The organism is Ruegeria sp. BF6 (assembly GCF_056538665.1).
Window position 1 is genome coordinate 277,554 of sequence record NZ_JBQFTN010000001.1, and the last position, 57,671, is coordinate 335,224.

Annotated in this window: 52 protein-coding genes (2 of these 52 cut by a window edge); 19 read left to right on the top strand and 33 right to left on the bottom strand. The window is 59.8% G+C overall.

The features are described from left to right. From purF to alr, 9 genes are all read right to left on the bottom strand, one after another. On the bottom strand, positions 1 to 1,484 hold the 5' portion of the coding sequence (gene purF / locus ACR0IM_RS01435; protein ID WP_480589364.1) for an amidophosphoribosyltransferase. The gene continues 40 nt to the left of window position 1, outside the view; 1,484 of the gene's 1,524 nt are visible here — the first part of the coding sequence; the start codon lies at positions 1,482 to 1,484; its stop codon lies off the left edge, out of view. A 631-nt stretch (positions 1,485 to 2,115) separates the two neighbouring features. Beyond that, positions 2,116 to 2,715, bottom strand: coding sequence for a CvpA family protein (locus ACR0IM_RS01440; RefSeq protein ID WP_480680609.1), 600 nt, complete (start codon positions 2,713 to 2,715; stop codon positions 2,116 to 2,118). A 41-nt stretch (positions 2,716 to 2,756) separates the two neighbouring features. Continuing rightward, complete coding sequence (gene radA / locus ACR0IM_RS01445; protein ID WP_480640256.1) at positions 2,757 to 4,118, bottom strand: DNA repair protein RadA; 1,362 nt, start codon at positions 4,116 to 4,118, stop codon at positions 2,757 to 2,759. A gap of 123 nt (positions 4,119 to 4,241) precedes the next feature. Beyond that, positions 4,242 to 5,027, bottom strand: a complete 786-nt coding sequence (locus ACR0IM_RS01450) for a DNA repair protein (RefSeq protein ID WP_480680610.1) — start codon at positions 5,025 to 5,027, stop codon at positions 4,242 to 4,244. Between the two features lie 148 nt (positions 5,028 to 5,175). Next, positions 5,176 to 5,628 carry a paraquat-inducible protein A gene (locus ACR0IM_RS01455; RefSeq protein WP_480680611.1) on the bottom strand — a complete coding sequence of 151 codons (453 nt, stop codon included), beginning with the start codon at positions 5,626 to 5,628 and terminating at the stop codon, positions 5,176 to 5,178. Then, positions 5,625 to 6,029 (bottom strand): hypothetical protein, encoded by a 405-nt coding sequence (locus tag ACR0IM_RS01460; RefSeq protein ID WP_480680612.1) that lies wholly within the window; start codon positions 6,027 to 6,029, stop codon positions 5,625 to 5,627. The genes ACR0IM_RS01455 and ACR0IM_RS01460 overlap by 4 nt, the downstream gene beginning before the upstream one ends. Next, positions 6,026 to 6,772, bottom strand: a complete 747-nt coding sequence (locus tag ACR0IM_RS01465; RefSeq protein ID WP_480680613.1) for an ABC transporter ATP-binding protein — start codon at positions 6,770 to 6,772, stop codon at positions 6,026 to 6,028. Before ACR0IM_RS01465 ends, ACR0IM_RS01460 begins: the two co-directional genes overlap by 4 nt. Then, complete coding sequence (locus tag ACR0IM_RS01470) at positions 6,769 to 7,551, bottom strand: MlaE family ABC transporter permease (protein ID WP_480589355.1); 783 nt, start codon at positions 7,549 to 7,551, stop codon at positions 6,769 to 6,771. The genes ACR0IM_RS01465 and ACR0IM_RS01470 overlap by 4 nt, the downstream gene beginning before the upstream one ends. Further along, complete coding sequence (alr, locus tag ACR0IM_RS01475; RefSeq protein ID WP_480680614.1) at positions 7,548 to 8,582, bottom strand: alanine racemase; 1,035 nt, start codon at positions 8,580 to 8,582, stop codon at positions 7,548 to 7,550. The genes ACR0IM_RS01470 and alr overlap by 4 nt, the downstream gene beginning before the upstream one ends. 216 nt (positions 8,583 to 8,798) lie before the next feature. Between alr and ACR0IM_RS01480 the strand changes: the two genes are divergently transcribed. Beyond that, the gene (locus ACR0IM_RS01480) at positions 8,799 to 9,338 is read left to right on the top strand and encodes a GNAT family N-acetyltransferase (RefSeq protein WP_480680615.1); all 540 of its coding nucleotides are present in this window, start codon (positions 8,799 to 8,801) and stop codon (positions 9,336 to 9,338) included. A 1-nt stretch (position 9,339) separates the two neighbouring features. Here the strand turns inward: ACR0IM_RS01480 and ACR0IM_RS01485 are convergent, their stop codons facing one another. The 6 genes from ACR0IM_RS01485 to ACR0IM_RS01510 all read right to left on the bottom strand — a co-directional run bounded on the left by ACR0IM_RS01485 (position 9,340) and on the right by ACR0IM_RS01510 (position 15,279). Continuing rightward, positions 9,340 to 10,830, bottom strand: coding sequence for a replicative DNA helicase (locus tag ACR0IM_RS01485; protein WP_480589348.1), 1,491 nt, complete (start codon positions 10,828 to 10,830; stop codon positions 9,340 to 9,342). Positions 10,831 to 11,029: 199 nt separating this feature from the next. After that, on the bottom strand, positions 11,030 to 11,707 hold the full coding sequence (locus ACR0IM_RS01490) for an orotate phosphoribosyltransferase (RefSeq protein WP_480680616.1): 678 nt from the start codon (positions 11,705 to 11,707) through the stop codon (positions 11,030 to 11,032). A 143-nt stretch (positions 11,708 to 11,850) separates the two neighbouring features. Further along, complete coding sequence (locus ACR0IM_RS01495) at positions 11,851 to 13,032, bottom strand: ammonium transporter (protein ID WP_480589343.1); 1,182 nt, start codon at positions 13,030 to 13,032, stop codon at positions 11,851 to 11,853. A gap of 143 nt (positions 13,033 to 13,175) precedes the next feature. Further along, positions 13,176 to 13,658: a CinA family protein gene (locus ACR0IM_RS01500; protein ID WP_480680617.1), complete on the bottom strand. Its 483-nt coding sequence runs from the start codon at positions 13,656 to 13,658 to the stop codon at positions 13,176 to 13,178. Next, complete coding sequence (locus ACR0IM_RS01505) at positions 13,655 to 14,152, bottom strand: phosphatidylglycerophosphatase A family protein (protein WP_480680618.1); 498 nt, start codon at positions 14,150 to 14,152, stop codon at positions 13,655 to 13,657. Before ACR0IM_RS01505 ends, ACR0IM_RS01500 begins: the two co-directional genes overlap by 4 nt. Continuing rightward, positions 14,149 to 15,279, bottom strand: a complete 1,131-nt coding sequence (locus tag ACR0IM_RS01510) for a bifunctional 2-C-methyl-D-erythritol 4-phosphate cytidylyltransferase/2-C-methyl-D-erythritol 2,4-cyclodiphosphate synthase (protein WP_480680619.1) — start codon at positions 15,277 to 15,279, stop codon at positions 14,149 to 14,151. Before ACR0IM_RS01510 ends, ACR0IM_RS01505 begins: the two co-directional genes overlap by 4 nt. A gap of 185 nt (positions 15,280 to 15,464) precedes the next feature. On the opposite strand from ACR0IM_RS01510, the gene dusB reads away from it, so the two are divergent. From dusB to ntrX, 5 genes are all read left to right on the top strand, one after another. Beyond that, complete coding sequence (gene dusB / locus ACR0IM_RS01515; RefSeq protein ID WP_480680620.1) at positions 15,465 to 16,448, top strand: tRNA dihydrouridine synthase DusB; 984 nt, start codon at positions 15,465 to 15,467, stop codon at positions 16,446 to 16,448. Beyond that, entirely contained in the window at positions 16,445 to 17,512 is a 1,068-nt protein-coding gene (locus ACR0IM_RS01520; protein WP_480589330.1) for a two-component system sensor histidine kinase NtrB, read from the top strand. The genes dusB and ACR0IM_RS01520 overlap by 4 nt, the downstream gene beginning before the upstream one ends. 38 nt (positions 17,513 to 17,550) lie before the next feature. Then, the gene (locus ACR0IM_RS01525; RefSeq protein ID WP_480589327.1) at positions 17,551 to 18,918 is read left to right on the top strand and encodes a response regulator; all 1,368 of its coding nucleotides are present in this window, start codon (positions 17,551 to 17,553) and stop codon (positions 18,916 to 18,918) included. A gap of 99 nt (positions 18,919 to 19,017) precedes the next feature. Next, complete coding sequence (locus ACR0IM_RS01530) at positions 19,018 to 21,306, top strand: sensor histidine kinase NtrY-like (protein WP_480589325.1); 2,289 nt, start codon at positions 19,018 to 19,020, stop codon at positions 21,304 to 21,306. Next, a complete protein-coding gene (ntrX, locus tag ACR0IM_RS01535; protein ID WP_480589322.1) occupies positions 21,303 to 22,712 on the top strand; it encodes a nitrogen assimilation response regulator NtrX in 1,410 nt (469 codons plus the stop codon). Before ACR0IM_RS01530 ends, ntrX begins: the two co-directional genes overlap by 4 nt. Before the next feature lie 12 nt (positions 22,713 to 22,724). Here the strand turns inward: ntrX and ACR0IM_RS01540 are convergent, their stop codons facing one another. Continuing rightward, the gene (locus ACR0IM_RS01540) at positions 22,725 to 23,207 is read right to left on the bottom strand and encodes a hypothetical protein (RefSeq protein ID WP_480680621.1); all 483 of its coding nucleotides are present in this window, start codon (positions 23,205 to 23,207) and stop codon (positions 22,725 to 22,727) included. A gap of 96 nt (positions 23,208 to 23,303) precedes the next feature. Between ACR0IM_RS01540 and trkA the strand changes: the two genes are divergently transcribed. From trkA to hflX, 4 genes are all read left to right on the top strand, one after another. Further along, positions 23,304 to 24,680 carry a Trk system potassium transporter TrkA gene (gene trkA, locus ACR0IM_RS01545; protein ID WP_480680622.1) on the top strand — a complete coding sequence of 459 codons (1,377 nt, stop codon included), beginning with the start codon at positions 23,304 to 23,306 and terminating at the stop codon, positions 24,678 to 24,680. Further along, positions 24,680 to 26,218, top strand: coding sequence for a TrkH family potassium uptake protein (locus tag ACR0IM_RS01550; protein ID WP_480640270.1), 1,539 nt, complete (start codon positions 24,680 to 24,682; stop codon positions 26,216 to 26,218). The genes trkA and ACR0IM_RS01550 overlap by 1 nt, the downstream gene beginning before the upstream one ends. 124 nt (positions 26,219 to 26,342) lie before the next feature. Further along, positions 26,343 to 26,582: an RNA chaperone Hfq gene (gene hfq, locus ACR0IM_RS01555; protein ID WP_010440340.1), complete on the top strand. Its 240-nt coding sequence runs from the start codon at positions 26,343 to 26,345 to the stop codon at positions 26,580 to 26,582. Continuing rightward, positions 26,582 to 27,853, top strand: a complete 1,272-nt coding sequence (hflX, locus tag ACR0IM_RS01560) for a GTPase HflX (protein WP_480680623.1) — start codon at positions 26,582 to 26,584, stop codon at positions 27,851 to 27,853. Before hfq ends, hflX begins: the two co-directional genes overlap by 1 nt. Before the next feature lie 3 nt (positions 27,854 to 27,856). Here hflX and ACR0IM_RS01565 read toward each other — a convergent pair whose 3' ends face one another. The 4 genes from ACR0IM_RS01565 to hemB form a co-directional block, all read right to left on the bottom strand. Next, positions 27,857 to 28,252, bottom strand: coding sequence for a nuclear transport factor 2 family protein (locus ACR0IM_RS01565; protein WP_480680624.1), 396 nt, complete (start codon positions 28,250 to 28,252; stop codon positions 27,857 to 27,859). A 108-nt stretch (positions 28,253 to 28,360) separates the two neighbouring features. After that, positions 28,361 to 30,823, bottom strand: coding sequence for a penicillin acylase family protein (locus ACR0IM_RS01570; RefSeq protein WP_480680625.1), 2,463 nt, complete (start codon positions 30,821 to 30,823; stop codon positions 28,361 to 28,363). A gap of 173 nt (positions 30,824 to 30,996) precedes the next feature. Then, on the bottom strand, positions 30,997 to 31,569 hold the full coding sequence (locus ACR0IM_RS01575) for a lipid-binding SYLF domain-containing protein (RefSeq protein WP_480589306.1): 573 nt from the start codon (positions 31,567 to 31,569) through the stop codon (positions 30,997 to 30,999). Between the two features lie 140 nt (positions 31,570 to 31,709). Continuing rightward, on the bottom strand, positions 31,710 to 32,708 hold the full coding sequence (gene hemB / locus ACR0IM_RS01580; protein WP_480640273.1) for a porphobilinogen synthase: 999 nt from the start codon (positions 32,706 to 32,708) through the stop codon (positions 31,710 to 31,712). A 120-nt stretch (positions 32,709 to 32,828) separates the two neighbouring features. Between hemB and ACR0IM_RS01585 the strand changes: the two genes are divergently transcribed. Further along, on the top strand, positions 32,829 to 33,353 hold the full coding sequence (locus ACR0IM_RS01585) for a component of SufBCD complex (RefSeq protein WP_480589301.1): 525 nt from the start codon (positions 32,829 to 32,831) through the stop codon (positions 33,351 to 33,353). A gap of 21 nt (positions 33,354 to 33,374) precedes the next feature. Further along, on the top strand, positions 33,375 to 36,830 hold the full coding sequence (gene mfd / locus ACR0IM_RS01590) for a transcription-repair coupling factor (protein ID WP_480680626.1): 3,456 nt from the start codon (positions 33,375 to 33,377) through the stop codon (positions 36,828 to 36,830). Here mfd and ACR0IM_RS01595 read toward each other — a convergent pair. From ACR0IM_RS01595 to ACR0IM_RS01615, 5 genes are all read right to left on the bottom strand, one after another. Beyond that, entirely contained in the window at positions 36,827 to 37,501 is a 675-nt protein-coding gene (locus ACR0IM_RS01595) for an SH3 domain-containing protein (RefSeq protein ID WP_480589297.1), read from the bottom strand. The two genes, mfd and ACR0IM_RS01595, sit on opposite strands and share 4 nt — an antisense overlap. Continuing rightward, the gene (locus ACR0IM_RS01600; RefSeq protein WP_480640275.1) at positions 37,498 to 39,162 is read right to left on the bottom strand and encodes a hypothetical protein; all 1,665 of its coding nucleotides are present in this window, start codon (positions 39,160 to 39,162) and stop codon (positions 37,498 to 37,500) included. The genes ACR0IM_RS01595 and ACR0IM_RS01600 overlap by 4 nt, the downstream gene beginning before the upstream one ends. Before the next feature lie 56 nt (positions 39,163 to 39,218). Then, a complete protein-coding gene (locus ACR0IM_RS01605; RefSeq protein ID WP_480640276.1) occupies positions 39,219 to 40,427 on the bottom strand; it encodes a multidrug effflux MFS transporter in 1,209 nt (402 codons plus the stop codon). A gap of 75 nt (positions 40,428 to 40,502) precedes the next feature. Next, positions 40,503 to 41,162 carry a DsbA family oxidoreductase gene (locus ACR0IM_RS01610; protein WP_480680627.1) on the bottom strand — a complete coding sequence of 220 codons (660 nt, stop codon included), beginning with the start codon at positions 41,160 to 41,162 and terminating at the stop codon, positions 40,503 to 40,505. After that, a complete protein-coding gene (locus ACR0IM_RS01615; RefSeq protein WP_480680628.1) occupies positions 41,159 to 42,676 on the bottom strand; it encodes a class I adenylate-forming enzyme family protein in 1,518 nt (505 codons plus the stop codon). The genes ACR0IM_RS01610 and ACR0IM_RS01615 overlap by 4 nt, the downstream gene beginning before the upstream one ends. 65 nt (positions 42,677 to 42,741) lie before the next feature. Between ACR0IM_RS01615 and ACR0IM_RS01620 the strand changes: the two genes are divergently transcribed. Continuing rightward, positions 42,742 to 43,365 (top strand): helix-turn-helix domain-containing protein, encoded by a 624-nt coding sequence (locus ACR0IM_RS01620; RefSeq protein WP_480640279.1) that lies wholly within the window; start codon positions 42,742 to 42,744, stop codon positions 43,363 to 43,365. Here the strand turns inward: ACR0IM_RS01620 and ACR0IM_RS01625 are convergent. Continuing rightward, on the bottom strand, positions 43,354 to 43,590 hold the full coding sequence (locus ACR0IM_RS01625; protein WP_170325112.1) for a hypothetical protein: 237 nt from the start codon (positions 43,588 to 43,590) through the stop codon (positions 43,354 to 43,356). The genes ACR0IM_RS01620 and ACR0IM_RS01625 overlap by 12 nt on opposite strands. Positions 43,591 to 44,128: 538 nt before the next feature. Further along, positions 44,129 to 45,943, bottom strand: coding sequence for an extracellular solute-binding protein (locus tag ACR0IM_RS01630; RefSeq protein ID WP_480680629.1), 1,815 nt, complete (start codon positions 45,941 to 45,943; stop codon positions 44,129 to 44,131). Between the two features lie 292 nt (positions 45,944 to 46,235). Between ACR0IM_RS01630 and ACR0IM_RS01635 the strand changes: the two genes are divergently transcribed. From ACR0IM_RS01635 to ACR0IM_RS01645, 3 genes are read left to right on the top strand one after another with little or no spacing between them, the layout of a single operon-like run. Continuing rightward, positions 46,236 to 47,009 carry a 3-hydroxybutyrate dehydrogenase gene (locus tag ACR0IM_RS01635; protein ID WP_480589283.1) on the top strand — a complete coding sequence of 258 codons (774 nt, stop codon included), beginning with the start codon at positions 46,236 to 46,238 and terminating at the stop codon, positions 47,007 to 47,009. 25 nt (positions 47,010 to 47,034) lie between these two features. Further along, a complete protein-coding gene (locus ACR0IM_RS01640) occupies positions 47,035 to 47,490 on the top strand; it encodes a hypothetical protein (protein WP_480680630.1) in 456 nt (151 codons plus the stop codon). Continuing rightward, positions 47,487 to 48,512: a patatin-like phospholipase family protein gene (locus ACR0IM_RS01645; protein WP_480680631.1), complete on the top strand. Its 1,026-nt coding sequence runs from the start codon at positions 47,487 to 47,489 to the stop codon at positions 48,510 to 48,512. The genes ACR0IM_RS01640 and ACR0IM_RS01645 overlap by 4 nt, the downstream gene beginning before the upstream one ends. Here the strand turns inward: ACR0IM_RS01645 and ACR0IM_RS01650 are convergent, their stop codons facing one another. The 4 genes from ACR0IM_RS01650 to ACR0IM_RS01665 form a co-directional block, all read right to left on the bottom strand. After that, positions 48,513 to 49,190, bottom strand: a complete 678-nt coding sequence (locus tag ACR0IM_RS01650) for a DUF502 domain-containing protein (RefSeq protein WP_480589279.1) — start codon at positions 49,188 to 49,190, stop codon at positions 48,513 to 48,515. Between the two features lie 68 nt (positions 49,191 to 49,258). Then, positions 49,259 to 50,167 (bottom strand): pseudouridine-5'-phosphate glycosidase, encoded by a 909-nt coding sequence (locus ACR0IM_RS01655; RefSeq protein ID WP_480589277.1) that lies wholly within the window; start codon positions 50,165 to 50,167, stop codon positions 49,259 to 49,261. Further along, positions 50,164 to 51,057 carry a PfkB family carbohydrate kinase gene (locus tag ACR0IM_RS01660; protein WP_480640284.1) on the bottom strand — a complete coding sequence of 298 codons (894 nt, stop codon included), beginning with the start codon at positions 51,055 to 51,057 and terminating at the stop codon, positions 50,164 to 50,166. Before ACR0IM_RS01660 ends, ACR0IM_RS01655 begins: the two co-directional genes overlap by 4 nt. A 45-nt stretch (positions 51,058 to 51,102) precedes the next feature. Next, entirely contained in the window at positions 51,103 to 51,720 is a 618-nt protein-coding gene (locus ACR0IM_RS01665; RefSeq protein WP_480640285.1) for a thiamine phosphate synthase, read from the bottom strand. A 153-nt stretch (positions 51,721 to 51,873) separates the two neighbouring features. Here ACR0IM_RS01665 and ACR0IM_RS01670 point away from each other — a divergent pair, with 153 nt between their 5' ends. The 3 genes from ACR0IM_RS01670 to ACR0IM_RS01680 are packed head-to-tail and all read left to right on the top strand — an operon-like array spanning position 51,874 to position 55,301. Then, positions 51,874 to 52,617 carry an RNA methyltransferase gene (locus tag ACR0IM_RS01670; RefSeq protein ID WP_480640286.1) on the top strand — a complete coding sequence of 248 codons (744 nt, stop codon included), beginning with the start codon at positions 51,874 to 51,876 and terminating at the stop codon, positions 52,615 to 52,617. 60 nt (positions 52,618 to 52,677) lie between these two features. Then, complete coding sequence (gene ctaA, locus ACR0IM_RS01675) at positions 52,678 to 53,823, top strand: heme A synthase (protein WP_480640287.1); 1,146 nt, start codon at positions 52,678 to 52,680, stop codon at positions 53,821 to 53,823. Between the two features lie 5 nt (positions 53,824 to 53,828). Beyond that, positions 53,829 to 55,301, top strand: a complete 1,473-nt coding sequence (locus tag ACR0IM_RS01680; RefSeq protein ID WP_480680632.1) for a carboxypeptidase M32 — start codon at positions 53,829 to 53,831, stop codon at positions 55,299 to 55,301. A 67-nt stretch (positions 55,302 to 55,368) separates the two neighbouring features. On the opposite strand, the gene ACR0IM_RS01685 is transcribed toward ACR0IM_RS01680, so the two are convergent. Together ACR0IM_RS01685 and gyrA are read right to left on the bottom strand one after the other, a co-directional pair. Next, a complete protein-coding gene (locus ACR0IM_RS01685) occupies positions 55,369 to 55,725 on the bottom strand; it encodes a hypothetical protein (protein WP_480680633.1) in 357 nt (118 codons plus the stop codon). A 54-nt stretch (positions 55,726 to 55,779) separates the two neighbouring features. Further along, positions 55,780 to 57,671 carry the 3' portion of a DNA gyrase subunit A gene (gene gyrA / locus ACR0IM_RS01690; RefSeq protein ID WP_480680634.1) on the bottom strand. It continues 832 nt past the right edge of the window, so the window shows 1,892 of its 2,724 coding nt (coding positions 833-2,724); the start codon falls outside the window, past its right edge — the gene reads right to left on this strand; it ends in the stop codon at positions 55,780 to 55,782.

A 57,671-nucleotide genomic window follows, 5' to 3' on the forward strand; every position in this document is an offset into this window, starting at 1 on the left:
GGCACCAGCATGTCCTCGCGCTTTTTGCTGACGCGGCTGCTGTTCTCCAGACTGTCCAGGTAGTCGTCGCTGACACTGCCGGTGATGTAGTTGCCATCAAAACAGGAGCAGTCGAAAGCCTCGATCTCGGGGTTGCCTTCCTTGGCGGCCCAGATCAGGTCTTCGAGGTTCTGGTAGAACAGGGCATCCGCCCCCAGCTCTTGCCTGATTTCTTCAATGTCTTTGCCATGAGCGACCAGTTCATGCTTGGTGGGCATGTCGATGCCATAGACATTGGGGAATTTCACCGGCGGCGAGGCGCTGGCGATATAGACTTTTTTCGCCCCGGCTTCGCGGCACATCTGCACGATCTTCTTGATCGTGTTGCCGCGCACGATCGAGTCGTCGATCAGCAGCACGTTGTGATCCTTGAACTCCAGCGGCACGGCGTTCAGCTTGCGACGCACTGATTTCTGACGCTCTTCCTGACCGGGCATGATGAAGGTCCGTCCGACATAGCGGTTCTTGACCAGACCTTCGCGGTAGGGGATGCCGATTGCCTTGGCGACTTCCAGCGCGACCGGACGGGCGCTGTCGGGCACAGGAATGATACGATCGATATCTAGCCCGGCGTCCTCGATCTGCCGGGCCAGTGTCTGGCCCATGCGCATCTGGGTCTTGTAGACCGAAACACCGTCCAACAGCGAGTCAGGCCGTGCCAGATAGACATACTCAAAGATACAAGGTGTCAGTTTCCCTTGGACCGCCTGGAACGTGTGCATGTTCCCTTGCAGATCTATCAGGATCGCCTCACCGGGTTTGACGTCTCGCAATTTTTTAAAACCGTTGATACCGAATGCCACGTCCTCCGAGGCAAAGGCATAGTCGTCACCTTTGCCATCCACGTTGCGCTTGGCGACGGACAGCGGCCGAATGCCATAGGGGTCGCGGAAGGCCAACATGCCGACACCGGCAACCAGACAGATCACCGAATAGGCACCCTGAACCCGTTCCATCGTCATCTTCACGCCGGCAAAGAGATTGCGGATGGGCTCGGCATTGCCATTCACCTTGATCGCATCGGCCACTTTGTCGGCCAGCACGTTCAGCAGGATCTCGGAATCCGATGTCGTGCGTAGGTGGCGGCTGTATTTGGCGGTCACTTTCTCGCGCTGTTCGGCGGTGTTGGTGATGTTGCCGTTGTGGACCAGATAGATGCCGTAAGGCGCGTTCACAAAAAATGGCTGCGCTTCGGCTGCGCTGAGCGATCCCGCGGTGGGGTAGCGCACATGGCCCATCCCGATCTTGCCCAGCAGGGTCTCGGCGTCCTGCGCGTTGAACACGTCCTTGACCAGGCCGTTGGCTTTCTTCTCACGGAAGAACTCGCCGTTATAAGTGACGATGCCCGAGGCGTCCTGACCCCGGTGCTGCAGCATCAGCAGCCCGTCATAGATTTCCGCAAAGACATCATGCGTCCTGCTTGCGATCCCCAAAATCCCACACATGTACGGGCTCCAACTTCTACGACGTTTTGACTAGCGATGATGATCTGAACATCTGCATGGGTGTAACTGTTCGCCTTGCCGCCATCCCGGCTGTTGGTGCAGACGCGTCATCGTCACGAGGGCGAGCGCGAAAGTAAACAGGGTCAGCAAGATCGGTGGCTCCGATTCCATGTCAGTTCGGCATCCACATAATGCCTTACGGGGCCTGTGTCATCAAAGGATCACAATTGTTGTTTCCTGCGGGTGTATTTTGCCTGTCACGGCTTCAAAAGGTGACATGGGCGCAGGCTTGTGCTGTCATGACGAAAGTCATGAGTAGTTTCATAAAACTCGGTTCGACTGGGGCAGCGCCATGTGGCAACACAAGCAAGGAAAAAAAAAGGAAGAGCCTGTAAAGCGCCGGTGCCATCGATGCCGCGGTATGGGACGCGCGCCTTGCCCAATTTGCAATGGAGCGGGAGAGGTCCTCAAGAGCCGCGATATACACGGCAAACCTATAATGGGTCGCTGCGAAGGCTGCTTCGGTCTAAAAACCATCAGATGTACAGTCTGCTCGGGCGAGGGTTTTGTCAGCTAAACCCTGCCGCGCAGCAGCAAAAAACAACGCCCGGACAATGCCGGGCGATATTTCTTATTCGGTGGTGGCCGGTGCCGCCGGTTGTTCCGTAGTCTCGGTGCCACCGTTGCAGCTTGCCACAAGCTCCTCATATTGCTGAGTGACCCAGCCCAGAGCCTGTTCCGGGTTTTGTTCTTCGATCCGGTCGCTGAATTGTTCGAAAACTTTGGCCGAGCGGCTTTCGTCGACGATCGTGTAAGACTGACCGGTCATAACGGTGTCATAGACAAAGAAGGCGATGGCCACCAACAGGATGCCGCGTGCGATGCCGAAGAAGAAGCCAAGTGCCTGATCCAGCCCGCCAATGGCCGAACGCTGAACGATCGACGAAAACAGCGGTGTAAAGATGCTGACCACGATCAGCGCGATGGCAAACACTGCGGCAAAGCCGGTGATCACCGACAATTCGCAGCTGTCGCGCAGGAAATCTCCGACAACCGGGATCTCTTTCACCAGCGGCACGGCTTGGGGTGCAAAAATGAAGGCCAGAACAGCCGCCGCGACCCAGCCCGCGATGGCCAATACCTCACGTAAAAACCCGCGCGAATAGGCCAGCAGGCCCGACACGACGATGATCAGGGCAACCACCCCGTCGATTATTGTAAAACCTTCCATGGCCCTCGCCTGTATTTTTTTCTGCCCCTCAAGGCGTTACTTTAACCTGCTCCGAAGGTTTCGCCAACAAACCCCACCAAATCAGAGGGTCGGGTGAGTGTCAGACCTGCCACAGTGCCGGTTTTGCCGCCCGCCGGAGCGATCGCCGATGTGAAACCAAGTTTTTGGGCTTCTTTCAACCTGTTTTCTGTCTGTGGGGCCGGTCTAAGTGCCCCAGATAACGAGATTTCTCCGAAAACGACAGTATCTGCGGGCAGGGCTGTGTCTTCACGGGCACTTAGCAGGGCAGCAGCGACAGCGAGGTCGGCGGCGGGCTCGCTGACTTTCAGCCCTCCGGCCACGTTCAGATAGACATCGAGACCTGCGAAAGGGATACCGCAGCGGGCTTCAAGAACGGCCAGGATCATGGCCAGCCGCCCACTGTCCCATCCGACCACGGTACGGCGGGGTTGGGAATGAGGGGATGGTGCCACAAGTGCTTGTAATTCTACCAAAACAGGGCGTGTTCCTTCGATACCTGCGAACACGGCCGATCCGGGGCTGGGTGTGCCGCGTTCCGACAGGAACAGGGCCGAGGGGTTGGTCACCTGGGCCAACCCTTTGCCGGTCATTTCGAACACGCCGATCTCATCTGCGGGGCCAAAGCGGTTCTTGACCGCGCGCAGGATGCGGAACTGATGGCCGCGCTCGCCCTCGAAGTAAAGCACAGTATCGACCATATGCTCGACCACGCGAGGGCCTGCGATCTGGCCTTCCTTGGTGACGTGACCAACCATGATGATCGAAACACCGTGTCGTTTCGCAAACGTGGTCAATTCATGCGCTGCGGCCCGGACTTGTGACACCGAGCCGGGGGCGCTGTCCACATTGTCCGCCCACATGGTTTGAATCGAGTCGATGATGGCCAGGCCGGGCTTTTCCGCTTCGAGCGTCGTCAGGATGTTGCGCAGGTTTGTCTCGGCGGCCAGTTGGACCGGCGCATCCTCAAGACCAAGACGGCGCGCGCGCATGCGAACCTGCGCACTGGCTTCCTCGCCCGAAACATAGATGGTTTTAACGCCCGCGCGGGAAAACCGAGCAGCGGCCTGTAAAAGCAGAGTGGACTTGCCGATCCCGGGGTCTCCGCCCACCAACAGGGCAGAGGCGGGGACGAGTCCGCCGCCCAACACGCGATCCAGTTCCTCGACCCCGCAAAGGGTACGCGGCGGGGGCGTTTCTTCGGTCGACAGGTCGGTGAGAGCGATGGATTGACCGCGTTTGCCGCCCAAAGATTTCTTGGCCGGGCCAGCGGAAAGGGGGACGTCCTGCGATATGGTGTTCCATTCACCGCATCCGTCGCAACGCCCGGACCAGCGCGAATGTGTCGCGCCACAGGCCGAGCAGGAGAAAGTCGTCTTTGCCATGGGGCCTTGGTGCCCGAGGACAAGCGTTTCTTCAAGCCCTGACGGGCTTTCATCTCGGCCGGTGAGGGGCCGCGTCCTCAGGCCCCCAAACGGGACCATCGTCCGCGGCGGGTGCTGTCGCACCTATTCCGCGGCGCGGGGCGGTCGCGACATGGCAACAACGCTGGACGCTTTGGAGGTCTTGTCCTTCGGAGGGGTCTGCAACTGGGCCGACAACTCGGGCAGCAGTTCAAAGAGTTCATCACGCAAACGGGATAGCTGCGATTTGGCGATGGATTCTTCCAACTCGACATCCCGCGTCCATTGGCGCAGTTCGCTCTGGATTACCCGGGCCTCTTCGAGCCGCTTCTGGAACAGCTCGATCTCTTCCTGGCGTTGCTGCAGGAAGGTTCGCGCGCGGTTGACCCGGACGTCGCCATAGGTCTCGGCCAGTTCGTGACTGATCTGGCTCATCTGAGCTGCAAGCTCCAGTATCTCAGGCTCAAGCGATTGAAGGTCAGGGTGCTGGCGCAAGAAGGCCATCCGCTCTTTGACAGCGTCGAATTCGGACGACATCATGAACAGTCCTTCGCGATCGGTCGCATGGGCCATCTGATAAGCCGACGAGATGTCATGCATGTTCAGCGCGAACTTTCGATGGTTGTTTTCCAACGCCATCATCCGCGCATTGGCTGGCAGGTAGAACGCCAGCATCAGAATCAGCGCGGTCAGGCCGATCTGAACGTACATCCCGGCATCGGTTACCGTGCCGTCACCGAACCCGGCTTGAATCGAGAGCCAAGGTAAAACTCCCAAAGCGGACAGAAGTGTGGCTGAGACGGATAGCAAAGCGGTTGAGCATATCAGGAAAAAAGTCAGTTTTAAAAAGGCATTCTGAAATTGCAATGTGATAGTATGGAGGGCGGTCATGATTGACGAACTCCTTCTGGAACCGGTTAACACCAAGCCCAAGCGGAGACACCTAAAACACACAGAATGATCCGCTGCGGACCCGTAAACTACAAATTTTTGCTGCTCGAAATATAATAATGATACTCAGATAAATGTTTTCAATCAATTAGCTCTGAGAATTTCGTGATCTGCGTGTCATTTCGGTAATGTGGCCCAATGCGATTGAGGCCAGAATACAGGCCGTGAACAGGTAGAGGCCCCATGCGGTTTCAATAGTTGCGTAAGAGATTCCTTTGGCCAGCGTGATGTAGAGCGCGATCAGAAAGATGTCGGCCATGGCCAGTTTCCCGAGGATGTTGAGCGCGGGTTGGACGCGTGCGTCCAGCAAGTCCCATTGGATCAGAGCGGTGCCGATGGTTTTGATATAGGGTGCGAAGAGAGCGAAGATGGTGACGATCAGCGCCAGAAAGATGTCCGATTTCCATAGGGATTGCAGGCCGGTGATGACGCTGATTTCCGACAGGCCGAAGATCGGCAACAGGCCAGCGCGCATCAGTGGGGCGAACCACGCGATGGGGTAGAGGATCAGGAGCGAGAGGGTGGCGAGGCGGAGGGTCATGTCAGATTGACTTGCTGCAGCCTGAAGGCACTCCACCCAAACAAAACAGCCATGAGAACAAAAAACACGGCAACAAAAATGGCAGTTCTGCGGGCGTTCAGTGATATTATGAATAGCTCTTTGTGAAGAATATATGCAGAAACAGCGACACCGATAACGGCTGGAAGTGTCGCGAGTATACTTACAGAATCCGAACTAAACGCGATTACGTTCGAAATCAATGCGCCGGGAATGAAGCCGTACAAAAGCGCTTTCATTACCGGTTTCATGGTTTTGAATGCGCGAATTGGAGAGAAAATCAAACCATGTATTGAAAAGATTGTGATGAACCAGACGATCAAAACTGAGTTGAAGTAAATTCCCGGCAACGAAAAGAAAAAAATTTGGGTTGAATTCATCATCGCACCGCCTCAATAGGCCCTTCCGCACTCCCACTGATGAACTGCTCGACATAAGGATCACCCGAAGCATCCATCTGGCTGACCGGGCCGGTCCACTGGATGACGCCCCCGTGCAGCATGGCGACGTTGTCGGCAATCGCGCGGACGGAACTCATGTCGTGTGTGATGGTCATCGCGGTGGCGCCCATCTCGGTCACGATCTCGCGGATAAGATCGTTGATGACGCCGGACATGATCGGGTCCAGACCTGTGGTAGGCTCGTCGAAGAAAATGATCTCGGGCTCGGCAGCGATGGCGCGGGCGAGGCCGACGCGTTTCTGCATCCCACCGGACAACTCCGACGGAAACCGGTCGGCCACGTCGGATTTCAAACCCACGCGGCGCAGTTTCTCGATGGCGATCTCGCGGGCGTATTCCGGCGGGCGCTTCAACGGGCCGCGCAACAGGCGGAAGCTGACATTCTGCCAGACGGGCAGCGAGTCAAACAGGGCCGCGCCCTGAAACAGCATCCCGAAGCGAGCCAGAAACTTATCGCGGTCGCCCTTGGTCGCGTCCTTGCCGTTCACGTAGATCATGCCACTGTCGGGCTTGATCAGGCCCAGGATACATTTCAGCGCCACGGATTTACCGGTGCCAGAACCGCCGATGATGACCATCGAAGTGCCTTGGGGGATCTCAAGGTTCATGCCTTGCAGAACCTTATTATCGCCAAATGTCTTATGTACATTCTCCATCCGGATCATAGCGAGAAGAACACCCCTGTCAGAATGAAGTTGGCGGCCAGAATCATGATGGCGGCGGATTCGACCGAGGACTTGGTGGCGCGGCCCACACCCTGCGCGCCGCGGCCCGAATCCATACCGTAATAGCAGCCCATGATCGCTGCGATCAGGCCGAAAGCGGCCCCTTTGACAAGCGATGAAACGATGTCACGAGCTTCAAGGAAATTGACCGTGTTCGACAGGTAGTTTGCCGGATTGAAACCCAAATTCTGTGTCGCGACCGCATAGCCGCCTGCGATGCCGATGATGTCTCCGATCCCGACCAGCAGCGGAACGGTGATCAGCGCGGCCAGAACGCGCGGGGCGGTCAGGTATTTCATCGGGTGGGTGGACAGGGTGACCAGCGCGTCGATCTGCTCGGTCACTTTCATGGTGGCGATCTCGGCCGCGATGGAAGAGGTCACGCGTGCCGCGATCATCAGGCCGACCAGAACGGGCCCCAGTTCGCGTACCATTCCGATGGCGACGATTTGTGGTACCACGGCCTCGGCGTTGAAACGGGCGCCACCAGCGTAGATTTGCAGGGCCAGAGCGCCACCGGTGAAGATGGCCGTCATGCCAACAACCGGCAGCGACAGCCAGCCGATATTCATCAGCGCAACGACAAACTCTCGCGGGTAGTAAGGCGGGCGGAAGATGTGCGAGATCGCATCCACCGAAAACAGCGCGACTTTGCCGAAGGTGGCGAACAGCGCCAGGACCGCCCGGCCCAGACCGCCCAGCAGGTTGAGCGGGTTCATTCCACGTAACCCCTAGAAAAGCGCGCGCCAAGCGAGGTGAGGATTTCATAGCCGATGGTGCCCGCGGCTTCGGCCAGATCATCGACGGTTTGGTGACCGTTCAGAATGCGCAGGCGTTCAGGGTCTTCGGGCAGGTCGGTAACGTCGACGGTGATCAGATCCATCGAGATCCGGCCAACCACTGGGCAGGGCTTACCGCTAGCGAATGTGTCAATACCGCCGCCTATGGCACGGTGCAGACCGTCGGCATAACCTGCTGCCACGGTCGCGATGCGCGATGGGCGACGGGCAATCCAGCTGTTGCCGTAGCCGACGGTTTCTCCGACCTCGACTGCGCGTACCTGAATGACGGGCAGATCGACAGTCACCACGGGCTTGGCGTCGGCAAAGGGCATGCCTCCGTAAAGGCCGACACCGGGGCGGCAGAAGTCGAAATGGAATTCGGGTCCCAACAACGTGCCGCCCGTGGCCGCCAGAGACCGGGGGGCGGTGACGCCGTCCGTCATCTCGTGGAAGGTTTTCAGTTGCTGGCGGTTCATCGGGTGGTCGGGTTCATCCGAACAAGCCAGGTGCGACATGACCACCGCCGGGTTCAACGGCTCGGCCTTGGGGCGCAGTTCGGCCCATTCTGCCGGTTCCAGACCCAGTCGGTTCATACCGCTGTCCAGCTGAATGCCAAAGGGGCGATCCGGCAGTGCTTGTTGGTGGCGCAGAAATTGTTCGGGTGAATTGATCAGCGGCGTCAGGTCATGAGCGCGCAGCAGGTCGGTGTCACCCTCCATATGGCCCGAGAACACGCCGATCATGGGGCCGGCGCCAATGGCCTTGCGCACGACGACACCTTCTTCCGCAACGGCAACAAAAAACTTGCGAACGCCTTCCTCGGCAAGGGTCGCGGACACCGGCCCAGCCCCCAGGCCATAGGCATCGGCTTTGACCACGGCGCCGGTCTCGACATCCGTTTTTGCGTTGAGCGCCCGCCAGTTGCTGGCCAGCGCCTGAAGATTGATCGTCAAACGTGCGGTACTCATGGTGCTGTTCATGACATTGGAGCGCGGCAGGTCAAGGGGGAATACGGCAATTCTTGTGCATATCGTTGCGATACCGCGCAGCTTTTGGCCAGTGTCGCAAGGCCTTGGCGAAAAAAGGCCTTTATGGCCTTGCACTGAGTATCGCCATTGTGTTCGCGCTGTGATCAACTGCGGGCATTGAAGGGGACTGTCGATGTTGCTGAATTGGAGCGGAATATGTTGAACCTGACCGCTGACTACAAGGCCAGAGCCGCTGAGTTGCCGGGACTGTTTCGGGATGTCTTTACCGCGTCCGAGGGCGAGGACGAAGGGCGCGTGGTCGGAGCTTTGGCGGCAGATCTTTTGAACACGACCCCCGGGGAGGATCTGCTGGGCGTTCTGGCCGTGGACCGCGACGTGCTGGCCGGGTGTATCCTGTTTTCTCGGCTTCACTATGATCAGGACCCGCGAAAGGTGTTCCTGATGTCTCCGGTGGCGGTGCGGACTGATCGGCAGAAATCAGGGGTCGGTCAAAAGCTGATCGGTTTCGGGCTAGAGCAGTTGCGCCTGCATGGTGTGGATTTTGTCGTGACTTACGGCGACCCGGCCTTCTACTGCAAAACCGGGTTTCAGCCGATGACCGAAGCGGACGCTCAACCGCCCATGCCGCTGAGTATGCCACATGGATGGATCGGGCAATCTTTGCGGGGTAATGAGACGCCAATTGAAGGCCCTTCGCGCTGTGTCAGCGCGTTCAACAGGCCCGAGTTGTGGTAGATCAGTAGCTCTCGATCTGGCCGTCCTGCTGCCAGGGTTTGACCAGATTGCCGAAGCGGGTGAACTGCGCCTCGAAGGACAGCTCGACCGTGCCGATGGGACCGTGACGCTGTTTGCCGACGATGACTTCGGCCTTGCCATGCAGGCGTTCCATGGCCTGCTTCCATTCTTCCATCTTTTCCAGTTCGTGATCACCGGGTTTTTCGCGTTCCTTGTAGTACTCTTCGCGGAATACGAACATCACCACGTCGGCATCCTGTTCGATCGAGCCGGATTCCCGCAGGTCTGATAGTTGCGGGCGCTTGTCATCGCGGTTTTCGACCTGACGCGACAGCTGGGACAGCGCGATGACCGGGATGTTCAGTTCCTTGGCGATGGCCTTCATGCCCATCGATATCTCGGCGATTTCGTTGACCCGATTATCGGCCATGCCACGGCAGAGCTGCAGGTAGTCGATCACCAGCAAGTCCAGCCCGTGGGTTCGCTTCAACCGCCGTGCGCGGGCGGCAAGCTGCGAGATCGGCAGGGCAGGGGTGTCGTCGATGAACAGAGGGCAGGCTTCCAATTCCTTGGCGGCGTCCACAAAACGGCGGAACTCGGCCTCGGTCATGTCTCCCTGCCGGATTTTGTGCGAGGAGATCTCGGAAGCCTCGGCCAGGACCCGGCCTGCCAACTGTTCGGCGCTCATTTCCAACGAAAAGAACCCGACTACGCCGCCGTCAATCGCGCCTTCGCTGCCGTCGGGCTTGGTGCCGCGCTTGTACGCCTTGGCCACGTTGAAGGCCACGTTGGTTGCAAGTGAGGTTTTCCCCATCGATGGGCGACCCGCCAGGATGATCAGATCAGACGGGTGCAGGCCACCCAACTGTTTGTCCAAGTCGGCCAGACCGGTAGAGATCCCCGCCATGCCACCGCCGCGCTGGTACGCTTCATTGGTGACGTTGACGGCTTCTGTGACCGCCTTGAGGAAGGATTGAAATCCCTGTTCGGTCTGGCCCTGCTCGGATAACTGATAAAGCTGCTGTTCGGCCTCGACGATTTGTTCTTTCGGCTCGCTGGACACATCGACCCGCGCCGCCTTGTCCGAGATATCCCGACCCAGGCGGATCAGCTCGCGCCGGATGGCGAGGTCATAGATCATCTGGGCGTAGTCGTGCACGGCAAAGGCACTGATCGAGGCACCGGCCAGTTTGACCAGATAGGCCGGTCCGCCCAGTTCCTTCAGGCCCTCATCCTCGGCCATAAAGGATTTCAGCGTCACCGGAGAGGCCAGCGCATTCTTGGCGATGCGATTGGCTGCAACCTCGTAGATGCGGGCGTGGACCGGGTCATAGAAATGTTCCGACCCGATGACCGAGGCCACCCGGTCATAGAGGTCGTTATTGGTCAGGATCGCACCCAGAAGCTGCTGCTCGGCTTCAATAGAATGCGGCATGGTTTCGGCATTTTGAATCTGCGCCGCTGCCTGCTCGATGCTGCTGATCTCGTTCATTGCTGCTCTCTATGCCTGTTGGGCACTGTCCATAACCGAGCCCCGTGAGTCGGGGCAAATTGTATGTTTCTGGGGATAGACTGTGCATATCTCCGGACCCCATCATGTTGAAACATGAATGGGACCGCCGTCAACATATTGTGTGGTTTTCACTGACCTGTCGGACGGTGCTTGACACTGTTCAACAGGTGCCGTTGCGTCAGCTTTTGATGGCTTCCTGCCATCCGCGCGGGTCGTTCAGGAAGGCCTCGACGCCATCAAGTGTCTCTTGGTCAAAGGCTTTCTGCGCCTTGGCCTCGGCCAGAACATCCCACCATGTGCACAGGTGATGCAGTTTTACACCATGATCGCCGAGGGTTTTTTCGGTCTCGGGGAAGATGCCGTAGTAGAAAATCACCGCTGTATGCCCGCAGGTCGCGCCGGTTTCGCGGATTGCATCCACAAAGGACAGTTTCGAGCCGCCATCGGTGGTCAGGTCCTCGACCAGCAGAACACGCTCGCCTTCGCTCATCGCGCCTTCGATACGGGCGTTGCGGCCGTAGCCCTTGGGCTTTTTGCGCACATAGGTCATCGGCAGAGCCATGCGCTCGGCGACCATAGCGGCAAAGGGGATGCCAGCAGTCTCCCCACCAGCGATATTGTCGAACGCCTCGAACCCCGCGTCACGCATCACGGTAACTGTCAGGAAGTCCATCAGGGTTGAGCGGATACGCGGGTACGAGATCAGCTTGCGGCAGTCGATATAGGTTGGGCTGGGCAGGCCACTGGCCAATGTGAACGGCTCGCGCGAATTGAAGTGAACGGCCTTGATCTCCAGCAGCATCCGCGCGGTCAGATGGGCGATTTCGGTGCTATCGGGGAAGGAACTGGGGATCATGGTGCAACCTCGGGACAATATGACGTTGCGGGCTGATAGCCTGACCCTTGACCCAGAGTCGAGAGGCTTGCGCGCAAAAGAAAAGCGGACCCCTTCAAGAGGTCCGCTTTGGCCCTCGCGGGCAGGTGGCAGCCAAGGTGGGCTCAGCTGCTCATATCGTAGGCCCGCTCGCCATGTGCCGACAGATCGAGCCCGTTTGTTTCAGTCTCTGCGTCTACGCGAAGCGGCGTGATCAGCGCAACCACCTTGATCAACACAAATGTGACAACTGACGTAAAGGCACCTACGATCACCAGCCCGCCGAGTTGCGCGGTCCAAGCACCCAGACCAAAGACGGCGATCATGATGGTACCGAAGATGCCACCCACACCGTGTACCGCGAACACGTCCAGCGTATCGTCGATGTTAAGCATGTTGCGGATAACGTTCACGGCTTCCTGACATAGGACGCCAGCCACAGCACCGATAATCAATGCCTGCACCGGATCGACATAGCCCGAGGCCGGGGTGATCGAGGCCAGACCCGCGATTGTACCGGTCACCAGACCCACCATCGAGGCCTTGCCATATTTGATGCGTTCATACAGCGCCCAGCTCAGAGAGGCGGTCGCGGCCGAGATATGTGTCACGGTCATCGCCATCGCAGCGCCGCCATCGGCCGCCAGTTGCGATCCGCCATTGAAGCCGAACCAGCCAACCCACAGCATCGCGGCGCCGATCATAACAAAACCGGGGTTGTGTGGAGGGGTGGTGCGGTTGCGGCGCGGCCCGAGGATGACGGCGATGATCAACGCGGCGAGACCGGCGGTTTCGTGCACCACGATGCCGCCTGCAAAGTCGCGGACACCGACCTCACCCAGGATTCCGCCATCGGTCAGGATGCCGCCGCCCCAGATCCAGTGAACGACGGGCGCGTAGCACAAAAGCATCCAAAGAGCCGAGAACATCAGGACAAAGCCATAGCCCACGCGTTCCACATAGGCACCGACGATCAGGGCCGGGGTGATGATGGCAAAGGTCATCTGGAAGGCAAAGAACAGAACCTCGGGCAGGGTGCCGGACAGGCTGTCAGCATCGACACCGTTCAGGAAGGCCTTACCCAGACCGCCCCACAGGCCCGACCCGCCGTCGCCGAATGCGATGGAATATCCTGCGACCAGCCACAGGATGCTCATAAGGCAGGCGATGCTAAAGCAGTGCATAAAGACGCTCAGCACGTTGCGGGCCCGCACGAGGCCACCATAAAACAGGGCCAGTCCCGGCAGTGTCATGAACAGGACCAGGGCGGTTGCCACTATGATCCAGGCGGTATCGGCTCCATTCATCGGCCGGTCTCCTCTTCAGCTTGCGTGGTGCCATGAAGCGGAGAGAGGTCGGGGAAAAAAGAGGCAGACGCGATTGTTTGCGCCTGTTTTGGCGGCTTTTTGTTAACTGGTGATTAAATGCGCGCCATAATGTGTATGATGCCTTATTTTTGGGCGGTAGTAAAAAGCCCTTTTGAAAGCAGTTCCAGCGCGTGATCCCGCGCCGCATGACGAACGTTGTCGCGACCGAGCGCGCCAAACTCCACCGTTTCGGTGTGGGTCGGTACACCGTCAACGGCCAGTCCAAAGCAGACGCGGCCCTCGGGTTTGAACTCGGATCCGCCGGGGCCAGCAATACCTGTGACCGAAACGGTGAGTTGCGCATCCGAGTTACGCAGCGCGCCCTCGGCCATTTCGCCTGCGACCTGTTCAGACACCGCGCCATGCGCCGCCAGCGTCTTGGCTCGTACACCCAACATCTGCTGTTTGGCTGTGTTGGTGTAGGTGACAAAGCCCCGCTCGACCACGGCGGAACTGCCGGGGATGTCGGTCAGCGCCGCGGCGACCATGCCGCCGGTGCAACTTTCGGCGGTGGCTATCATCACGCCTTTCGCCTTGGCGCGGCCAAGAAGCTCGGCGACGGTCACAGGCCCAGTACTCCGTGTGCGATACCGGCAAGGATCAGCACGCCGACCCCGGCAAAGACGCCTGCGATCACATCATCGAGCATCACGCCCATCGCATCGTTGCGACGGTCAGCCCAGCCGACCGGGCCGGGTTTGGTTATGTCGAACAGGCGGAACAGCAAGAATCCGGCGATCCAGCCGGGCCAGAGCGCCGTGATCTCGATCCCATGCGCCCAGGATGGATAGGATATCGCCCACAGAGCGGTGAATTGCCCGGCGACCTCGTCTATGACGATCTCGGACGGGTCGTGGTTGTCCTGGCCCGCGGTCATCACGCGGGTTGCCCAGAGGCCGCCGAAAAACACGGCCAAGGTCGCGATCACCAGTAACGGGAAGCCACCCAATACATGCAAGACCCAGGCCAAGGGCAGGGCGACCAAAGACCCCCATGTGCCCGGTGCCGGACGCAGATATCCAACGCCAAAGACCGTTCCGATCAAACGCGCGGCATTCATGATTTCACCAGACAGGCTGTGGCCAGCGAGGCAATTCCCTCACTGCGGCCGGTAAAGCCCAGACGTTCCGACGTGGTCGCCTTGACCGAGACCTGATCGGCACGCAGCCCCATGATCCGCGCCATCTCCTCCCGCATGGCAGGCGCGTGGGGGCCGATCTTGGGGTATTCACAGACCAGCGTGCAATCGACATTCGAAATCTGGTAGCCCATCTCCTCGGCCAGTTCGACCGCGTGACGCAGGAAAACCTCGCTGGCCGCGCCTTTCCATTGCGGATCTGAAGGCGGGAAGTGTTGACCGATATCGCCCTGTGCCAATGCGCCATAGATCGCGTCTGTCACCGCGTGCATCCCCACGTCGGCATCCGAATGCCCTTGCAGGCCGCGATCATGCGGCACTGTCACGCCGCAAAGGATCACGTGATCTCCGTCGCCAAACCGATGCACGTCGTACCCGTTTCCCAGCCTTACATCCATATCCGTTCCCAATAAGCGTTCCGCCCGGGCAAAATCCTCGGGCCGTGTGATTTTGATGTTATCCGCATCGCCCGGCACTATGGCCACGTCCAGACCGGCAGCGCGGGCGACCTCGACGTCATCGGCAGCCCCTCCGGGATGAGCATTATGTGCCGCAACGATTGCACCATAGTGAAAGCCTTGCGGTGTCTGCGCGGCGAACAGGCCCGAGCGATCCTGCGTACCTGTTACTACAGCGCCGTCCCCGGTCCAGAGCGCATCCGTCACCGGCGATCCCGGTGCCGCCGCGGAATGAGTTTTCAGTGTGACCAGAACGTGTTGAATGGTTTGCAATCCGACACAGGGGCGGGCGACGTCATGTATAAGGACATGATCGACCGCAAGCTCTGTAAGCGCAGCAAGGCCGTTGCGGACCGACCCCGCCCTGTCGCTGCCGCCACTGGCCAGAATCAGGTCGGTGTTTTCGAATTCAACCCACGCGGGGCTGTCATCTTCCGACAGGACCAGCACGATGTGGTCCACTTGGCCTCGAAACCGATCAATGGTCCAGTCTGCGACGCGCCGCCCGGCCAGCTGGCGCCATTGTTTGGGAATTCCCCCTCCGGCGCGCAGCCCGCGTCCTGCGGCAACAATGATGGCGGCGGTGGTCATGAGGGCATTTACTCCGGTGTTTCGAGGGCAATGTTTAGGGTGCGGTGAATGCAGAGGCAATCACCCGCGCTAACCTGCCTAAAAATTAGGCATGTGATGATTTTGCGGGCTTGATGACCGCCGTTTTGTTGTTCATATGCGCTGAATTCGATATCAAAGCCACAACTGCCCAAGGATTAAGCACGTTGACTCTTCAACTCGCCGAAAAAGACCTGAACCCGCCGGTGCTGCTGGCTCCGATGGCCGGAATCACCGACCGGCCGTTCCGTGATCTGGTGATGCGCTTTGGCGCGGGCTTGGTTGTCAGCGAGATGGTCGCCTGTCAGGAGATGGTGCAGGCCAAGCCCGGCGTGCGCGAACGGGCCGAACTGTCGGCGGATGTGGAAAACACTGCTGTACAATTGGCGGGGCGCGAGGCGCATTGGATGGCCGAGGCCGCGCGTCAGGTGGCGGATCGCGGCGCGCGGGTGATTGATATCAACATGGGCTGCCCGGCCAAGAAGGTGACCAATGGCTATTCCGGATCTGCCCTGTTGAAGACGCCGGATCACGCGCTAACCCTGATCGAAGCGGTGGTTAAGGCCGTCGATGTGCCGGTCACGCTGAAGACCCGTTTGGGCTGGGACGACACCCTGCTGAACGCGCCTGACGTGGCGCGACGAGCGCAGGAGGCCGGTATCCGCATGGTCACAATCCATGGCCGCACCCGCTGCCAGTTTTACAAAGGGCACGCAGACTGGCGCGCAATTCGGGCGGTGAAAGAGGCGGTCTCGATCCCGGTCATCGCCAACGGGGACATTGTGGATACGGGCTCTGCGCGCAGGGCTTTGGATCAGTCGGGGGCCGATGGGGTCATGGTCGGACGCGGGGCGCAGGGCAAACCCTGGCTGCTGGCGCAAATCTGCCACGACCTGTACGGCGCCGAGGCTCCTGACATTCCCACGGGCGACGAACTAATCGATATGGTTCGCGCGCATTATCAGGCGATGCTCGAATTCTACGGCTCTGATCTGGGTCTGCGCGTCGCGCGCAAGCATCTCGGCTGGTACATGGAAGAGGCCGGAACGCCCCCCGCGCTGCGCCGCGCCGTTCTGACCTCACGCGATACGGATGAAGTGTTGCGCTTGCTAGGCGACGCGTTGAGCGCCGATACTGAGGTGGCGGCATGATTTCGGATCAAAGCATCTGGACCTCGCTGCCGGTTCCGGCCTTCATCATCGACGCCGAGGACCGGATTGCCGACGTGAACTCGGCTGGTGAGGGGTTTCTGAACGCCTCGCGCAAGTCAGTGATCGGGCACCCGGTCTGGGACCAGATCGCCGTGGACGCGCCGTTGGAAGAAGCCTTCTTGCGCGCGCGGGCGCAGAGTACGCCACTGTTCGTCAACGACGTGGATGCTGGGTCGGGCAACCGTGCGCCGCTGCAATGCGCGTTGCAGATCGCGCCTTTGGTCGGGCATCCGGGCTCGATGATCATGATCATATCTCCGCGCGAACTGGCGGGGCGGATGACGCGAGGCAATACGGTCAAGTCCGCCGCTCAATCCGCTATTGGCATGGCCGAGATGCTGGCGCATGAGATCAAGAATCCATTGGCCGGGATCACCGGGGCGGCGCAGTTGCTGAGCATGAATATTCCTCAGCAAGACCTTGAACTCACTGATCTTATCGTCGCCGAAAGTCGCCGTATCGTGAAGCTGTTGGAACAGGTCGAGCAGTTTGGTAACCTTTCTCAGCCCGATTTCAAGCCAGTCAACATACACGACGTTCTGGATCGTGCCCGACGCTCGGCGCTGCTGGGGTTTGGCGCGCACATGAAGATCATCGAGGATTACGACCCTTCGCTACCGTTGGCCTATGGCGACCCGGATCAGTTCTTGCAGGTGGTGCTGAACCTGCTCAAGAACGCCTCGGAAGCCGCTGATTCCAAAGGTGGCACCATTCGCTTGCGTACTTATTTCGAACACTCCTTTCGACTGCGCCGCAGTGACGGTTCCGGCCATTCGCTGCCGCTGCAGATCGAGATCATCGATGACGGCCCGGGCCTGCCCGAGAAGATTCGCAGCGATATCTTCGACCCGTTCGTGTCGGGCAAGGAAAACGGCACCGGCCTTGGGTTGGCGCTGGTGAGCAAGATCATCTCGGACCATGACGGCTGGATTTCCACCGACTCGGTGCCGGGCCGCACGGTGTTCCGCATCTCGCTGAGGCGAGCACCGAAAGACGCAACCTGAAACAGCCGACAAGAGCAGCGATATAAGGAGAGCACCCGATGGATGGCACAGTACTGGTCGCAGATGACGATCGCACGATCCGCACCGTTCTGACTCAGGCCCTGACGCGGGCCGGGTGCAAGGTTCACGCCACATCCTCGTTGACTACGCTGATGCGCTGGGTCGGGGAAGGTAAGGGCGACGTGGTGATCTCGGACGTGGTCATGCCGGATGGCAACGGGTTAGAGATGCTGCCCAAGATTGCGCAGGACCGGCCCGGCTTGCCGGTCATCGTGATCTCGGCCCAAAACACGATCATGACGGCGATTCAGGCGGCGGAGGCCGATGCATACGACTATTTGCCCAAGCCGTTCGATCTGCCCGATCTTATGAAACGCACCGCGCGGGCGCTGGAGCAGAAACAGCGCGTACAGACCGAAGTGTTGGAAACTACTGATGACGGGCCGGAAGAACTGCCTCTGGTTGGGCGGACTCCGGTGATGCAGGCCCTGTATCGGCTTGTCGCAAGGGTGATGAATACCGATCTGTCGGTGATGATATCCGGTGAAAGTGGCACCGGTAAGTCTTTGATCGCACGTGCTATTCACGATTTCTCGGACCGACGCACATTGCCGTTTGTTACGGCCACCGCTGGTGATCTGCGTGATCTGGAAGGCCCTGCGCGGGTGATGGCACGGGTACGTGGCGGCACGCTGCTGATCGATGAGATCGCGGATATTGAGGACGAGTTGCAGGCTCGTATCGTCCGAATGATGGACACACCCGGCGATCACGTACCGCGTTTCATGGCCACCAGCCAGTCGGACCTGACCGAAGCGATGGAGAGCGGTCGGGTGCGGCAAGACCTTTACTACCGCTTGTGCGGCGCGACCGTGCATGTGCCAGCCCTGCGGGAGAGAGTCGACGATATCACCCTGCTGGCGGATCATTTTCTGGCGCGCGAAGAACGTGAGCACGGCGCCAAACGCTGGCTTAGCCCGGATGCGGTGGAACTGGTGCGGCGCTATTCCTGGCCGGGCAATGTGCGGCAGTTGGAAAACGCGATCCGCCGTCTGAGCCTGACCAGCCGCGCCGATGAAATCTCCAAGGCCGAGGTCGAGATGGTGCTGGGTAGCCAGCCCGAGGCCGAACCGGTTCTAGGCGATGGCGAACGCGAGAAACTGTCAGCCTCGGTGGCGCGCCATCTGCGTCGATATTTCGACCTGCACGGCAATTTGCTGCCGCCTCCGGGTCTGTATCAACGTATCCTGCGTGAGGTGGAGGCGCCGCTGATCGAACTGGCGCTGGACGCAACCGGCGGAAATCAGGCGAAATGTGCGGATTTGCTGGGGATCAATCGAAATACCCTGCGGAAAAAAATTACAGATCTCGATATTCAGGTGACACGTCGACGCAAACTGATGTAATATCGCCACACAAACCGTGGCATCCGGGTTCTCCCCCGGCAAGGACCACGACATATGGCGGTACGTCGCGCATGCGACACATCAGGATGAGGGCAGACGGTGGCAACCCGGGCACAGAGCGGGCCGATTCCGGCGATCAATCGGTGGCGGAAATCCCGAAAACTGCGCAATTTCGGCACCTTGGGGCTGGTTCTTCTAGGCCCTGCCTTGGCGCTTGCCACCTATCTTGTCATCGGTCCGTTTGATCTGGGGGCAACGGCCCCCACGCTGCGCCTGATCCTTCTTGCAGACCTTGTTTATGTGCTTGTCGTCGCTGCGCTGGTTCTGGGGCAGGTCGGCAGTCTGATCGCTGCCCGCCGAGCGAAATCGGCGGGTTCCCGTCTGCACCTTCGGCTGATCGGCGCATTCACGCTGTTAGCCCTGGTGCCGACCGTCACTGTTGCGATCTTTGCAGGCCTGACGGTGAATATCGGTCTCGAGGGATGGTTCTCGGACCGCGTACGAGAGGTTGTGGGTTCATCTCTGACAGCAGCCGAGGCCTATGAGCAGGAACACCGTGAGGGTTTGACGCAGGACGCGGTTGTACTGGCACGATTCCTGGATGCAGCCCGTGCGCGGGACTACTATATTTCGGATGCCGAACTGCGAGAGGTTCTGGCTCAGGGGCAGGCGCAAATCCAGCGGGGTCTGCGTGAAGCCTATGTCATTGACAGCAGTGGGGAAATCCGCTCACGCGGTGATCGTTCCTATCTGTTCAATTACGAAGCGCCCACACCCGAACAGATGGTCGAATCCACGGATAATGGCTTGCTGATAATTGCAGACTGGCAAAACAGCGAGTTTCGCGCGCTGGTACCATTGCAGGCCTATCTCGACCGGTATCTCTATGTTAGCCGCGAGGTAGATGGCCAGTTGCTGACGTTGCTGGACGACACCAAGGAGACGGTGCAGTTTTATCAGCAGCTTGAAAGTGAACGGGGCCGGGTGCTGTTCGAGTTCGGTCTTTTGTACCTGAGTTTTGCGGTGATCCTGATTCTGGCGGCGATGTCGCTGGGCATGTGGTTCGCCGAGCGCCTGTCGCGCCCAGTTGGGCGGCTGACCACGGCGGCGCAGCGCGTTGGCGCCGGTGACCTGAGTGTGCAGGTGATCGAAGAAGCCAGTGACGATGAGATCGCCATGTTGGGCCGTTATTTCAACCAGATGACCCGGCAACTTAAAGGCCAACGCGACACTCTGCTGGAAAACACCCGCCAGATCGAACGCCGTCGACGCCTGTTCGATTCGGTTCTCAGCTCGGTGACGTCTGGCGTGGTTGGGGTTGATCCGGATGGCTGCGTGACTTTCGTGAACCGCTCGGCCGAACGTCTGCTGGACTGGGCGCATGTGGACGAGAAGCTCTCGATTGGTATCGCAGTGCCAGAGTTTCTTCCACTGTTTGAAAGCCTCAAGGATAGCGGGCAGGAAGCAGTTCAGGGCGAGGTTAAAGTTACACGCAAAGGGCGGTTGGAAAACCTGCTGGTTCGGATGGCGACGCGACGCGGAGAGGATGGCGGGCTTGAAGGGTATGTGGTGGCGTTCGACGATGTGACCGATCTGGTCAGCGCGCAGCGTATGGCCGCGTGGGGGGATGTGGCGCGGCGCATCGCGCACGAGATCAAGAACCCGCTGACCCCGATCCAGCTGAGCGCCGAGCGGATCAAACGCAAATTCTCACGCAAACTGAATGAAGAGGATTGTGACAGCCTCGAATCCATGACCGACGTGATCGTGCGGCAGACCAATGACCTGCGGCGGATCGTGGATGAGTTCTCGAAGTTCGCACGGATGCCGGAGCCGGACCGGCGCGAAGAAGACGTCGTCGGACTGGTGCGCGAAGCGGTGTTGTTGCAACAAGCCGGGCAGCCGGATGTTCAGATCGACGCTACTCTGCCGGATTACCCGATCCTGGCGGATCTGGATGCGACGATGCTGAATCAGGCGCTGACCAACCTGATCAAGAACGCAGGTGAGGCCATTGAGACTTTGAAGAAAAAAGACCCACCAGACAATCTGAAACCACAGATCAAAGTGGACGTTACCAGCGACGATGCGGGGACGGTCATCACCATTGCAGACAACGGCATTGGCCTGCCCGAAGACCGGGCGCGCCTGTTCGAGCCGTATGTGACCACACGGGACGAGGGCACCGGGCTGGGCCTGCCCATCGTCAAGAAGATCATCGAAGAACATGGCGGAGCGCTCACCCTGGAAGATGCGCCCGTCTTTGACGGACAGGACCATTTCGGTGCGATGGCCGTGATCCGTTTGCCGGGGGGTAATCTCTCTCCGACCGCAGCGCCACAGAAGCAGGCAATTCATACAAACAAACTGAAAGCAGGCCAAAGATGAGCGACATTCTGATCGTAGATGACGAACGCGATATTCGCGAACTGGTGTCCGACATTCTGGAGGACGAAGGCTATTCAACCCGGCTGGCTGGCAACTCGGACGAGTGCATGGCCGAGATCAATTCCGAACCGCCGGGGCTGTTGATTCTGGATATCTGGCTGAAGGACAGCCGCATGGACGGGATCGACATTCTAAAAGCGGTGAAACGCGATAACCCGGATGTGCCGGTGGTGATCATTTCCGGCCACGGCAACATCGAAATTGCGGTAGCGGCAATCAAACAGGGCGCTTACGACTTTATCGAGAAGCCCTTCAATATCGACCAACTGATGGTGGTGATCCGCCGGGCGATGGAAACCTCTCGCCTGCGTCGCGAGAATGCGTCGCTCAAGCGCAAAGAGGTCACCAGTTCCGACATGATTGGCAAATCTGCCGCTTTCCGCGCGATGCAGAGCCAGTTGGACAAGGTGACCAAGTCCAACGGCCGTGTGATGCTGAGCGGTCCGGCCGGGTCAGGCAAGGAAATCGCGGCGCGGTATATTCACGCTCATTCCAACCGCGCCAACGCGCCCTTCGTGACCGTGAACTGCGCCGGGATTGAACCTGAACGCGTGGAAGAGGTGCTGTTCGGCCGCGAATCCTCGGAGCGCGGCATCGAATCCGGTCTGTTGGAGGAGGCCCATGGCGGTGTGGTTTACTTCGACGAGGTTGCGGATATGCCACTGGGCACCCAGTCCAAGATCCTGCGCGTGCTGGTTGACCAGCAGTTTCAACGTGTGGGCGGATCGGACAAGGTGCGGGTTGATCTGCGGGTGATCTCTTCCACCAACCGCGATCTGGAGCATGAGATCAGCGCTGACCGCTTCCGCGAGGAACTTTACCACCGCCTGAACGTGGTGCCGATAGCGGTGCCGTCGCTGGAAGAGCGGCGCGAGGATATCCCGGTTCTGGCACAGCATTTCATTGAAATGTGCAACGAATCTCAGGGGCTGGCCCTGCGCGAAATCTCGGAAGAGGCCGTGGCGTTGCTGCAGACCATGACCTGGCCCGGCAACGTACGTCAGCTCAAGAACCTGATCGAACGTGTGTTGATCCTAGGTGATGAATCAGGGCCGATCGAGGCCAAGGAACTGCCGGCAGAAGAGGAAAAGACCGACGATTCGGGCCGCGTGGTTCTTTCGGGGGCCCTTGCGACCTTGCCGCTGCGCGAAGCGCGCGAGGCGTTCGAACGAGAATACCTGTTGACCCAGATCAATCGCTTTGGCGGCAATATCAGCCGAACCGCCAGCTTTGTTGGGATGGAGCGCAGCGCGCTGCACCGCAAACTGAAATCGCTGGGTGTGGTGACCTCGAACAAATCCGGCGCACGGGTGGCGCAACTGGACGAACCGGAACCGGCGGAATAATTCGCCGGGTCCTTACCCGGCCTGACCGGGCGTTATGATCTGGAACGACCCGTTGTCGAATTTCACGTAACAGGACTGGGTGCTCAATGGCGGCAGTTTTGTTGTAGGCACCGCGGCGGTCTGTGATTTTACGTTCTGCTTGCAGGGCGGTAGGCTGACCGGGCGAAATCCCTTCTTGGCCATGCACTGCGTCTCGACCTGGTTGCGCAGCCCCTGGTTGACGTCGACGGTGTACACGCTCCCTGGTTGCCACCAGCCGGCCGAGCGGTAGCAGCGCCCCCGGCCATCGCAATAGGTGCGGCCGGGCCAGTAGGTAGGCGGGTTTTGCCGCACCTGATTAGCCACCGGCACGTCCTCAAGTGCCAGAACCTGACATTGCGTGGTTTCGGACTGCACACGCGATACGCTTTCGCCTTCGCGGTAATACAGCGAAAGCGGACCGCTACATGCGGACAAGGCAATCATTGGAACAAGCAGACGAAGCACTGTTTTCATAGGCTTATCTTGCCTTAGCTGCGCAGGTATGACAATTCAATTGACCGCTATGGGGGCATCTGTCATTCAAAGATTTCAGGCAGAAGGGCCAAAAACATGAAGGTCATAATTTGCGGTGCCGGTCAGGTTGGCTGGCAGATTGCACGGCACCTGTCGGGCGAACTCAACGACGTAACGGTGGTGGACAACAACTCCGATCTGGTGCGCCGCGCGACCGAGACTCTGGATGTGCAGGGGATCGCCGGGTTCGCCAGTTACCCGGATGTGCTGGAGCGAGCAGGAGCCCGCGACGCCGATATGATCATCGCCGCGACCCATTCGGACGAGGTGAATATGGTCACCTGTCAGATGGCGCATTCGGTGTTCTCGATCCAGCGCAAGATCGCACGCCTGCGGTCGAAATCCTACCTCGAGGCAATCCACTCGGATCTGTACCGCCGCGACCACCTGCCCATTGACGTGGTGATCAGCCCCGAGCGTGAAGTGGCCGCCGCCGCCATGCGCCGCCTGTCGGCGCCGTCGGCCTTTGACACCGAGATGTTCATGGACGGCAAGGCGCAGTTGCTGGGCATCCGCATTGACGAAGACTGCCCGATCATAAACACGCCTTTGCGCCAGTTGACGGATCTGTTTTCGACACTCAGCTCGATTGTCGTTGGGGTTCGGCGCGACGGCAGCCTGTTCGCTCCGGAATCCGAGGATCAACTGTTTGTCGGTGACGAATGCTATGTCTTTACTAACGTAAAAGACGTTGACCGCACGATGGAGGTTTTTGGTAAAACCCAAAAGAAACAGGATCGCGTGGTGATCGTGGGGGGCGGCAACGTCGGGCTGGAAGTCGCGCGAACGCTGGAGGAGCGTGAAAGCCGGGTGCGCGCCAAGATTATTGAGCGTGACCGTCACTGTGCTGAGCTGGCTGCCGAAGCGCTGGAGCGCACTATTGTTCTGAACGGTGACGGGCTGGATGCTGCCTTGCTGCGCGAGGCTGGTATTGAACGCGCGGACGCGATGCTGGCGGTCACCGATGACGACCGCGCAAACATGCTGGCCGCCGTGCGGGCCAAGGCAGAAGGCTGCGCGTTGGCAATTGCGCTGATCAACGATCCTAGCATGGTGGCGCTGATGGGCCCGCTCGGGATCGACGCCTATATCAACCCACGCGCGACCACGGTCAGTTCGATTCTGCGCCACATCCGCCACGGGCGTGTACGGCAGGTCTATTCCATCGGCGATGCCGAGGCCGAAGTGATCGAGGCCGAGGTACTGTCAACCTCTCCCATGGCCGGGCAAAGATTGCGCGACATCGACTTCCCCGAGGGTGTTCTGGTGGGGGCGGTCCTCAAAGGTGATGAGTTGTTGCGCCCCACCGGCAGTCTGCGGATCGAGGAAAAAGATGTGGTGGCGATCTTTGCCATGGCCAAGGATGTCCCCGAGGTCGAGCGACTGATGCAGGTTTCGATCGATTTCTTCTGATGATACGCGCGAGGACACAACGGATCGGGCTGGTGCGGCGCTTGCCGCTGTTTCTGCTGATCTGGGGTGTTTTCTCGCTGTCCATGTGGATACCCGCGATTCATGCGCTGGCGTTGGACAACCACGACACTTCGCGTTCGTTTTTTTATTCGGGTTTGTTGGGGCTGTTTGTCGTGGCAACGATTGCGATGGCAGCGTCCAGCCGGGTGCCGCGCCGCGGAACGCTGGGGCAGTTGGCGGTGCTGTTGGGCTGTTTTACAGTCCTGCCGGTGTTCCTTGCCATCCCGCTCCATGATGCGTTGGGAAACACGACTTTCCTAAACGCCTATTTCGATATGGTCAGCGCACTGACGACCACGGGCGCCGACGTTTTCCCCGATCCCGACCGACTGACAGCGCCTCTGCATCTGTGGCGGGCGCTAGTGGGCTGGATGGGTGGATTGCTGATGTGGATTTCGGCGGCGGCGATCCTGGCACCACTGTCGCTGGGCGGGTTCGAGGTGACCGCGCGGGGGCAGCCCGGCCGTCCGGTCTCGGGCGTGGCGCAAAGCGAAAAGGTCGACCCTCGCGGGCGTCTGATACGGGTGACACTGACGCTGACGCCGGTGTATGCGGGGCTGACGGCGGTGATCTGGCTGCTGTTGCTGATCGTGGGTGAGCAAGGGTTGACCGCCGTCTGCCATGCCATGTCCACCATGGCCACGTCCGGAATTTCGCCTGTGGGCGGGCTGGAAGGCGCGCAGGCCGGTATTACCGGCGAAGCGATCCTGTTCCTGTTTCTGTTTTTTGCTCTGTCGCGGCTGACCTTCTCCACCGATACCGCCACAACGGGGTATTCGCGGCTGGACAAGGACCCTGAATTCCGGATCGGTTTGGTGATCGTGATCGTCGTTGCCACACTGCTGTTCTTCCGCGTATGGGCCGGCGTCAACGAAATCGGCGGCACGCTGCACCCAATAGAAGCCGTGAAGGTGTTCTGGGGCATGGTATTCACGGTGCTGTCCTTCCTGACCACTGCCGGGTTCGAGAGCGCCAATTGGAATGACGCGCAGCAGCTTTCGGGGTTGGGTACGCCCGGGTTGATCCTGATGGGGCTGGCCCTGATCGGTGGTGGCGTCGCCACCACCGCAGGTGGGGTCAAACTGCTGCGGGTTTTCGCCCTATACCTGAACGGCGCGCGCGAGATTGACCGGCTGATCTATCCCTCGTCGGTCAGCGGCGAGGGCGGCGGTAACCGGCGCATTCAGAGCGACGGTGCCTTCATCGCGTGGATCTTCTTGATGATGTTCGCGCTGACGGCGGCGTTGTTCAACCTTCTGTTGGGGTTGATGGGAGCGGGGTTCGAACAGGCCATGGTGCTGACTGTCGCTTCGCTCAGCACCACGGGTCCGTTGATTGAATTGGCCACGGATTTCCCGATACGGATTGTGGACCTGTCTGCCGGGGCCAAGCTGACCATGTGCGCGGCGATGGTGATCGGACGGCTGGAAACGCTGGCGATCATTGCGCTGATTACGCCAAGTCTCTGGCGGGATTAACTTTCAACAGATTTGCTATGACTGATTTTTGATCTGGAAACTCGGTTAACTCCACTCCATACTCAGCCAGAGGGAGCGCGTTGGTCCGCAGCGCGTAGCAAGAACAATGGCGAGATAATAAAAAATGGCTTCGGACAGACAGAATCTTCAGGACGCGTTCCTGAACAATGTACGGAAAGCAAAGGTACCGGTCACAATTTTCCTGATCAACGGTGTGAAATTGCAGGGCGTGATCACTTGGTTCGACAATTTCTGCGTATTGTTGCGCCGCGACGGACAGTCGCAGCTGGTCTACAAGCACGCGATCTCGACCATCATGCCGTCGCAGCCGATCAGCCTGTATGAGGGCGAAGACGCCTCTTGATGGAACATGAAAGGACGCGCACCCGGGCCTGGGTGCTGCATCCGGAAATCAAATCAGATGAACAGCGCCGTGTCCCCGAACCGGCGCTGGAAGAGGCGGTGGCACTGGCTGCCGCTTTACCCGATCTGGATGTGATCGGGTCCGAGATCGTGCGCCTGCAACGCGCCCAGCCGGGGTTTCTTTTCGGCAGCGGCAAGATCGAGGAACTAGCCCAGCGTCTGCACGAAAACGAGATTGAACTGGTGTTGATCGACGGCCCGGTTTCCCCAGTTCAGCAGCGCAACCTTGAGAAAGCGTGGAAGGTCAAGATCCTCGACCGGACCGGTTTGATCCTTGAGATTTTCAGCGACCGCGCCCGTACCCGTGAAGGTGTGCTGCAGGTCGAGATGGCCGCGCTTAGCTATCAACGTACGCGTCTGGTCCGGGCCTGGACTCACCTGGAACGGCAAAGGGGTGGACTGGGGTTTGTCGGTGGTCCCGGTGAAACTCAGATCGAGGCTGACCGCCGAGCGATCGATGAACAATTGGTACGTCTGCGGCGTCAGTTGCAGAAAGTGGTGAAGACCCGCACGCTGCACCGCGCCGCGCGGGCCAAGATGCCGTATCCGATTGTGGCCTTAGTGGGGTATACCAACGCCGGAAAATCCACATTGTTCAACCGCCTGACCGGGGCCGAGGTGATGGCCAAGGATATGCTGTTCGCCACGTTGGACCCAACCATGAGACGGGTTGAACTGCCCGATGGCCCCGAGGTTATCCTGTCGGACACAGTAGGGTTCATCTCAAACCTGCCGACGGAACTGGTTGCGGCCTTCCGGGCAACGCTGGAAGAGGTTCTGGGTGCGGATATCGTCATCCATGTCCGTGACATCAGCCATGAGGAAACCGACGCGCAAGCGCAGGATGTCGAGGCGATCCTGACCTCTTTGGGCGTCGATGACGAACGGCCCCGGCTGGAGGTCTGGAACAAGATCGACCTGCTGAATGAAGACGAACGCGAAGCCACCTTCAAACGCGCGAATCGCGATCCATCGATCTTTGCTATCTCGGCGGTGACGGGAGAAGGTGTTGACCCTCTTCTGGCCGAGATCGCAACCAAATTGCAAGGCGCGCGCCACGAAGAGACTCTGATGCTGGGTTTCGCCCAAGGCAACAAGCGCGCCTGGCTGTTCAGGCAGGATGTTGTGCAATCCGAAAAGCAGACCGAGGACGGTTTTGAGATCACCGTGCTGTGGACCGACAAACAGGCGGCTCGGTTCGCGGCGCTTTAGAGATTAGGTCCTGCCAATCTGTCGTTGATGGTCGTCCGCGTCAAACCAGTCCGATGAGGACTGGATTTTGTGGTCCTGGGTCAGTTCCCACTCAGCCCAGCCGCGGGTGACCACAAGGTTGCCGGTTTCTGTGTGATGGCCTTCCAATGTCCAGACAAAGATCGCGTGTGAACCGGCCCATCGCAGCATATCGCATCTGAGTTCCAGATCGGGAAAGTCGGCAAAGAACTCGCGGGCCACGTCGGCTACTGCCCCGCGACCAACCATGGGCTCACCCTTGTTGATCGAAATCTGCCCTTCAGGCGCAAAGAATTCGGCCACCGCGTTCGGGTCACCCGAACTCCAGGCGATTGCGTAGTCGCGCGCGAGATTGTTCAGCCTATCCCGTATACTTGCCATTTGTGTCCCCCGGTCCCAACGTGTTGGCCTCCAGATCGTAGGCGAAAAGACAGGTCGGCGTCCACGGCACCCGGAAAAAGGGGCAAGGTCCTGCCGAAACAGGTGAAATCAGCGCGGGATCAGGTTCGTCACACCCACGGCCGCTGCACGGGCCAGATTGAGGTCCAGCGACATGGGGATATACTCTCCGCGCCGCCACAGCTGCGCCTGATCGTCGTAGTAGCGTGACAGGAAATGGCCGGACTGGCCGGTGGCGGTGATAAAGACCGAACTATCCGGGTCGGCAAAATCATAAACCCCGCGATAACCCGCACCGTGGACGTTCTGGAACGGATTCCTGCCTTCGCCCGAAGTGCGCCCGCGCAGCAGTGTATTGTCGCCGCCACTGGTGGATTGGCGGATGTTGACAAAGAACCGCAACACAGGAACCGTGCCCAGAACCGGGTGGTCATGGGTGGCCTGATGAGCGTCACCCCAGCGCAGGGATTTCAGAGCGCTGCCATAATTCTCGGAAATCCAGATCAGCGCGTCGTCCAGCGCCAGCCGTGCCATGTCGGTGCAGGTTTCGGTCGGGGCGCTCTGGCGTACGTTACACCAGACCGACGCACCATCGATATCACGGTAGACGCGTTCGATGAACAGTGGCTCGACATGCTTATATTCGGCAGCCAGCGGGCCGAGGTCATCCGAGATCAGCCGGATCTGCAACGCCCGCAACCATGCCGCATAGATCAATGGCTCGGGCAGATGCTCGTTCATCTCGCCATTCCACTCTGCCAGCAGGGACAGCGCGATCTGGCGCTGGCGTTCGGGCGTGCCCTCGGGGGCTGAGGCGCCGGTGAACCACAGGTCTGCGCCGATCAGCGGCAGCAAGGACCGGGCGGTGAAGCTGACGGTATCCAACTGTGCTTCGATAAAGCTGTCGCGGGTGTGGACCTCGCGCGATTGCATCAGGCGTTCCCAGCGGTGCACGCGCTGGGTGTCGCCCCATTCATAGGACACATGCTCGGGGAACGGGCGGTCGATGATCTTGTTGTTGGTATTTCCCAGGATGCCCCCCACTGGGGCTACGAATTCCGGGTTGTCGGCATAGGGCAGGCGGCCCTGCCAGAGGTTCTCGGCCAGCCAGCCGGGTGTCGGGATGCGGCCCCGGCTTTGATTTTGCAGGTCGCGTTTCGGCATCGCTCCGATCAGCTTGAGGCCGATCGTGTCCTTGTCCACCAGCGACAGGTTTTGCGAGGGTGCAATGAACAATTCGGCTGCATCGATGCCCTGCCGGACGCTGTCCGCGTTCATCAACGCCATTGACGCCGTCATCGACGTATCGCGCGGGCTTAGCGCCGTCCAGGACAAAGAGGCGACGTGACCGGGTGGTGTGATCGTCTCCAGATCATAGTGGCTGCCGGGCAGAACGGGGCCGTTATCTGTCCAGCGCAGGGTCAGGGTAATCGGGGCCTCGTCCTTGATCTCGATGATCGACGGGCGGGTGCGGAATGTTTTGTAGCCGTCCGGCGTCAGGTATTCCTCGGAGTTTTCCGGGTTCAGCTGCTCGATATGCACATCCTGATCATCCAGATACGAGGACGTCAGACCCCAGCCCAGCCGATCGCTGCGCCCGGTCATAATGGCGGGAATGCCGGGGATTGTCGCACCGATCACACCGCCCTTGGCCAGTTCCAGCCGGGCCAGATACCAGACGCCCGGCGCGGTGAAGCCCAGATGGGGGTCATTGGCCAGCAACGTGCCTCCGCTGGCCGAACGCGAAGGCGCGGCAGTCCAGGCGTTTGACGCGCCGGCCAACCCGCGTTTTGGGAAAGGGGACAGCGGGCTGTCGGGCATCGGTGTGCCGCGGGCATAGCGGGGCAGGCCGGGAAACAGCGCGGCGTATTCGGGCAGGGCCGCGATGCCCGCACCTGGAACGTTCGGCAGTATGTCGGCCAGCCGTGCGGGGTCGTTCAGCATCAGCGAAGTGCGGGCCCGCAGCACTTCGTCCTCAAGATGGCCGGACAGTTGCAGGCTCATTAGTTTGATCACCGCGATACTGTCGCCGGGCTGCCACGGGGAAACGGGCGCGTTGAACAGGAACATCTCGGGCGCGCCCCGACCAAGGGCGGCCTCGTTGATCTCATCCAGCCGCGCGTTTACTCCGGCGGCATACGCCCGCAACGCAGCTTTGGTGTAATCGTCCTGTACCTCGACCGAGCGGTGGGCCAGCCCGTACAGGTCCAGCCGGCGCAGCAGCTTGTCGATATGAACGGTGCGGGTGCCGAACACTTCGGACAGGCGGCCCTGAGCGGTGCGGCGCATAACGGTCATCTGCCACAGACGGTCCTGAGCATGGGCAAAACCAAGGCCAAAGAACACATCCGGATCGTTTTCGGCCAGAATATGGGGGACGTTGGCAGTGTCGCGGATGATCTCGACCGGGGCGGTTGGACCGGTGACTTCAACCGTCTGATTGTAGTCCGGCAGGGACTGGTTGGCCAGGAAATACACCAGCGCCACAGCGGCCAGAGCCAGCAGGACCAGACCCGTTGTAATACGCAACAGCCAGCGAAAAACGAAACCCATTTGTGGCCTTTAATCCCGATCCATTTCCGATTTCGGCAAGACTAGTGGATGGCCGGGCTGACCGAAAGAGGAACAGTCCGGGAATATTTGTGTTTACAGAACTATACAAAGAAAAACCCCGCCACAGTGGGCTGTTGGCGGGGACCGTTCGAGGGGCGCGTGGTAGCCCGGAGTTAAGGAATGATCCGCGTGTATTTGGTGCCTTCGACCGTGGCGCCGAATTTCAGGCCAGCCTGACCAAAGACCGCCGCCAGAACCGGAGAGCGCAGTGTGGTGGTATCGGTCGAGAGTGAGTCACCTGTTGCATCGACGACGTAGCCGATATCGGCCCCGGCGGTCCAACCATTGGAGCGGCGGAAATCGTTCAGCGCGTCCTGGGTCATGAAGAACAGCACGTGCGCGTATTGCTGCGCGCCGATCTGCAGGCCAGCACTGCCGGACACTGCGGAATAATAGTCAACCGTCGCGCCCTGGATGCGCAAGGCGCCCTGGCCATACGCGCCGCCAAAGATAAATCCGGCCTCGGTGATCAGCGGCATGACAAGCATACCGTTGGCCTTGTTGGCGATCTCAACCGTGTTGGGATAGCGCGCGTACATTTCGGTCAGCGTGGCATCGACACGGGCGTCGATGGTGGCGGCGTTGGAATTGCCGACGCCATTGCCGCAAGCTGCGGTTACCGTCAAACCGGCCATGCCAAAGGCAAAGCCACGACGGCTTAGTCGGGGTGCGTTGGAACTGCTCATGTTTTTTCTCTGTATAAGTGCCTGATATGTCGGGTGATCCCGATCTTGTGTGCAAGAGTACGCCGATTGCGGCTGCGTGTCACGGGAAAGCTGACCAGCGGCCGATCACAATCGGCGAAAAATTGCGACAATTTGGGGTTTTAGCCCTGCAGGATGCGGGCAACCTCGGGCGCAAAGTAAGTAAGGATGCCGTCGCAGCCCGCACGCTTGAAGGCCAGCAGGCTTTCCAGCATCACCTTCTCACCATCGATCCAGCCGTTCTGCGCCGCGGCCTGGATCATCGCGTATTCGCCCGACACCTGATAGGCATAGGTTGGCGCGCCAAAGGTGTCCTTAACCCTACGGCAGATATCCAGATAGGGCATCCCCGGCTTGATCATCACCATATCGGCGCCCTCGGTCAGGTCGCGCTCGATCAGGCGCAGGGCTTCGTTCGAATTGGCCGGATCCATCTGATAGGTTTTCTTGTCCCCGGTCAGCGCGCCCGAGGCGCCCACCGCATCGCGGAACGGGCCGTAAAAGGCGCTGGCGTATTTCGCGGCATAGCTTAGGATCATCACGTTCTGATGCCCCGCAGATTCCAGCGCCCGCCGCATTTCGCCGATGCGGCCATCCATCATGTCGGACGGGCCGATGATGTCGGCCCCAGCTTCGGCCTGCGCGAGCGTCATTTTGACCAGAGCTTCGACCGTCTGATCGTTCACAATTTCGCCATCGACGACGTAGCCGTCATGCCCGTTGATGTTGTAGGGGTCCAACGCCACGTCGGTCATCACTGCGATATCCGGGGCCGCGGCCTTGATGGCGCGGATGGCGTGGTTGGACAGATTGTCAGGGTTCCAGGCCTCGGCGCAATCCTCGGTTTTCAGGTTGGCGTCGGTGTAGGGAAAGATGCAAATCGCCGGGATACCCAAGGCCTGCGCTTCAACCGCGGCCTTTGCGATCAGGTCGACCGAGCGGCGCACCACGCCGGGCATCGACGGCACAGGTTCTTCCACACCCTCGCCTTCGCGTACGAAAACCGGCCAGATCAGGTCGTCGGTGGTCAGCGTATTTTCCCGAACCAGGCCGCGCACGGACTGGGATTGGCGCGCCCGGCGAAAGCGGGTCAGGGGGTAGGGGGCGATGGTCGGCTTCATGTCGCGCTCTCCTTGAATATTTTCGCATTGGGTGGCATGAATTCCACGAGGTCTCAAGGGTAACGATGGTCGCGCCTGCGTAAAGAAGGCCCCTAAGGACAGTGAACAAAGGGCTGACGCTTGGACTTATACTCTTCGCTTTTCGAAATCATCGATATGCGCAGTTTTTCGAATCTGTGGTATTGGATCGTGCTGGCCGTGCTTTGGTCATCGGTAAGCCACTGGGCTATGGGCGTCCCGTTCGACCTGCTGGTGCGCGCCCGGCGTGTCGGAGGTCAGACCGAGCAGGACTTGCTGGATATCGTCCGGATCAACGGCAACCGCATTCTGTTTATCGTTGATAAATCCGGATTGATCATTCTGGGGCTGAGTTGTTTTTTCTTTACCGGGCTGGCGATGCTTGGCTTTTACTATGGGGTCGAGTTCGCCCAGGCTGTATTCTTACTGTTGTTTCCCATGTGCCTGGTGACGCTCATAAACATCAGGGCCGCACATAAATTGCGGCGCAGTGACGGATCGCTTGAGTTTGTCGGCAAGGTTTTGACCCGCTGCCGGATTTATACGCAGGTCATCGGTATGATCTCGATTTTGATCACGTCGCTTTGGGGTATGTATCAGAACTTCTCGATTGGGGTTCTGGGATAGGAAATTCGGAAAGGCTAGGCGATGACGGCTCCGAACCACGTAACTGTTGGCGGCGCCCCCGAGGGGTTTGACGCGCAGCTTGTCCTGAACGAGATCGCGCGTTCCGGCGGGCCCGTGGCCCATGTCGCGCGTGATGACAAGCGGATGGAGGCTATGCGGGCCGCGCTGGCCTTCTTTGCGCCGGACATGCCTGTCTTTGTGTTCCCGGGCTGGGATTGTTTGCCTTATGATCGGGTGTCGCCCAATGCGGATATCGCAGCAGCCCGCGTAGCGACGCTGGCGGCGCTGGTGCATCAGATGCCGGACCGGTTCGTGCTGTTGACCACGCTGAACGCAGCCACCCAACGAGTGCCCGCGCGTGATGTGCTGCGAGAGGCTGCGTTTACCGCGCGCGTGGACCACCGCGTTGATGAAACCGCGCTGCGGAGCTTTCTGGTGCGGATGGGTTTCACGCAAAGCCCGACGGTGATGGAACCCGGTGATTATGCCATTCGGGGTGGGATTATCGACATCTTCCCGCCGGGCGAATCTGGTCCCGTGCGCCTGGATCTGTTCGGTGATGTTCTGGACGGCGCGCGTCGGTTCGATCCTGTTTCGCAGCGCACGACCGAGAAACTGGACGTGGTGGAACTGGCTCCGGTCTCTGAGGTTATTCTGGATGAGGCAGCCATCACCCGTTTCCGACAGAATTACCGCATCGAATTTGGTGCTGCGGGCACGGATGATCCGCTATACGAGGCCGTCAGCGCGGGCCGCAAGCATCAGGGCATCGAGCACTGGCTGCCGTTCTTTCATGAGAAACTTGAAACCCTGTTCGATTACCTGCCGGATGCCACGATTACCGTTGACGATCAGGTCACGCCCGCTCGGCTTGCGCGCTGGGATACGATTGCCGATCAGTATGAAACCCGGCGGCTGGCACTGGAAAACCGGTCGCGCATGGATACTGTGTATAAGCCGACACCGCCCGGATTGCTGTATCTGGACGACGCCGCGTGGGAGCAGGCAGTGGGTGACCGGCGGGTGCTGCAGTTCAGCCCTCTGCCACAGGCCAGCGGTCCTGGAGTAATCGATGCGGGCGGCAGGATCGGACGAAACTTTGCGCCCGAGCGGCAACAGGAAAGCATCAGCCTGTTTGGTGCGCTGGCAAGCCATATTACCGACAAGATGGGCAAGGGACCGGTGTTGATCGCGTCCTACTCTGAGGGCGCGCGCGAACGTTTGACCGGTCTGATCGAGGATGAAGGTCTGGCCGAGGCAATCCCGGTTTCGGACGGCACCCGCATCGGCAAACGCGGGCTGCATCTGGCCGTCTGGGCGCTGGAGCATGGGTTCGAAACGCCTGACTTGACGGTCATCGCCGAGCAGGATGTGCTGGGCGACCGCCTGATCCGCCAGCCCAAGAAACGCCGCAAGGCCGAGAATTTCCTGACCGAAACCCAATCGCTCAGCCCCGGTGATCTGGTGGTGCATGTAGATCACGGCATCGGGCGCTATATGGGGATGGAGGTCGTCACCGCCGCGGGTGCTGCGCACGAATGCCTGCTGCTGGAATATGCCGAGCAGGCCAAACTGTACCTGCCGGTTGAAAACATAGAACTGCTGTCGAAATACGGCCATGACGAAGGTCTGCTGGACCGCTTGGGCGGCGGTGCATGGCAGGCCAAGAAGGCGAAGCTGAAAGAGCGCATCCGCGAGATGGCGGACAAGCTGATCCGCATCGCAGCTGAGCGTGCTTTGCGCAAGGCTCCGGTCATGGACCCGCCTCCGCACGCGTGGGAGGAGTTCAGCGCACGCTTCCCGTATCAGGAAACCGACGACCAGCTGCGCGCTATCGCAGAGGTGATAGAGGACATGCACTCTGGCGCGCCGATGGATCGTCTGATCTGCGGTGATGTGGGCTTTGGCAAAACCGAGGTTGCTATGCGTGCGGCCTTTGTCGCCGCCATGTCCGGCGTTCAGGTCGCGGTTGTAGCGCCGACCACGCTGTTGGCTCGACAGCACGCGGCATCATTCAAGGAACGGTTTCGGGGTTTCCCGCTGGAAGTGCGCCAGCTGTCGAGATTTGTCTCTGCCAAAGAGGCGCAGCAAACCCGCGACGGGCTGGCGCGCGGCACGGTCGATATCGTGATCGGCACCCATGCGCTGTTGGCTAAGGGGATACGGTTCAACAATCTGGGCCTGCTGATAATCGACGAGGAACAGCATTTCGGCGTCGGTCACAAGGAACGTCTGAAGCAGCTGCGTTCGGATGTTCACGTCCTGACCCTGACCGCCACGCCGATACCGCGGACGCTGCAATTGTCCCTGACTGGTGTGCGAGACCTGTCGATTATCGGCACACCGCCCATCGACCGCCTTGCCATTCGGACTTATGTCAGCGAGTTCGACGCAGTCACCATTCGCGAGGCTCTGCTGCGCGAGCATTATCGCGGCGGACAAAGTTTCTATGTGGTGCCGCGCATCTCGGATCTGCCCGAAATCGAGGAATTCCTGAAAGACCAACTGCCGGAACTCACCTATATGGTCGCGCATGGGCAGATGGCGGCGGGGGAACTCGACGACCGAATGAATGCTTTCTACGACGGCAAGTATGACGTGCTGCTGGCAACGACGATTGTGGAAAGCGGGCTGGACATCCCGACCGCCAACACGATGGTTGTGCACCGGGCGGATATGTTCGGTCTGGCGCAACTCTACCAGATACGTGGCCGGGTGGGGCGGTCGAAAACCCGCGCTTATGCCTATTTGACCACCAAGCCGCGCCAAAAGCTGACCGCCACAGCCGAGAAACGGCTGCGGGTTCTGGGCTCATTGGATACGCTTGGGGCCGGGTTCACGCTGGCATCGCAGGATCTGGATATTCGCGGAGCAGGCAACCTGCTGGGCGAGGAACAGTCGGGCCAGATGCGCGACGTGGGCTATGAACTCTACCAGTCGATGCTGGAAGAGGCGATTGCCAAGATCAAAGCCGGTGAGATGGAAGGGCTTTCCGACGCGGATGACCAATGGGCACCGCAGATCAATCTGGGTGTGCCGGTTCTGATCCCCGAGGACTACGTGCCCGATCTGGACGTGCGTCTGGGTCTCTATCGCCGCCTGTCGTCGCTTTCGACCAAAGTTGAGCTGGAAGGCTTTGCGGCCGAACTGATCGACCGCTTCGGTACCCTGCCGAAAGAGGTGAATACCCTGATGCTGGTCGTCCGCATCAAGGCCATGTGCAAGCGGGCGGGCATTGCCAAGCTGGACGGTGGGCCGAAAGGTGCAACGATCCAGTTCCACAATGACAAGTTCGCATCGCCTCAGGGGCTGGTCGAGTTTATCCAGAACCAGCGCGGACTGGCCAAGGTAAAGGACAACAAGATCGTCGTGCGCCGTGACTGGAAGAAGGACAGCGACAAGATCAAAGGGGCCTTCGCAATCGCTCGGGATCTGGCTGAAAAGCTGATGGCCGAGAAGAAAAAGGCCAAAGCCTAGTCTCCGCTGACAAAGGTGCACAACTGCCATGCGCCCGCGTCCGATTTCACGAACGCGGCGCGGTGGCCTGTCATCGGCCACAAGTAGTCACGGTGCATGTAGCCTTGGGTCCCATCGGTCAGCAGCACCCGTTGATAGTCCGAGCCGTCCTGAAAATCGCGGATGATCGCGACCTCGTGGCTGATGAGGCCCAAGGTCGGTGCGTCGCGATCTGCCGACTGCCGCAAGGCCACATCTGATCCAGTGACGAAATAGGCCATGAACGGGTCCAGTGAAACGGGCAGGGTGATTTGCCACTGATGCGGCATCCAGAACTCGCCCTCGTCATCGAAATAGCCGGGCTGGGAGAGGGTGTTTTCCAGATCCAACCAATAGGCTTCGCGTAAGGCATCCGCGTCTTTTCGGTTCTCTTCCGACAGGGTTTCCGGATCCAGGATCAGATTGGCGCGCAACTCTTCTGGACCACCATTTCCTCCGTGGCTCAGGTAGATGTCGGGACAGGCCGCCGCGACCACGGCATCGGTATCCCTTGCGGCCACCTCGGCCAGCAGCGCATCGCGGAAGGCCACCAGCGAGGAATCTCGCGCGGCCTGATCGACCGGAGGAAAGGATTGACGATCCGCAAGGGCGGGGCCGCAGAGCAGGGCCGTCAACAAAAAGGCGTTTCTCATTCGGCGGCCCTCATCGCCGCTTGGGCGCAGAAGCACGACGCACCCACCGCGCGATCTGCCCGGGCCAGTGCCAGATCGAGCCGTTGTTTTACCTGCACAATCTCAACGGTGTCACCACGCGTTTTCAAACAGTCATGCAGGCCCTTGAGGCTCCAGACATTGTCCGGATGGATCGAGGCACGGCTGAGCATACCACCCAACCCCAGATCCTCACGATAGACCGCTTCGGCCTCGGCCACATGACCCTGTTCATACAGCAGTGCCCCCAGCGCGTGGCGGGTGGGCTGCATCCACCCCCACGGTTCGTCGTAGGGCAACGTGTCATCCAACTCGACCGAGCGGCGCAGGTGGGCATAGGCGATCTCATAGTTGCCTTTGCGATACTCGATCTCTCCGCGCAGCATTTCGCGGGCGATCTCCAGCAGATCAACAACACGATTATTGTGCAGCAAGCGTGTCTCGGGGACGCATTCCTTTGCGGAAAGGAACAGCTGTTCCTCGGCCTCTGCCTCGACGACCTGATCGGTGGCGGCATGGGCGATGGCGCGGGCATAGTGAATGGTCGCCGTCAGCGTGCGATAGAGGTCGGGGTCCGATGGTATCTCCAACGCCTTGGCCTCTTCCCACTGGCCAAAGCGGATCAGGATATGCGGGCCCATCGACATGTAGCTTTCGAAGTAATCCGCCATCGGAGGGCTTTCGACGCGCAGCATGTCTTCGGGTGTGGTGTCCCACATGCCCTGATTTGCGCGCAGGGCCGGTTCCATCTGCCCAAGGAACAATGCGCCGTAGATGACGAAGTGATAATCGTGCTGGCGGTAGCCGGTATAGATGTTGAAGGCGCCTTCGCGCTCGTAATACTTCAGATCGGCCTCGATGGCCTTTTCGTTCCAGTAAACAACGTTGTGGTAATGCCCGCACAGCACGTCAATATGGGTGGGCATATGCACCAAGTGACCCGCATCGGGAACCAGCGTGCGCAGCACATCCCCGGCCTTGAGCGCCTTTTCCGGGGTTGGCGACATCTCCATCAGATGCACATAGAGGTGCAGCAGGCCGGGATGAGACATCGCAGCGGGGTCGTAGGCCATCGCGTCTTCCAAGGCCTTCTGCGCCTCGCGCGTGGCGGCGCCTTGGGCAGGTTGGCCGGTTTTGAGGTCCCACATCTGCCAGGGTGTCAGATTCAGCAACGCCTCGACATAGATGGTGCGCAGGTCCAGATGATCGGGCTGTTCGGCAAAGGCCGTGCGCATCGCGTCAGCGAAATCGTGGTCCCAGCTGTGCATATCCTCAACCGGGTCACGCTGCGGGTAGCGGGCGGGCAGGGCGCGGATCAGGGCCTGCTCGACCGGGGTGCAGCTGTCCAGCAAAGCCAGCGCCTGTTGCGCCGCATCAAAGGCCTGCGCAAGCGCCTTTTGCTGCCCGCTTTCATCGAGCAAATCCCAAGGCAGGTTGTAGTTTGGACCGGCCGAATAGGCGATCCCCCAATGGGCCATGGCGCAGTTTGGATCATGTTCAGCCGCGCGTTGGAAACAGACCACGGCTTCTTCATGGTTATAGCCGTAGGTCCAGACCAATCCCCGATCAAACCATAGCTGCGCCTCGGGCGAGGATGTGGTGACCGGACAGGAATGAGAACCCAGATCGTAATCGTAACGCATTGAAACCTCCTCTCGGATCAAGGGAAGGTTAGCGGGATTCGCGTAATCTGCACAGGTCAGGCGGGTAGTCTGTTTTCAATCCGGCCCATATGCAGCATCAGTCCAAAGCCGATCACGCTCATTGATAGAATGCCGGTGGTGAGCGGGGTCAACGAGCCGTCGAACAACAACCCTATGGGGGCTGCGATGGCCGCGGCCAGAACGGTCGAGACCGCACCGATGACTGAGGCCGCCATACCGGCGATATGACCCATCGGCTCCATGGCGATGGCGTTCAGGTTGCCCATCGTCATGCCTGCCATGAAAAAGATAGAGGTCTGCCAGAAGACGAACACCGCAAAGGACAGGTTCGGCGACAGATGCACCGAGTTCAAAACAATGACGCCCATGGTGATGACGATCTGCGCACCCAAAGCCCAGGTTACCAGTCGCCGCATCCCCACGCGGATCACCAGGGCCGCGTTCAGCAGGCTGGCAGACCCCGAGATCAGGGCCACGAAACCAAACCAGAAGGGAAAACTGTCAGCGCTGTCATGGATCACGTCATAGACCGGTTGCACCATGGTCAGCGTGGTGAACAACATGCCCAGACAAAGGGTTTGCACGAAAATCGAAACCCGGACGGTGGGGTGCACGAACATCTCGCGCGCGGAAGAGACCATCAGGGGCAGGCGCAGCGGCCTGCGGTTCTGAGGCTTCAGAGGTTCCGGTAGGCGCAGGCCCATCCAGACCACGGTGATCGCTGAGAACAGGATGAACGAGACGAATATCCCGCGCCAGCCTGTGAGGGCGATCATGCCGGCCCCCAGCATCGGCGCCACAGCAGGAACCAGCGTGAAGATCATCATGGCGATTGACACGATCCGCGCCATTTCACGACCCGAGTACAAATCCCGGATTATCGCCATGGCGACCACGCGTGGCGCGGCACAGCCGACCCCTTGCGCGACCCGGGCAATCAAAAGTAGTTCCAGCGAAGAACTGGCCCAAGCGACGGCAGCTGAAACGATGTACAAAACTGAGCCGGCATAAATCACCGGCTTGCGACCAAACGCGTCCGACAGCGGACCCATGAAGAACGTGCCGATCCCCATGCCCAGCACGAATGAGGTCAGGATCAGCTGTGCCCGGTTAATGTCCTCGGGGCTGAGCTGCGCGCCAATCTCGGGCAGGGCAGGCAGCATCGAGTCGATGGAAAACGCAATCGTCGCAAACATCATTGCGACAAGAGCGATGAACTCTCCTTTTGACATGCGATTGGTCATTGCGTCCTCCTGACCTGATCGCGCTATCACGACAGATCAGGTGGCGCTAGGGATCAAAGCGCACAGACCTCTGTGCTAATTTGCAGGAGAACCCTCAAGCTGAGACATGATCTCGCCAATCACTTTTTCCCACATTTCCGGCGGTTGCGCGCCCGGAACTGCGTGTTGATTGGCCACGACGAAGGTCGGAACAGATTGGATGCCCATCTGGCGGGAATGGGTATCGCGGTTGCGGATGTCCTCGCGGTCGGCATCGGACTTCAGCAGTTTCTGCACCACGGCGGCGTCCATGCCGATGCTGTCAGCGATATCGGCCAGCACTTCGTGGTCGCCGATGTCGCGGGCCTGCACGAAATAGGCATCGAACAGGGCATCCACGGCATCATTCTGCTTTCCCTCGATCCCGGCCCAGTGGATCAGGCGATGGGCGTCCAGCGTATTGGGGGTGCGTTTCATGCCTTCGAAATCTATGCTGAGCCCGGCCTTCTCGGCGTGCTCAACCACCGGAGCATAAGCGCGCACGGCACCGTCTTTGCCGCCGAATTTTCCCTCCAGATACTCACGCCGATCCATGCCTTCATCTGGCATGTCGGGGTTCAGCTGGAACGGATGCCACTCGATCACCATAGGGTGATCCGGAATCGCGGCCAGTGCTTTGTCCAGATGGGTTTTGCCGATATAGCACCATGGGCAGATCGGATCGGACATAATGTCGAGTTTGACGGTCTGGGTCATGGTGTGGTCGCCTTGAAATAGGCCGGCAGAGCCCGGCGCAGTAGTTTGCCATTACCACCGGTCGGAAGCTCGGGCAGGTGAATGAACGCGCGCGGCTGTTTATACCGCGCCAGATTTGCCTCCACATAGGTTTGCAGGGCAACGTCGTCCAGCTTTTCCGGCCCGGTATAGAAGGCTGCTATCACAAATGTGTCTTCTTTGACCTCAACAGCCGCCGCGCCAACCTGTGAAATCCCGGGGAATTTGGACAAGGTGGCCTCGACCTCGACCGGAGAAACGCGATAGCCGCCCGCATTCATCATGTCATCGTCGCGGCCCAGATAGGTGATCTGCCCGTCGACGGCCATGGCACCCTGATCGCCGGTCAGGAACCAATCGCCCTGCATCCGAGCCTCGGCTTCGTCCGGCGCGTTCAGATAGGTCAGCATCAGGCCGGGATCCGAGCGGTGAATGGCGATGGTGCCTTCCTGTCCCTGCGGCACCGGACCATCCGGCCCAAGGATCGCAATCCGTCGGCCCGGTTGTGGTTGTCCCAGCGACTCGCCCCGCGCCGGGTGGGCCGGGTTGGACGAGATGAAGGTGGAACATTCGGACATACCGTAGGCTTCGTAAAGCTCAGTCCCGGTCGCCTCGACCCATTGCGCGTGCAGGTGTCGAGACAGTTTCTCGCCGGCACAAAGGCCGTGGCGGAGCGTGGGCAGGTGCATGTCCTCTGACGTTTTCAGCAGCTTGCGATACACGCCAGGGGCGGCGGCAAAGATCGTCGCGCGGTGTCGCCGCAGCAAGGCAGGCAGGGCGTCCGGGTCGGTTCCCGGCTCTGGGATCAAAGCGGTCGCGCCGATAGTCCAGGGGTCCATCAATCCGGTGCCTAGTGTATAGGTCCAGTTAAATGCACCGGCATGACAGAGGCGATCCGTATCCCGCAGCCCGTACCAGCCATCCACCATCATCTGGCGTGCCCAGATTGCACGGTGCGCATGGGCCACTGCGCGCGGCTTGCCGGACGTGCCCGAGGTATAGACGACATAAGCCAGGCGCTCGGGGTCGCCCATTTGAAACTCGGCTGGGGGCAGGGGCCGCATCGCGGTCAATTCGGACAACGTGATCTGCAGTGGATGTGGAGCGCAGGCAACGGCCGGGTCCCGCAAAACGGCGGCTGGTTTAAGATCCGCGATCATGCGCGCCGTTTCCGGCTCGGTCAGTTGCGAGGATGTCGGGACAGGCACGATCCCCGCCGCAATCGCTCCAAGGTAGGCAATGGGGAAATCGACCGTGTTCCCCAACCGCATCAGCGCAATGTCACCCGGTTTTAGCCCCGCGCGCAGCAACCCGGTGGCGGTGCCCAGAATGGCCGACTTGAGCGCGCGATAGCTCCAGTCCTCGGCGCCATCGGACCGCAGAACTGACAGCGCGATCTTATCGGGATCATCATCCGTTCGGCGCAGCACATGTGCGGCCAGGTTGAAGGGCGCGGGGCAGGCCATGGGCGGCCCCTGATCAAAAACAGACAGCATGGCCACTGGCTACCTTGGTGCTTGGCGCGTTGCAAGCGGGACGGGCTGGGCCTATAGAGTTGCGCATGAGCACCAATGAACAACCTTCCCTGATCCGCATTGCGCGGGACTCGGGCAACCACGCCGAGCTTGAACCGCTCGATCTGGGTGCGCGCGTGCGCCAATTGCGCAAGGCGCGGAACTGGACGCTGGAACAGGCGGCCTCGCAGGCAGGGCTTGCGCGCTCGACCCTCAGCAAGATCGAAAACGGGCAGATGTCACCCACGTACGACGCGCTGAAAAAGCTGGCGATCGGGTTGGAGATTTCGGTGCCGCAACTGTTCACGCCGCCGCAGCGGGATCAGGTAATCGGGCGTATGTCCGTGACGCGGATGGGCGAAGGGGCCGCGCATCCCACGACGACGTATGAACATGAGCTGCTGGCCGAGAACCTGACGAAAAAGCAGATGCTTCCGTATCGCGCCCGCGTGCGCGCGCGGTCAATGGATGAGTTTGATGGCTGGGTGCGCCACGATGGCGAAGAGTTCCTTTATGTGCTGACAGGGGTTGTCCAGCTTTACACCGAGTTCTACGAACCCGTCGAAATGCGTCGGGGAGACAGCGCGTATTACGACGGTAGCATGGGACACAACGTGATTTCGGTCAGTGACGAAGATGCAACGATCCTCTGGGTCACATCACTTGCTTAAAGACCGGCTGAACTCTCGGTTCAAGCCTTCGGTAAACAGAAAATCCTCAAGCTCTTCGTGTGCTTCATTCACGGTCAGGTGGTGGCGTTCGGCCAAATACGCTTCGAACCCTTTGCGGTCTTTGCTCAGCCGCACCTTGTCCTGATCACGCAGGTTCGGAAAACGCCGTTTAGCACGAGAGTACATAGCGTCCCAGTCTTGCGTCAGGTCAGTCCAGTTCAACATTTGTCAGCTTCCGTAACTCGGGTTTCACGGCTGCTCGGCCCCCATATCAGCGTACGGAGGGCATAGGGGTCCAAGTGCATGACAAAATGTCGCACCTTATTTGGGCTTACGTAAGGTTAAAGAGGCCCGCCACACTGATCGCGCGACGGGCCTACGGACCTGAGGTGTGAGTGAGTGGAGGCCGGTCCGCAAAACTCGGGTCTGACGCGTCCAACGATCAGCTATCTAGCGAATTTTTCACAATTAATCCGATCAACCGGTGCGCCAAAACACGGGTAGGCTATATCGTTGGGGGGCGATCCGTAAAGCCCCTTGTGGTTATTTTTTGGGCATTAGCTGGAAATGGGTGTTTCCGCTATATGTAGACGGCTTCAGATATGTCTGCACGATATATGGGTGTATTTGGTGCGTGTGCCAAATTCCGCCGAAAGGTGCGACCATTTGGCATGACACAACTTAAGATACTAACCTGCAGATGTGAGCAATCCGCGCGTTGGAGGCTATGGGGCCGATCGCGCCAACGATCCGGCCGATTTGGTCACTCTTCGTACCACCAAACCTGTGGCATATACTCCGGCCCATCACCATAAATTGGCACGGTCTGGGGCTGTTTCAGCTCTTTGGCATGAGCGATGCGTCCGACGTCGAAATTCCAGATCGGGATGACATAGCGCCCAGCGGTCAGAACCCGGTCCAGGGCGCGGGTGGCGGCCACGAAATCCTCGCGACTTTCCGATGCCAGCATCGCGTCGATCAACCCGTCCACCGCCGGAGAAGCAACACCCATCAGGTTGCGCGTGCCCGGAGTGTCGGCGTTTTCGCTGCCCCAATACAGGCGCTGTTCATTGCCCGGCGACAGGGACATGGCACGGCGGAAGAAGGTCATGTCGAAATCAAGTTCGGCATTACGACCGGTAAACTGGGCACTGTCCACTTGTTCGACGGCGACCTGAATCCCGAGCCTTTCAAGCGCACGGGTATAAATTTCGATGGCCGTCTGGCCCTCGGTATCACCTTGTTGCAGCAGGACGGTGACGGTAAAGTCTTCGCCGTTCTGATTGCGCAGCACGCCGTCCTGGACGGTCCAGCCCGCCTCGGTCAACAGCTGGTTCGCCTTGCGGATATTGGTGCGGTTGCGGGCCGAGCCGTCGCCCACAGGCAGGGCATACCCTTCAAGTGCGCCGGGTGGCAGGTCGTCGGCATAGGGCTGCAGCAACTCGGCAACGCGGCCGGTGGCGGGACCGGGCTGCATACCCAGATCAGAACCGGAAAAATATGAGGTGATCCGCGGTTGTGTGCCGCCGGTGATCGTATCGTTGATGTATTCGAAGTTGAACGCCAACATCAGCGCCTCGCGCACACGCCAATCGTCGAAGGGGGCTTTGCGGGTGTTCATGACGAACCCGGTCATGCCCGACGGCTTGCCGTGCGGGATCTCGGTCTTGATGACATCGCCGCGTTGCACGGCGGGGAAGTTGTACTGCGTGTCCCATTTGTCAGCATTGAATTCCCGTACTGCCGTCAGTTCGCCAGCCTTGAACGCCTCGAACAGGACTGTGCCGTCGCCGTAGAATTCGATCCGCATCTCATCGAGGTTCATGGTGCCGCGCCGGAAGGGGATATCGGCCCCCCAATAGTCGGGGTTCCGGCGCAGGGTCACATAGCGACCGGCCTCATAGTCACCGACCACATAGGGCCCCGATCCGACCGGGACATCATGCAGCGCCGCGTCGGCAAAACTCTTCCCCTCCCACTGCGCTTTCTGCAGAATCGGGCGGAGGCCGGTGATCAGGGCCAGTTCCCGATCCGGCTCGTTGAAGGTGATCCGTACCGAGCGCGGGCCGGTTTGTTCGATGCTGTCGATCTTGCCCCACAGCCCGCGATAACGAAGGTGCCCTTCGGTGCCCAGTATCTGATACGACCAGATAACATCGTCCACGGTTACCGGGGTGCCATCCGAAAACCGGGCGTTTTCGCGCAGGGTGAATTCGACCCAGGACCGGTCAGGAGCGGTCTCAACTGATTCGGCTAACAACCCGTAAAGAGTGAAAGGTTCGTCCCAGGATCGGCCCATCAGGCTTTCGTGCGTCCAGAAACGAAGCTGCCAGGGCACGGTGCCTTTTTGTACAAAGGGGTTCAGACTGTTAAAGCCGCCGGTATTGCCAAAAACAACTTTACCGCCTTTCGGCGCCTCGGGGTTGGCATAGGGCAGAGACACAAAATCCGGTGGTAGGGCAGGGTCACCGTACATAGCTATGCCATGGGCCGATTCTGCATAAGCAATTGTGGCGGCAAAAACAGAAGCGATTCCCGCAATCACAGGGCGAACGGGTCGTAGAAAATCGGGGCGCATTTTGGAAACAATCCTGCTCTGGCCTTATTTTGTTGGGATTCACCGTACCGATGATTTTTCTTGTTTTCAAACTTTTAGCTTGGACGAAGGCGGGGAATTGCGTATAAAGGGTGCACTGCTCGATAGGTTTCTTGCCTGTATGAAACCTGCCTCAATAACTTAACGCCCGCTTCGTGCGGGCGTTTTTTTTGGCATTTTATTGTGTGGCTATAGAAGCCGGTTGTTTCCCCGTTTTCTTTGCAGATGCAGCATGGCACTGTGCGTGGGAAGCAGATTTTGAGGGAGAGAACCCATGAACCTTTCGGGAAAAACAGCGATCATCACGGGGTCGAATTCGGGGATCGGTCTGGGCGTCGCGCGCGAGCTGGCGAAGGCCGGGGCCGACGTGGTTCTGAACTCGTTCACCGACCGGGATGAAGATCACGCGCTGGCCGCAGAGATTGCGCAAGAGACCGGCACCAAGGCGCGTTACATCAAAGCGGACATGTCCGTTGCCGGCGAATGCCGTGCGCTGATCGAAAAGGCAGGGGCTTGCGACATCCTGGTAAACAACGCGGGCATTCAGCACGTCGCGCCTATTGATCAGTTCCCGGTCGATAAATGGGACGCGATCATCGCGATCAACATGAACTCGGCCTTTCACACAATGGCGGCAGCGCTGCCGATGATGCGGGCGGCTGGTTGGGGGCGGATCGTGAATATCGCCTCGGCGCATGGGTTGACGGCGTCGCCCTATAAGGCGGCCTATATCGCGGCCAAGCACGGCGTCGTCGGGATGACCAAGACCGTGGCGCTGGAAACCGCGCAGGAGCCGATCACCTGCAATGCGATTTGCCCGGGTTATGTTTTGACGCCGCTGGTCGAGGCGCAGATCCCTGATACGATGAAAGAATACGACATGAGCCGCGAGGACGTGATCAAGAACGTCATGTTGGAACGTCAGCCCTCGAAAGAGTTTGCGACGGTTGAACAGCTGGGCGGCACCACGGTGTTCCTGTGCTCGGACGCAGCGGCGCAGATCACCGGGACGACGATTTCGGTGGATGGTGGCTGGACGGCCCTTTGATCATTACGCCACAAGGGAGCAAGCGTTGAGTTTCGGGGCAATATTTAAGCCATGGCTATGGGTAATTGTCAGTGCTGCTCTCGCAGGATGGCAAGTTAGCGTTGGAGATGCACCGGGTGCCGCGATTTTTTCGGGGATTTCGGCATTTTTGGCTTCAGCCATCATGGGTCGAAGAATTTGGTGTATCGACGATAACACTGCAAAAAAGCGCTGGGTTGAGTATTTCGGACGAGGATCAGGCGAAGAAGTGGCGACGGCGCGTTTTATCGCATGGGTGTTTTCGTTAGTGTCATTCGGCTTTTTAGTTTCGTTTTTGACCTATTTGGTTGATCCATATGTTTGGTTGGGACTGTCAGACGGGCTTCATGCGGCTGAAAGTTTTCCCCTCTATCGATTACTGGGTTTTATCGTTTTTGGAATTGCGGCTGCTTCGTTTCTGCAACGCCTACTTTGGCTTCAACGAAAGAGAGACCCACAGTGAAACGGATCAATCTGGCTCTGCAAGGCGGCGGGGCGCATGGGGCGTTCACCTGGGGTGTTCTCGACCGGCTACTGGATGAGGAGGATATCGAGGTTGCGGCGATCACCGGAACCTCAGCCGGGGCGCTCAATGGGGCGGCTTTCAAGTCCGGCATGGTCCGGGATGGGCGCGACGGTGCGCGCGCCAATCTGAATGGACTGTGGGAGCGGATGGGTGCTGTCGGTGACATGCGCCTTGCCAACTGGATGCAGGCCATAGAGCCGGCGCAGATTGCACAGGCGATGGAGTACTCTGTGCCGTTTTCGGTCGGAGACGCCTGGTCGCGGCTGGTGTCGCCCTATGCCTATGGTCCGTTCTACCGCAACCCGCTGGAGCCGGTGGTGGACCGGTTCAACTTTGATGAGATATGCGCCGACGAAGGCCCGCGTTTGCATGTCTGCGCGACTTGTGTGCGCAGCGGCAAGATTCGGGTGTTCACCGGAGATGAGATTTCGACAGATGCGATTTTGGCCTCGGCGTGCCTGCCAACACTGTTTCAGGCGGTTGAAATCTTCGATCCCAAATCGGGCCGGACCGAGGCTTATTGGGATGGCGGTTATACCGGCAATCCGGCGCTGTACCCGCTGTTTAACAATGATCTGCCAGATGACGTGGTGATCGTGAACATCAATCCGCTGGAGCGCGACGAGGTGCCGAAAACGCCGCAGCAAATCCAGAACCGGATCAACGAGATAAGCTTTAACTCCTCCCTCTTCCGCGAGTTGCGCGCGATCAGTTTCGTTCAGCGGCTGCTGGCCGAAGGGAAGCTGAAGGCCGGAGAAATGAGCCGCGTTCTGATCCACATGATTGCGGATGACGAATTGATGAACGATCTGTCGGTGGCGACTAAGACGGTGCCGAACCCGGTGGTCCTGCATAAGCTGAAAGAGGCAGGGCGCGCGGCGGCGCATCGGTTTATCAATGATCACAAGGCCGATCTTGGCGAGCGCAGCACAGTCAACCTGCCCGAAATGTTCGGCTGATCACTCAGGCGGCTGCGTCGGGTCTTTTTCGTTCGGATAGACAAGCCCGGCGGAAATCACCAGCTTCGCGGCCTCCTCGATCGACATGTCCAGCAGGATCACGTCCTCTTCGGGGAAGAACAGCAGAAAGCCCGAGGTCGGGTTGGGTGTGGTCGGGACAAAAATGCTCAGCAGCTCACCACCGGTTTCAGCGCGTTCGCTGACCTCGCCCTTGGCGGTGGTCGAGACGAAACCAATCGCCCAGATGCCGCGGCGAGGGTACTGGATCAGGCAGGCTTTCTCGAACGACCGTTCGGTCTGGGCAAACACCGTTTCCGAGATCTGCTTGATCCCGGAGTAGACCGAGCGGACTACGGGCATTCGGTTTACCAGGCTTTCAGCGAAATGGATCAGCGACCGACCCAGAATGCCTTTGGCGATCCAGCCCACCAGGACGGTAAATATCAGGAAGATGACCACCCCGACACCACGCAGGTTGATACCTACATATTCCTGTGGTTGGAACCGTTGCGGCACCAGCGGTAGAACTGCGCTGTCGATCCAACCGACTACCGACCAGATCAGCCAGATAGTCAGCCACACAGGTGCAATGACGACGATGCCCGTCAGGAACGACGCGCGCAGCCGGGAAAACAGGCCCGGACGGCGATGGGGTTCTTCGTCAAACGGTGTGTTCATTGCGATCCTGAGCGGTTTGCGGATTTAGTTAAGCAGTCCGGGGCCTTGGTACAATAGGCTTATGCCACTCAGTCTGCGTTCAGTGCCCGCGCGATCCCGGCGGCCAGTTTCGCGTTGTTGCGCACCAGTGCGATATTGGCGGTCAGCGAACGGCCCTCGGTTTGTTCGTAAATCCGCTGAAGAAGGTAGGGCGTGACGCCTTTGCCGGTGATCCGGTGAGTGTCGGCGTCGGCCTGGGCCGACGCAATGATGGGGGCCAGTTCCTCGGCTGGAATTTGGTCGGCGGCGGGGATCGGGTTGGCGATCAGCTGACCTCCGGGCAGGCCAAGCGCGCGGCGGGTGGCGTGCGCTTTGGCGATGTCCTCGGCCGTGTCCATGCGCAGGGGCGCGGCATAGGGCGATTGGGCAGACCAAAAGGCAGGAAATTCGTCCTGACCATGGGCGATAACCGGAACGCCTAGCGTTTCCAGAACTTCCAGCGTTTTCGCCAGATCAAGGATCGCTTTCGCGCCCGCCGCTACAACGGTTACCGGGGTTTGCGCCAGCTCGTGCAGGTCTGCGGAGATGTCGAACGTGGTTTCGGCCCCCTGATGCACGCCGCCAATGCCGCCAGTGGCAAAGACCTCGATCCCGGCAAAATGCGCCGCGATCATGGTCGCGGCCACCGTGGTGGCCCCGGTGCCACCGGTGGCGATACAGGCGGCCATGTCGGCGCGAGACAGTTTGGCAACACCTTGGGCCTGACCCAGTGCACTCAACTCGTCAGCTTCCAGGCCTACGTGCAGTTTGCCGTTAATCACCGCAATCGTGGCCGGAACAGCGCCCGCGTCGCGGATGTCCTGTTCAACCTGTGCCGCAACCTCGATGTTCTGCGGGTAGGGCATCCCGTGGGTGATGATAGTGCTTTCGAGCGCGACGATGGGTTGGCCTGAGTCTTTTGCGGCCCGGACCTCGGCGGAATATTGGATGTCGATCACAGTGGGGTTTCTCCGGATACGTATGTTGCGGCGGCGTTCAGAGCGCGGGTCAGGGCCTCCTCGTTAGATGCTCCGCCGGATTCTGATGCGATATGGGCAGCCATGAATGTGTCGCCTGCACCGGTCACACGGGTGACCAGAACCGACGGTGGTGTTTGAGTCAGGATTCCATCTGCGCTACCAATGGTGGCCGAGTTGCCGCCATCCGTGACCAGCACCCGCAACGCACCACGGCCCAGCAAGCCTTTGGCGGCGCTCTCGGAATCCGTGAATTCACGCTGACACAGGATGCCTGCCTCTTCGAGGTTCAAATAAAGCGTCGCGCGGGCGTGCTTCAGGAATGGCAACAGGCGTTCGGCCTTACCAGGTGAGGCCGGGGCCACACGCAGATCGGCCCGCGTAAATGCCGGGCTTTGGGCGATTTCTTCCAGCAGGGTCAGCGTCAGGTTGCCGTCCAAAGCGACGGGGCCTTCGAACGGCGCATTCTCATTGCCTAACGGACCATGCATCAAAGGGCGCAGAATCTTGGCCCCCGCAGCCTCCAAGGAATGCGCGTCGGCAATAGCGGCGATCAGGCCATTAGCGCCCTCGACCGCCATATAGCGATCGGTCGGCAAGTCCTGAGAGCGGTAGACATGGTCTGTTACCATTCCCAGTCGGGTGCAGGCGTTGACCAGCTCGTCGCCTTCGGGGTCGCGGCCAATGGCGGTCAGCAGGGTCGGGGTCATGCCGAAGCGCACCAACGTCATGGCAATGTTCATGGCCACGCCGCCGGGCAGGCGGGTGATCCGCCCCGGCACGTCTGAACCTTGCCGCATTGCGCTGGCCGAGCGTCCGATCACGTCCCACAGGACCGAGCCGATACACAGGATTTCACTGTTCTGAGTCATGCCAAACTCTTGCCGCAGCCCCGACGCGGGCGCAAGGGTTAACGCTCACATCGCGTCGGTCAGGGTCTTCAGTGCGACGACGGGGTCGTCCTGCGACCAGATTTCATCGCCGATGCCGAAGAAATCGGTATGGGGCGAGAGTTTGCGGATCAGGTCAGCGGTCAGGCCGCCTTCGGCGACAACCGGCACTTCGATCATCTCGGACCACCACTGGAACAGGTCCGTTTCAGCGGTGGTTCCATCGCCTAGGGTCGACGTGCCGACCGGCCCGAAGGCCACGTAATCTGCGCCCGCTTCACCGGCGGTCATGCCATCATGGCTGGACGCCCCGCAGAAGCTGCCGACGATGGCATCCGCGCCCAATTCCTTGCGCGCGGCCCGAACCGAGCGTGCACCGTCGTCCAGATGCACCCCGTCCAGCCCCAAACGCTGCGCCAGCAGAACGTGGTTCGAGATCACGATCGCCACGTCGCGCGCATGTGCCACCTCGCGGCAGGCATCGGCGGCGCGGGCGATGGTGTCTTCGTCATTGCCCGCCAAAGCCAGCCGGATACAGGCGATTTCGGTGCTGTCCAGCACGCGGCCCAACTGCTCGGGGAAAGTGCTGAGCGCAATGGCCGGAGGCGTAATCAGGTAAATCTGCGGCTGCTCAGGGGTGTCCATGGCGCGTCCTTCGTCTTTTGTCTTTGGCGCGGTTTAGCGGATTGCGCAGGGGAAGCAAACTTTTATGGCATTCGGGGGGTAAATTGCCACCTCAGCGCCTTGCCCTGTTGGGGTACGCCTATTACAGCATCCCGAAGTTTTCCGGAGACAGCCATGCCCAGCGACAAATCTCAGCCCTCCTTTGTGCTTGTGCGCCCGCAGATGGGCGAAAACATCGGTGCCGCCGCGCGGGCGATGTGGAATTTCGGGCTGGACCGGATGCGGATCGTGGCGCCGCGTGACGGGTGGCCGAATCCCAAGGCGGTGGCGATGTCCAGCGGCGCGGGGCGGTTGCTGGATGAGGCACAGCTGTTCGATGACCTGGGTGGTGCTTTGGCCGACAGTACCTTTGTCCTTGCCACGACGGCGCGGCAGCGTGGCCTGACCAAGCCGGTTTTCAGCCCGGAGCGCGCCATGCAGATCGCGGCCGAAAAGGTGGCGGCAGGCGAGAAGGTCTCGGTGCTCTTCGGCCCCGAACGGGCAGGGCTTGAGAATGAAGATATCGCCAAGGCCAACGCCATCATTTCGGTGCCGGTGAACCCGGAATATGCCTCGTTGAACCTTGGCCAATGCGTGCTGCTGACTGCCTATGAATGGATGCGCCAGACCGGAGACGTGGTGCATGAGGCCACCGATCTGGGCAAGGGCGACTGGGCCACCGGGATCGAGGTTGAAAAGCTGGTCGAACACTACGAAGACCGGCTGGAAGAGGCGGGCTTCTTTTATCCGCCGGAAAAGGCCGAAGGGATGAAGACCAACCTGCGCAATCTGTGGTCGCGGATGCGGATGACGCGGGCGGATGTACAGATGCTGCACGGGATCATGCGGCAGATGGTCCGCTGGAAGGAAAAGGGCTGAGGCTGGACCTATCTCCACTCAGGCCCTAGCTTGCGACGAAAATCAGGACATGAGGACGGCATGAGCGGTAAGCGCAGCATCTTCGAAGAGGTCTCGGACACCGAGAAACAACAGGCGGTGCAGCCCGGCATGATTGACCGGGGCCGGGGCGGCGCGCGCGGTGCGATCCGCGTCTGGCTGATGATCCTGTTCGCGCTGGTCGTTGTGATGATCGCGGTCGGTGGCCTGACGCGCTTGACCGACAGTGGCCTTTCGATCACCGAATGGCGTCCGATCACCGGGGCCATCCCGCCGATGACCGAGGCCGACTGGCAAGCCGAGTTCGACAAGTACAAAGAGATCGACCAGTGGCGCATCCAGAACCAGTGGATGGAGCTCAGTGATTTCAAATCCATATATTGGTGGGAATGGGGCCACCGCCAGTTGGGCCGCGTAATCGGTCTGGTCTGGGCGCTTGGGTTCCTTGGTTTCCTCGTAGCGCGGAAAATCCCAACCGGATGGACCGGAAAACTGCTGATCCCCGGCGTATTGGGCGGTGTTCAGGGTGTTGTTGGCTGGTGGATGGTCGCGTCGGGCGTGACACAGGGCGAAGGCATGATTGCTGTGGCCAGCTATCGTCTGGCGGTGCATCTGGGCCTGGCCTTCGTGATCCTTGGCTTCCTTGCTTGGTACATCTTTGAACTGGGCCGCGAAGAACGCGATCTGATGCAGGCACGCCGCGCGAAAGAGGCGAAACTGTTCTCGCTGTCGACCGGCCTGATGCACTTTGCGTTTCTACAAATTCTGATTGGTGCGTTGGTGGCCGGGATCGATGCCGGCCGGTCTTACACCGACTGGCCGCTGATCGGCGGGCAGTTGTTGCCGCCTGATGCTGCAATGCTGGAACCGATGTGGCGCAATTTCTTTGAAAGCCCCGGTCTGGTGCAGTTCATCCACCGCTGTGCGGGATACCTGCTGTTCATCTTCGCCATCATCGTCTGGCGGCGTGGCGGCACCAGCGCGCACCCGCAGACGCGGTTCGCCTTCAACGCGGCCTTTGCGGCGCTGTCATTGCAGATTGTGATCGGTATCCTGACCGTGGTCTATGCGGCCCCGTGGCAGCTGGCCATCTTCCACCAGTTCATGGCCGTTGTCGTCTGGACCCTGATCCTGCGCGCGCGGTTCCTGACCGCGTACCCAATCGCCACCTCAATCCGCGGAGCCTGACCCCGATGACCGCCTATGACGACCTGATGGCCTTTCAGCGCGAAACCTCGGCCCTCGGGCAGATTGCCGGTCGGTTGGGTTGGGATCAGGAAACGGTGATGCCCCGCGGCGCGGCCCCGCAACGCGCCGAGGAGATGGCCGCGATTGAGGCGGTGCTGCACGCCCGCCGATCCAACCCGCGCGTGGCCGAGTGGCTAGAGCAGGCCGACCCACAAGACGACGTTGCCCGCGCGCAACTGCGCGACATCCGCCGGTCCTATGAACGCACGGTCAAGGTGCCCGCTGAACTGGCAAAAGCCATCGCGCGTGTAACTTCTGCCGCGCAGGGAACTTGGGCGCAGGCCCGTGCGGATGAGGACGTAGCCGCGTTCCTGCCCGTCCTGCAAGAGGTTGTCGCGTTGAAACGCGAAGAGGGCGCGGCGCTGGCGCAAGGCGGTGATGTCTATGACGCCATGGTCGAGGATTACGAACCCTACACGACAGGCGCACAGATTGCCGAAATTTTCGACCAGATGCGCCCGCGTTTGGTGGCCCTGCGCGCAGCCGTTCTGGACAAACCTGCGCCGCAAGCTCTGACCGGAAAGTTCGACGAGCTGGCACAGATGCGCTTGTCGCAGAAACTGGCGACGACCTTCGGCTATGACCTGAATACTGGACGCGTAGACAAGGCGGTACATCCGTTCAGCTCGGGTAGCGGGCTGGACGTGCGGATCACCACCCGCACCAGCGCGACCGACCCGTTCAACTGCTTCTACTCGACCATTCACGAGGTCGGCCACGCCGCCTATGAGCAGGGCATCAACCCGGCTTTTGCACTGACGCCGTTGGGGCAGGGCGTATCGATGGGTGTGCATGAAAGCCAAAGCCGGATTTACGAAAACCAGCTGGGCCGCTCACGCGCCTTTACCGGCTGGCTCTACGATCAGATGGTGGAGACATTCGGCGATTTCGGAATCGCGGATGCCGACGCCTTCTATGCCACGGTCAATGGTGTCCATAACGGCTATATCCGCACCGAGGCCGATGAGGTGCAGTACAACCTGCACATCATGCTGCGCTTTGATCTGGAGCGTGCCCTGATGGCCGGAGACCTGCAGGTCAGCGATCTGGAGGCCGCGTGGAACGACCGGTTCATGGCCGATTTCGGATACGCGGTCGACAAGCCCTCAAACGGGTGCCTGCAGGATGTGCACTGGTCGGTCGGGCTGTTTGGTTACTTCCTGACTTATTCGCTGGGCAATGTCTATGCTGGCTGCCTTTATCAGGCCTTGCGCGTAGCGGTACCGGATCTGGATAAGCAACTGGCCGCGGGTGATACATCCGGAGCAACAGGCTGGTTGCGCGAAAACCTGCAGCGCCACGGCGGCCTATACGCCCCGCGCGACACCATCCGTCGTGCCGGTGGGATGGAGCCGGGGCCGGAACCGTTGCTCAGCTATTTGGAAGAGAAGTTTGGGGTGCTGTACGGTCTGAAATGATTTGGGTGGCCTCGGCTACCCCGCTTGGTGACCGAAAAAACGGTACTGGCTGAACGCGCCCGGCGCTTTAGCGTGCTGTGCATTTCATGACACGTCCGTCGGAACGCGCAACGCTCAGCGATCCATCGGCAAATTTTTCGACCCGGCGTTCATCGCCATATCCGTCCGAGGTGAGGCGACCTTCGACGCTTATGCTATATTCAGCCTCTACTGTCTTACCCCGCACGATAGCGGAATAAGGAATGGACGTGGTGTCCAGCGTCACGTCTGAAACGATCCATTCCAGAGGCGTCTCTCCCATCATGCAGTCAAAATGCTGACCTCTGATTTCTTCTATTAATGCTGACCCGAGCAACTCTTCGGCGTGTACAGGTTGCGCGGCCAAGGTAGAAACAGCAGTGATGGGAAGAAGGAGGTGCTTCATTTTGCTTTCCGAAAAGAAAATGAGCGGCTTTTGTGCCGCTCATCTTTGTTAACATTAGGCGTCTGCCTCATCGTCCCCCTGATCGGCGATCCAGGCAACGCTGACGACCTCTTCGCCCTTGCCGGTGTTGAACACCTTCACGCCGCCTGCGCTGCGGGATCGGAAGGAAATGCCGTCCACCGGCACCCGGATCGACTGGCCCTTGGATGTGGCCAGCATGATCTGGTCGTCAATCTCGACCGGGAACGAGGCCACAAGCGCGCCGCCGCGCATTGCCTTGTCCATCGCCGCGACGCCCATACCGCCGCGTCCGCGAACCGGATAATCGTGGCTGGAGCTGAGCTTGCCCGAGCCGCCCGTCGTGATCGTCAGGATCAGGTTTTCGGCGGCCGACATTTCGGCATAGCGCTCCTGCGTGATGGTGCCGGGGGTTGCTTCATCCTCATCGGTCTCGCCATCATCGGCGATGCCAGCCACGGCGCGGCGCATCTTCAGGTAGGCGGCACGTTCATCCGGCCCCGCCTCAAAGTGGCGGATCACCGACATCGACACAACACGGTCGCCATTGGTTAGCCTGATGCCGCGCACACCGGTGGATTCGCGCGAGTTGAAGACGCGCACATCTGTAGTCCGGAAGCGGATCGCGCGGCCGGAATTGGTGACCAGCATCACGTCTTCGTCCTCGGAACAGATGCGGGCATTTACCAGTTCCACATCCTCTGGCAGCTTCATCGCGATCTTGCCGTTGCGACGAACGTTGGTGAAGTCCGACAGACGGTTGCGCCGCACATCGCCCGCGCTGGTGGCGAAGACGATCTGCAGGTTCTCCCACTCTTCATCCGGCACATCCACGGGCATGATAGCCGCGATGGAAACTCCGGTCGGGATTGGCAGGATGTTAACGATGGCTTTGCCCTTACCGGTCCGGCCCGATTGCGGCAGGCGCCAGGTCTTGAGCTTGTAGACCATGCCGTCGGTTGTGAAGAAAAGCAGCTGCGTGTGGGTGTTGGCCACGAAGAGGTTGGTAACTACATCCTCTTCCTTGGTCTGCATCCCAGACAGGCCCTTGCCGCCGCGTTTCTGGGCGCGGAAATCGGCCAGCGGCGTGCGCTTGATGTAACCGCCCGAGGTGACGGTCACGACCATGTCTTCGCGCTCGATCAGGTCTTCGTCTTCCATGTCGCCAGACCAGTCGACGATCTCGGTGCGTCGCGGCACGGCGAATTGCTCGCGTACGCTGCGCAGCTCATCGCCGATGATCGACATGATGCGCTCGCGCGAGGACAGAATATCCAGGTATTCCTTGATCTTTGCAGCCAGTTCTTCCAACTCGTCCGTGACCTCTTTGACGCCCAATTGGGTCAGGCGCTGGAGGCGCAGGTCGAGGATGGCACGGGCCTGAACCTCGGTCAGGTTATAGGTGCCGTCGTCGTTCATCTTGGACAGAGGGTCGTCGATCAGGCGCAGATAGCCTTCGATTTCCGATGCAGGCCAGCGGCGCGTCATCAGCTTTTCACGCGCTTGCGCCGCGTCAGCGGATGACCGGATTGTGGCGACAACCTCATCGACGTTCGAAACAGCCACAGCCAAGCCACACAGGATATGGCTGCGCTCGCGCGCTTTTCGCAGGTCGTATGCGGTGCGGCGTGCGACGACGTCTTCACGGAAGTCGATGAACGAGGTCAGGAACCGGCGCAGAGTAAGCTGCTCGGGGCGCCCACCGTTCAAGGCCAACATGTTGCAGCCAAAGGATGTCTGCATCGGCGAGAAGCGATAGAGTTGGTTCAGCACCACCTCGGGCGTTGCATCGCGTTTCAGTTCGACCACGACACGCACGCCGTTGCGGTCGGATTCGTCCTGTACGTGGGCGACGCCTTCGATGCGTTTTTCACGCACGGCCTCGGCGATCTTTTCGATCATCGCGGCCTTGTTCACCTGATAGGGGA

Coding starts and splice junctions, on each gene's coding strand:
- ACR0IM_RS01440 (WP_480680609.1), bottom strand. CDS start 2,715: ATGGAAGGTTTTACAATAATCGACGGGGTGGTTGCCCTGATCATCGTC.
- radA (WP_480640256.1), bottom strand. CDS start 4,118: ATGGCAAAGACGACTTTCTCCTGCTCGGCCTGTGGCGCGACACATTCG.
- ACR0IM_RS01450 (WP_480680610.1), bottom strand. CDS start 5,027: ATGACCGCCCTCCATACTATCACATTGCAATTTCAGAATGCCTTTTTA.
- ACR0IM_RS01455 (WP_480680611.1), bottom strand. CDS start 5,628: ATGACCCTCCGCCTCGCCACCCTCTCGCTCCTGATCCTCTACCCCATC.
- ACR0IM_RS01460 (WP_480680612.1), bottom strand. CDS start 6,029: ATGATGAATTCAACCCAAATTTTTTTCTTTTCGTTGCCGGGAATTTAC.
- ACR0IM_RS01465 (WP_480680613.1), bottom strand. CDS start 6,772: ATGATCCGGATGGAGAATGTACATAAGACATTTGGCGATAATAAGGTT.
- ACR0IM_RS01470 (WP_480589355.1), bottom strand. CDS start 7,551: ATGAACCCGCTCAACCTGCTGGGCGGTCTGGGCCGGGCGGTCCTGGCG.
- alr (WP_480680614.1), bottom strand. CDS start 8,582: ATGAGTACCGCACGTTTGACGATCAATCTTCAGGCGCTGGCCAGCAAC.
- ACR0IM_RS01480 (WP_480680615.1), top strand. CDS start 8,799: ATGTTGAACCTGACCGCTGACTACAAGGCCAGAGCCGCTGAGTTGCCG.
- ACR0IM_RS01485 (WP_480589348.1), bottom strand. CDS start 10,830: ATGAACGAGATCAGCAGCATCGAGCAGGCAGCGGCGCAGATTCAAAAT.
- ACR0IM_RS01490 (WP_480680616.1), bottom strand. CDS start 11,707: ATGATCCCCAGTTCCTTCCCCGATAGCACCGAAATCGCCCATCTGACC.
- ACR0IM_RS01495 (WP_480589343.1), bottom strand. CDS start 13,032: ATGAATGGAGCCGATACCGCCTGGATCATAGTGGCAACCGCCCTGGTC.
- ACR0IM_RS01505 (WP_480680618.1), bottom strand. CDS start 14,152: ATGAATGCCGCGCGTTTGATCGGAACGGTCTTTGGCGTTGGATATCTG.
- ACR0IM_RS01510 (WP_480680619.1), bottom strand. CDS start 15,279: ATGACCACCGCCGCCATCATTGTTGCCGCAGGACGCGGGCTGCGCGCC.
- ACR0IM_RS01520 (WP_480589330.1), top strand. CDS start 16,445: ATGATTTCGGATCAAAGCATCTGGACCTCGCTGCCGGTTCCGGCCTTC.
- ACR0IM_RS01525 (WP_480589327.1), top strand. CDS start 17,551: ATGGATGGCACAGTACTGGTCGCAGATGACGATCGCACGATCCGCACC.
- ntrX (WP_480589322.1), top strand. CDS start 21,303: ATGAGCGACATTCTGATCGTAGATGACGAACGCGATATTCGCGAACTG.
- ACR0IM_RS01540 (WP_480680621.1), bottom strand. CDS start 23,207: ATGAAAACAGTGCTTCGTCTGCTTGTTCCAATGATTGCCTTGTCCGCA.
- trkA (WP_480680622.1), top strand. CDS start 23,304: ATGAAGGTCATAATTTGCGGTGCCGGTCAGGTTGGCTGGCAGATTGCA.
- ACR0IM_RS01550 (WP_480640270.1), top strand. CDS start 24,680: ATGATACGCGCGAGGACACAACGGATCGGGCTGGTGCGGCGCTTGCCG.
- hfq (WP_010440340.1), top strand. CDS start 26,343: ATGGCTTCGGACAGACAGAATCTTCAGGACGCGTTCCTGAACAATGTA.
- hflX (WP_480680623.1), top strand. CDS start 26,582: ATGGAACATGAAAGGACGCGCACCCGGGCCTGGGTGCTGCATCCGGAA.
- ACR0IM_RS01565 (WP_480680624.1), bottom strand. CDS start 28,252: ATGGCAAGTATACGGGATAGGCTGAACAATCTCGCGCGCGACTACGCA.
- ACR0IM_RS01570 (WP_480680625.1), bottom strand. CDS start 30,823: ATGGGTTTCGTTTTTCGCTGGCTGTTGCGTATTACAACGGGTCTGGTC.
- ACR0IM_RS01575 (WP_480589306.1), bottom strand. CDS start 31,569: ATGAGCAGTTCCAACGCACCCCGACTAAGCCGTCGTGGCTTTGCCTTT.
- hemB (WP_480640273.1), bottom strand. CDS start 32,708: ATGAAGCCGACCATCGCCCCCTACCCCCTGACCCGCTTTCGCCGGGCG.
- mfd (WP_480680626.1), top strand. CDS start 33,375: ATGACGGCTCCGAACCACGTAACTGTTGGCGGCGCCCCCGAGGGGTTT.
- ACR0IM_RS01595 (WP_480589297.1), bottom strand. CDS start 37,501: ATGAGAAACGCCTTTTTGTTGACGGCCCTGCTCTGCGGCCCCGCCCTT.
- ACR0IM_RS01600 (WP_480640275.1), bottom strand. CDS start 39,162: ATGCGTTACGATTACGATCTGGGTTCTCATTCCTGTCCGGTCACCACA.
- ACR0IM_RS01605 (WP_480640276.1), bottom strand. CDS start 40,427: ATGACCAATCGCATGTCAAAAGGAGAGTTCATCGCTCTTGTCGCAATG.
- ACR0IM_RS01610 (WP_480680627.1), bottom strand. CDS start 41,162: ATGACCCAGACCGTCAAACTCGACATTATGTCCGATCCGATCTGCCCA.
- ACR0IM_RS01615 (WP_480680628.1), bottom strand. CDS start 42,676: ATGCTGTCTGTTTTTGATCAGGGGCCGCCCATGGCCTGCCCCGCGCCC.
- ACR0IM_RS01620 (WP_480640279.1), top strand. CDS start 42,742: ATGAGCACCAATGAACAACCTTCCCTGATCCGCATTGCGCGGGACTCG.
- ACR0IM_RS01625 (WP_170325112.1), bottom strand. CDS start 43,590: ATGTTGAACTGGACTGACCTGACGCAAGACTGGGACGCTATGTACTCT.
- ACR0IM_RS01630 (WP_480680629.1), bottom strand. CDS start 45,943: ATGCGCCCCGATTTTCTACGACCCGTTCGCCCTGTGATTGCGGGAATC.
- ACR0IM_RS01635 (WP_480589283.1), top strand. CDS start 46,236: ATGAACCTTTCGGGAAAAACAGCGATCATCACGGGGTCGAATTCGGGG.
- ACR0IM_RS01650 (WP_480589279.1), bottom strand. CDS start 49,190: ATGAACACACCGTTTGACGAAGAACCCCATCGCCGTCCGGGCCTGTTT.
- ACR0IM_RS01660 (WP_480640284.1), bottom strand. CDS start 51,057: ATGACTCAGAACAGTGAAATCCTGTGTATCGGCTCGGTCCTGTGGGAC.
- ACR0IM_RS01665 (WP_480640285.1), bottom strand. CDS start 51,720: ATGGACACCCCTGAGCAGCCGCAGATTTACCTGATTACGCCTCCGGCC.
- ACR0IM_RS01670 (WP_480640286.1), top strand. CDS start 51,874: ATGCCCAGCGACAAATCTCAGCCCTCCTTTGTGCTTGTGCGCCCGCAG.
- ctaA (WP_480640287.1), top strand. CDS start 52,678: ATGAGCGGTAAGCGCAGCATCTTCGAAGAGGTCTCGGACACCGAGAAA.
- ACR0IM_RS01680 (WP_480680632.1), top strand. CDS start 53,829: ATGACCGCCTATGACGACCTGATGGCCTTTCAGCGCGAAACCTCGGCC.
- ACR0IM_RS01685 (WP_480680633.1), bottom strand. CDS start 55,725: ATGAAGCACCTCCTTCTTCCCATCACTGCTGTTTCTACCTTGGCCGCG.